Source organism: Nocardia amikacinitolerans, from assembly GCF_900215415.1.
Lineage (GTDB): Bacteria > Actinomycetota > Actinomycetes > Mycobacteriales > Mycobacteriaceae > Nocardia > Nocardia amikacinitolerans.
On sequence record NZ_OBEG01000006.1, the window covers coordinates 571,457 to 619,900 of the forward strand.

Sequence of the window (48,444 nt, forward strand, 5' to 3'; positions counted from 1 at the left end):
TGCCCTTGTGCGGCGCGCCGGCGGCGGCCATCAGCGACACGGCACCGTAGGCGGCGGTCCGCACGGTCGACTTGTCCTGGTCGGTGAGGGCGACGGTGATGGTGGACATGGTGTGTACTCCTTTGAATCCGTGGTGATTTCGACCGGGGGTCGGTTCCGGTTCCGGTCGTTTTGTTCGATGTACACACTTTGTCCGCCACGGCTGACACCGCTCTGACAAACGCCTGACACGTCCGCTGACAGCAGAGCCCAGCGGCCACCCTGCTTAAGCCGGGGGCTGGAGTGCCAGGATTCGAACCTGAACCGGCGGAACCAAAACCCGCCATGCTTCCGTTACACCACACCCCATCGGCGCGCTTGGGAGGACTCGAACCTCCAACCTCCCGCTTCGTAGGCAGGCGCTCTTTCCCGTTGAGCTACAAACGCTCGTCCGCGGTTTCCCGCGAACCCGGTTCCCTCGGCGAGATTCGAACTCGCAACTCCCGGCTCCTAATGCCGGTGCCTCTACCAGTTGGGCTACGAGGGAGTGCGGCCCGGAGGCCGGAACTCTGGTGGCAGCAGGGCTCGCGCATGCTGCCGGGTCGCTGTGCAGTTGGACGGCGCGGAGGGAGGGAGTCGAACCCCCGACCTTCGGTTTTGGAGACCGGTGCTCTACCAGTTGAGCTACCCCCGCATACGAAAAGGGGCCGTTCCCGGCGGATCGCCGCGGAATGACCCCTGGAAAAGGTTCTCGGGTGCCGAGAACTCAGGGGCCGCTCCGGACGCGCGTCCAGCGCACGCCGAGTAGGCGAAGGGCGGCGTTCGGGCGCGCGGCGCCGAGCGACCACTGTCGCTGTTGCCGGTTTCGCGCTGTCATCGCCTGTGCCTCTCGGGTTTCGGGAGCGGTGGTTCGTCGTCCTCGACGCTAACACCCGAATCCGCCACGGGAAACCGGTTTTTCGAGACCGGTCGGAACCAGGAATTTCGAGGGGCTGCGCAACGCGCTCGCAATCATCGTGATGCGGCGCTCAGGGCATCGGATGCACGTCTTATGCGCTCCAGAGGTCGTCGCGGGAGTGTGACAGGATGGTCAGCAACGAACCCGCTAGCCGACAAGAACGGACAAATCGGGCATGATGGCCGTCATGACTACCGCCTCCGATCGGGCCGCAGCATGCAGGTGACCGCACTGGAATGGGGGATCACCATCGCGGTGATCCTCGGCTTGTTCGTCTTCGACTTCTTCGCCCACGTGCGCACGCCGCACGAACCGACCTTCCGTGAGTCGGCCTTCTGGTCGACGGTCTACATCACCCTCGCCCTGGCCTTCGGCGGCTTCGTCGCCTGGCGATGGGGCTCGACCTTCGGCGGGGAGTACTACGCCGGTTTCGTCACCGAGAAGGCGCTCTCGGTGGACAACCTGTTCGTCTTCCTGATCATCATGACCACCTTCGCGGTGCCCCGGATCTACCAGCAGAAGGTGCTGCTGATCGGCATCGTGCTCGCGCTGGTCATGCGCGGTGTGTTCATCGCCGTCGGCGCGGCCGCGATCAGCGCGTTCAGCTGGGTGTTCTACCTGTTCGGCCTGTTCCTGATCTACACCGCCGTCAAGCTGCTGCGCGAGAGCGGGCACGAGGTGGAGGCCGAGGAGAAACGCGACAGCCGCATCGTCGCGCTGGCCAAGCGGGTGCTGCCGACCACCGACGAGTACGACGGCGACAAGCTCGTCACCCGGGTCAACGGCCGCATGGCGGTCACCCCGCTGCTGCTCGCGCTGCTCGCGATCGGCTTCGCGGACCTGCTGTTCGCCCTGGATTCCATTCCCGCGATCTACGGCCTGACCGAGGAGCCGTACCTGGTCTTCACCGCGAACGCGTTCGCGCTGATGGGCCTGCGCCAGCTGTATTTCCTGATCGGCGGCCTGCTTGACCGGTTGGTGTACCTGTCCTACGGTTTGGCCGCGATCCTCGCGTTCATCGGCATCAAGCTGGTGCTGCACGCGCTGCACGAGAACACGCTGCCGTTCGTCAACGGCGGTGAGCACGTCGCCGTTCCGGAGATCTCCACCCCGGTCTCGCTGGGTGTCATCATCGGCGTGCTGATTGTGGCGACCGTCGCCAGCCTTCTCAAGACCCGAGGCGCGGCGCGCCAGGACGCTCAGTAGGCGTACCGGTCTCCGCCCGATCAGGGCGTCGGAGTCCGAAAACGCTCGTCGCGAAGACAACGAGAAGCCCCGCCACCGTATCGACACGGTGCGGGGCTCTCTCGTTCGATCGGGCGGCGCTCGATCAGTCGGTGAAAGCGCCCATGACGGGCGACCACTCCACGGCGCGCACCGCGTCGATGAGCGCCTCCCGCGCGAAGGGGTCCTGCGCGAGCAGGTCCTTCAGCGCCGCCTCGTCCGCCGCGCGGAAGATCAGCAACGCACCCGATCCGTCCGGGTACGGCCCGCTCGACAGCAGCGTGCCCGCCTCGACCAGCCCCGACAACCAGGCGCGGTGTTCGGGCCGGTGGGTGTCGCGGCCGGGGACGGTGGCCTCGGAGTAGGTGTAGTGGACGGCGAAGATCGGCACGGCGTATCGCTTTCTCGGTCGGCGCTTCAGAGGGTGAGCAGCATGCGGGTGTTGCCGAGCGTGTTCGGCTTCACATAACTGAGGTCGAGGAACTCGGCGACACCGGTGTCGTAGGACCGGCACATCTCGGCGTAGACCTCGGCGGTCACCGGCGTTCCGTCGATCTCGACGAAGCCGTGCCTGCCGAAGAACTCCACCTCGAAGGTCAGTACGAACAGCCTGCGCAGCTCCAGTTCCCTGGCCACCGCGACGAGCCGCTGCACGATGAGCTTGCCGACCCCGGTGCCTTTGGCGTCGGGATGCACGGCAACGGTGCGCACCTCGCCGAGATCGGCCCACAGCACGTGCAGCGCGCCGCAGCCGACGACGCGTCCGTCGACCTCGGCCACCCAGAACTCCTGGACCGACTCGTAGAGGGTGACCAGGTTCTTCTCCAGCAGAATGCGGCCCGCGTAGACGTCGACGAGGCGTTTGATCTCGGGCACGTCCGAGGTTCGGGCGCGTCGCACAACCGGTACGGAGCCGGGCGCGGCGGAGGCCGCGCTGGTATTCGCGTCGCTGGTCGAACCACCTAGTGGTCCCCGAGAGGTCATGGGGTGCACAGTAGTCGGCACCCTTACCGATAGTCTGAACATGTGCCGCACATCCTGTCGTTCCGCTCACCGCATCGCGCCGGGGTAGCGCAACCGGATGGAGACGTGGCCGTCCTCGTATCGCGCGCCCTCGAGGCGAGGGCATGAGCGTGCAACCCGAAGAGATCGATCGTCGCTGGCCCGACGCGGGTGTCCTGCGTCAGGGAACCGAGCGATCCGGGAGCTTCGCTGCCACTCCGGCCGACACCGCCGTACCGCTGATGAACATCGCGAACGTGCTGACCATGGCACGCATCGCGATCGTTCCGCTGTTCGTCGTCGCGCTCTTCACGGGCGGCGGGCACGAGACCGGGTGGCGCATCGCGGCGGCCGCGCTGTTCGGGCTCGCCGCCATCACCGATCGCTTCGACGGACAGCTGGCGCGCAAGTACGGCTTGGTCACCGATTTCGGCAAGCTGGCGGACCCGATCGCCGACAAGGCGCTGATCGGCGCGGCCCTGATCGGACTCTCCGTGCTCGGCGATCTGGCCTGGTGGATCACCCTGGTGATCTGCGGGCGCGAGATCGGGGTCACGCTGCTGCGGCTGCTCGTGGTGCGGCGCGGGGTGATTCCCGCGGGGCGCGGCGGCAAGCTGAAGACGCTGGTGCAGTCGCTGGCGATCGGGGTGCTGCTGCTGCCGTTGTCGGGCGGCTTCGAGGCCGCGGGCATGGCGCTGATGTACCTGGCGGTGGTGCTGACGGTCGTCACTGGTCTGGATTACGTCGGGCAGGCCGCACGGGTGTGGTTCGCCGGCGGTTCCGGCCGGGCGCGCGGAGCATGACCGATCCGCTGACCGCGTCCGTCCCCGCCGCCGACCTGGTGCGCGCACTCGGCGCGGCGGGCCAGACCGTGGCCACCGCCGAATCGCTCACCGCGGGGCTGGTGGCCGCGACCATCGCCGGGGTGCCCGGCGCGAGCGCGGTACTGCGCGGCGGACTCGTGGTGTACGCGACCGATCTCAAGAGCAGCCTGGCCGGTGTCAGCGCGGAGCTGCTCGCCGCCGAGGGACCGGTGGCGGCGAGCACCGCCGAACAGCTGGCCGTCGGCGCGCGCACCCGCTGCGCCGCCGACTGGGGGATCGGCCTGACGGGCGTCGCCGGACCCGACGGCCAGGACGGTCACGCCGTCGGCACCGTCTTCCTCGGGCTGTCCAGTCCGTGGCATACCGAAGTGATGCGGTTGCAACTGTCCGGCGACCGGTGGACCATCAGACTCACCGCGACCGAGAGCGCGGTGCGGGAACTGCTTCGGTGCGTTCAGGGCGGTTGAGCGCGTCGCGCGTGGATTCGCGTGACGAGTTCACCCGCCGGGAACCAACCGGGCGCCCCCGGACGTTGTGCCAGAAAGAACGGTGCTCGCCAGGCGACTGCGCCAGCGGCGCCCGGTGTTCGGAGCGAAGGAGATCGAGATGACGCTGCTGCGAGAGGCGATCGGGGACAGTCTGCGGCGTGCTCGTCTCGCCCAGCATCGGACCCTGCGCGAGGTGTCCACTTCGGCGCGCGTGAGCCTGGGCTATCTGTCGGAGGTCGAACGGGGCCGCAAGGAGGCGTCGAGCGAACTGCTCGCCGCGATCTGCGCCGCACTCGACGTGCCGTTGTCGCGGGTGCTATGGGATGTGAGCACGATCATGGCGGGGGTCGACGGGCTACCGGTCGGCGAGTCCGCCGAGGCCGCGGCGACGCCCGCCGCGGAAGCCGAGCAGACGGCCGCCGCCGCGGAATCCGCCGAGGCCGCGCCCGCGCAGGAGCCCGCGCTCGCTCCGGCCTCCGCGTCCATGTCGGCCGTCCGGCCACAGATCGCCGAGGACACCCGGATCGTCATTCCGGCGCCGAAGGCGGACATGCTGGTTTTGGTGAAGAGCAACTGACAACAGAACGCCGGACGCCCAGCCGCGGGCAACGCTGCGGGCCGACGCCGAAAACGGATAGATTCGGTAAGTAGGCGTCGGTTGGGCCGGGTCGCCCCGGTCCAGGTGCCGCATGGTGGAGGATAGGCACAAGCGGGTGCGCGAGGGTCGTGTACCCGGGCCGCGTCAAGCGGTACATCAGATGGAGGCGGGATCAATCGATGGCTAATCCGTTCGTCAAGGCCTGGAAATACATGATGGCCCTCTTCGATGCCAAGATCGAAGAGCACGCGGATCCGAAGGTGCAGATTCAGCAGGCTATCGAGGAAGCTCAGCGCCAGCACCAGGCCCTCTCGCAGCAGGCCGCGTCGGTCATCGGCAACCAGCGTCAGCTGGAGATGAAGCTGAACCGCCAGCTCGACGAGGTCGAGAAGCTCAACGCCAACGCGCGCCAGGCCGTCATGCTCGCCGACCAGGCCACCGCGGCGGGCGACACCGAGAAGGCGATCCAGTACACCAACGCCGCCGAGGCGTTCGCCGCCCAGCTGGTCACCGCCGAGCAGTCCGTCGAGGACCTGAAGGTGCTGCACGACCAGTCGCTGCAGGCCGCCGCCCAGGCCAAGAAGGCCGTCGAGCAGAACGCGATGCTGTTGCAGCAGAAGGTCGCCGAGCGCACCAAGCTGCTCAGCCAGCTCGAGCAGGCCAAGATGCAGGAGCAGGTCTCCGCGTCGCTGCAGCAGATGGACTCGACGCTGTCGGCGCCCGGCACCACCCCGAGCCTGGACGCGGTGCGCGAGAAGATCGAGCGCCGCTACGCCAACGCGCTTGGCGCCGCCGAGCTCGCGCAGAACTCGGTGCAGGGCCGCATGCTCGAGGTGCAGCAGGCCAGCATCCAGATGGCCGGTCACAGCAAGCTGGAGCAGATCCGCGCCTCGATGCGCGGCGAGGCGTTGCCCGCGGGCGGCGGCCAGTCCGCCATCAATCCCGCCCAGACCCAGGCGAACCCCGCGCAGCCCCAGATGAACAAGGGCCAGGCCGCCCAGCAGTAACAGCTCGATACAGGCAAGGACCGGTGCGGTGCGGGACGCGGGCAGCGCGAGATCGTCGTATCACCGAGGGGCGCCCTCGTCACGCCCCGTGGCTGCGACGCGCGCATCGTCTCGTCGTCGGCCGGTCCGGTCTGCGATTCGGCTCGAACGGGGTGAGGGAAACGCATGAAACGGAGTGAGCGAATCGTGTGCCAGCGTCCTCGACGCATGCCGGAACCGAGCGTCAGCGAGGCGCGGGCATGAGTCGCAAGCGAATTCCGTCGAGGACCGGTGTTCCCGCGGTGCCGGCGCAGCCGACGTTCGGGATGCCGCAGGGCCCCCTGCCGGACACGTTGCGCGACATGGGCGAACACGCGCTCGTCGCGGTGCGCCGCTGGGCCGACCCGCGCGAGCGGGAACTCCGTAAGCGCCGCCGCGCCCGGCGGCGCAGCTATCAGCTCGGCACCGTCTCCGGGCTGACCACCGCGGGCGCAGTCGGTCTCGTCGTCGTCTCGGCGCCCGCCTGGGCCGTGGTCGTTCTCGGCGGCGGCGCGGTCGCGTTCGTCACCGGTGCGGCGCTCAGCGCCCGGCGCTACCTGCGGCTGCGCCGAACTCCGTTGCCGCAGGCCGCTTTCCTGCCGCGCAAACAGCCGCCGTTGCGCTCGGCCGCCCGCGCCCCGATCGCCCGCCTTGTTCAGGCCGAACGCGCGCTGCACGGGCTCACCGCGCAGATCGCCGCCTCGCGCAGACTGCCCAACGAAGAACTCGCCGAGATGGTCGAGACGGCCGCCTCCGGCGCCGCCGCGTTGCACGCGCTCGCCGCCGACATCGTCCAGATGGAGCGCGCCGCATCCGTTGTCGGCCGGACCAATCCGGAGGCCACCGCCGCGCTCACCGCCAACGTGCGGTTCGCGATGACAAGGCTGGAATCCGGTATCGCCGAATACGAGCACGTCGTCGCCGCGGCGAGCGGTGTGCTCGCGGTACCCGAAACCACTGTCGTCGCACACCAATTCGACGGCATCGTCGCGGAGCTACGGCATGCCGCGGATCGCCTGGACGGCTGGGCGCAGGCGCTCACCGAGATCGCCGACCGTCCGACCCTCACCGTCTCCCCGCCGCCTCCCGGTCTGCCGCACTAGGCGAACCCCTGCCATCGCTCGGGCTGAGGACGGACATCGATCGCGCCCCTGGCCGTACTCCTTCGCTCCGGCCGCGCGGGGTTTCGACAAACTCCGACCGGCCACGCCTGGCGGCCGTGGCTCTACGGCCGCTTCAGCCGTGCGCGGGGAGTAGGCTCTCCGCGCCGTGTCGGGGTGAACCCTGATTTACACCCGGATATCGCTACTGACCTGGTGATTTCGGGTCCAGCGACTGCCAGCATGGAGGTATCGGATCGCCGGACGGCGGTTCGGGAGAAACGTCCAGGAGGCTGGAAATGCTGTGGAAGATCATCGGTGTCGTCGCGGTCGTGTGGATCGCGCTCGCCATCATCGGCGCGCTGATCAAGGGGCTGTTCCCGATCCTGGTGATCAGCGCCGTGGTGTTCGGCCTGTACCTGCTGTACAAGGCGGTGTCGGGCTCGGACAACTCGACCGTCAGCAAGCTGTAACGCCAAAAGCCAACGGGCCGTGCGTCATCCGGGAGGGATGGCGCACGGCCCGTGGCGTTTTCTCTGGTCAGAGCTGACCGCTGTTGTCGATGACGATCGGACGCACCGGCGCTCCGGAGGGCGAGCCCACCTGCTCGATGGCGTGCACCACGTGCATGCCCTCGACCACGGTGCCGAACACCACGTGCTTGCCGTCCAGCCACGGGGTGTCCTTCATCGTGATGAAGAACTGCGAGCCGTTGGTGCCCGGCCCGCGGTTGGCCATGCTGACCGTGCCGGGAACGGCGTGGGTCAGCTCGAAGTTCTCGTCGGCGAAGGTCGGGCCGTAGATGCTCTTGCCTCCGGTGCCGTCGGCGTTGGTGAAATCGCCGCCCTGGGCCATGAAACCGGGGATCACGCGGTGGAACACCGAACCCTTGTAACCGAAGCCCTGCTCGCCGGTGGCCAGCGCGCGGAAGTTCTCCGCGGTCTCGGGCACCACGTCCGAGCGAAGCTCGATCACGATGCGGCCGGTGGGAATGCCCGCCACCGACACATCGAAGAACACCCTGGGCAGCGGATCGGCCTTGGCGGGCGCCGCGGTCAGCGGACCGGGGCTGAACAGTGCGATGAGCGCGAGACCGAGGACGGCGGCGGCGCGTGTGAGCTTCGTCATGGCCACACTGTCTACAGCAGGACCGATTCGGGCGGGCAACCGGACCCGCCGCATGCCTGTTTCGGGTGTTTCAATAGGGCCATGGAGCAGGTTCCCGAGGACTGGCAGCGCGGCCTGGTGATCGTCGCGCATCCCGACGACATCGAATACGGCGCTGCCGCGGCTGTCGCGCGATGGACGGGGCAGGGCAAGGACATTCGCTACGTGCTCGTCACCAGCGGCGAGGCGGGGATCGCCGGAATGCCGCCCGCGGAGGCGGGTCCACTGCGCCAAGCCGAGGAGATCGCGTCGGCGAAGGTGGTGGGGGTCGAGCAGGTGGAGTTCCTCGGGTATCCGGACGGTCGGGTGCAGGAGAGCCTGGAACTGCGCCGCGATCTGGCGGCCGCGATCCGCAGGCACCGCCCGGAGATGTTGGTGCTGTTCAACTTCGGCGACACCTGGGCGCCCGGCTACGCCAACAGCGCCGACCACCGCGCCGTCGGCCGGGCCGGACTGGACGCCGCCTCCGACGCGGGCAACGAGTGGATCTTCCCTGAGCTGTCCGATCTGCCGCCTTGGTCGCCGCGCTGGGCCGCGGTCGTCGGTCCGGTCGCGACGCACGCAGTCGATGTCACCGCCACCGTGGAGCAGGCCGCCGCCTCGCTGGCCGAACACCGTCGGTACCTGGAGGTGCTCAGCTCCGAGCCGGTCGCCGATCAGGTCGCAGCCATCGTCGACATGGCCACCGGGCCGAAGGACGGTTTCCCGGCCGAGCGCGCCGTGGGTTTCGAGCTGTACTACTTCGGCTGAGCGGTTTCTGCTCTCGCCGCGCTGCCCGGCGCTCGAAGGCCGCGCCAGGGATTCGAGATAGCGTTTCGCTACTGCGTGCAACTCCACTAGGCGCGCGACCGATCGCCGAGCAGGCGCGCACCGCGGCCACACCGTGCCTGCCGTGGCCCGCCTCGTCACCGGGGATGCGGGCGTGGCCGGAATGGTCTGGGCGAGAATGCCTTCGGCGTCGGTCCGTGGCGTGGCGCTCGGATGGCGGCACGGTGAACGCGGCATCTCGGGGCGGGTGCCGTCGGTTCGGTGCGGCGGTGTGGCAGGCTGGGCGGATGCGTGTTGCCGTCGTAGCCGGTCCCGATCCGGGGCATGCCTTTCCGGCGTTGGCGCTGTGCGAGCGCTTCCTCGCCGCGGGCGACGAGCCGGTGCTGTTCACCGGACCCCGCTGGTTCGACGCCGCCAAGGACGCGGGCATCGCGGTGCGCAGGCTCAAGGGTCTCGCGCCGCGCGCCGTCGATGACGACGGTGACGCGGGTCAGCGCATCCACCAGCGCGCCGCGCACATCTCCACCGAGATCCTGCCCGACCTGAGCGCGATGCTGCCGGAACTCGTGGTCTCCGACGTGCTCACCGCGGGCGGCGGGATGGCCGCCGAGCGGCTGGGCGTGCCGTGGGTGGAGCTCTCGCCGCACCCGCTCTACCTGCCGTCCAAGGGTTTGCCGCCGATCGGCAGCGGGCTCGCGCCCGGGGCGGACCTGCGCGGCAGACTGCGCGACAGCCTGTTGCGCGCCATGTCCGCACGCGCGATCCACAACGGCCTGAAGCAACGCGCGAGGGCACGCGAGAGCGTCGGGCTGCCCGCCGCCGACCCGGGCCCGGCCGCCCGCCTGCTGGCCACGCTGCCCGCCCTGGAAGTGCCGCGCCCCGACTGGCCCGACAACGCCCACGTCGTCGGCCCGCTGCTGTGGGAGCCCACTGACGACATCCTCACCCCGCCGCCCGGCGACGATCCGCTCGTCGTCGTCGCGCCGTCCACCGCGCACACCGGCGTCACGGGCATGGTCGAAACGGTGCTCGAGGCGCTCGACGGCGCGGGCGTCCGCGTCGCCGTCTCCATGATCGACACCCCGCCGACCGGGCTCCCGTCCTGGGCCACCGCGGGCTTGGGCCGCCAGGACGAACTGCTCAGGCACGCGGCCGTCGTCGTCGGCGGCGGCGGGCACGGACTGCTCGCCAAATCGCTGCTCGCCGGCGTGCCGATCGTCACCGTTCCTGGCGGCGGCGACCAGTGGGAACTGGCCAACCGCGCGGCCCGCCAAGGCAGTTCGATCGTCGTGCGACCGCTCACCGTCGAGTCCGTACGTGCCGCCGTCCTCGCGGTACTCGACCACCCGCGCTACACCGCCGCGGCCGAGGAAGCGGCCATGAGCATCGCGGACGTCGCCGACCCGATCGAGCTCTGCCACCGGGTCCGCGAGGGCGTGCACACGTCGTAGCCCCGCCGCCGACCCGGTGTGTTGTCGGCAAGGATCAGTTCGCGCACCGGGTGGCGAGTTCGCGAATGAAGCGTGCGATCTCGTGAGGTTGCTCCTCGGCCATGAAGTGGCCTGCGTCGATCGGTTCGTAGGTCAGGTCCAGTGCCCATGCCCGCCACAGCGCCGCCGCGTCGAAGCCCAGCCGCGTGCCCCAATCCTGGGAGATCACACCGACAGGCATGGCGAGCGTCGCGCCGGCCCGGCGGTCCTCCCGGTCCATGGTCAGGTCGATGCTCGCGCTGGCGCGGTAATCGGCGACGATGGAGTCGACGGCTCCGACAGAGCTGTCGATGTAGTGCTGCCGTACTTCTGGCGCGAAGGTGGTGCCTTCGGTGTCCCAGGCGTCGAGGAAGGAAGCGAAGAACTCCGATGCCACGGCCGCGATCATCTTTTCCGGCAGCCCGGCTGGTTGCGCCATGAGATACAGGTGCCAGGCGACTTTCGCGTCGACCCCGTGCAGGACTTCCCAGGTGTCGAGAGTGGGCAGGACGTCGAGCACCCCGAGGTACCGGATCTTGTCGGGGTGGTCGAGGCCGGCCCGCACGCCGACCAGGGCGCCGCGGTCGTGGCCGATCAGTCCGAAGCGTTCGTGCCCGAGCTGTTCGGCTACCCGAACGATGTCTTCGGCCATGGTGCGCTTGGAGTAGGTGTGGGGACCGTTCTCCGGCGGTTTGCCGCTCGCGCCGTAGCCCCGGAGGTCCGGGACGACGACCGTGTGGTCCTCGGCGAGGTCTGCTGCGACGTCGCGCCACATGTAGTGGGTTTGCGGGAAGCCGTGGAGCAGAACGACGGCCGGTCCCGCTCCGGCGACCGCGACGTTGAGTTCGACGCCTCCCGCGCCGCGCAGGGTCTGGTAGTGGAATCCGTCGATGGTCGGTGTGATCACAGGTGTCCTTCACTGGTCGATTGCGCGGTCGGGCGTCCGGAGAAGATTCCGCCCGGTAGTGGTGTCGGCCTGGACGATTCGGCCCGCAACGCGGGGAGGAGGATCGAATCGACGAGTGCTTCGAGATAGTCGTCGCCGGTATCGAGACCGTTGAGTCCCCGCAGCAGCAGCACGGCTCCGGCCACCTCTTCGAAGGCGAACGGATCCACGGCCTCGGGCAGCTCTCCACGACGGATGGCGGCGTCCACAACCGATGCGGGGAGTCGGGCCCCGGTCGGGCCGACCGCGCGTTCGATCTCCTCGCACAGCTCCGGGTCTTCCAGTCCTGCCTGAAGAAGCAGCAGCGCGGTCTGTCCGCCTGTCGACCGCATCGTCGTGACGAGTCGTCGGCACAAGGCGATCAGGTCGCCGCGCAGGCTGCCCGTGTCGATGTCGTCCGGTCCGTCTCGACCGGCAGGCCCCGCCTTCAACGCGGCGATGACCATGTCCCTCTTGGACTTCCATCGTCGGTAGAGGGTGGGTTTCGACGCACCGGCGCGGCGCGCGACCTCCTCGAAGGTGACACCGTCATAGCCGCGTTCGGTCAGCAACGAGGTCACTACGCCGAGGATCTCGCTCTCGCGTTCGTCGTTTCGTGGACGTCCTCCGCGCCGACTCTGCCGCGGTTCTCTCGCGGGAGCGCCGGAAAGGTATGGATACGACACGTGTCGTATCGTAACGCGTGAATGGATTTCCGTCCATTCGGGCGGCGTCTACGCCCCGTCGCGGCAGCGGCGGTCGACCGGCGTGCGGGTGCCGTCGAAGAGCCGTTGAATGGCGGTGGCGGGGGACCGGAGTATCTTGAACACGGTGCGGTTGACTGAGTTCCAGGAACTGTTGCATACCGAGTTCGGGGTGGCGCGCGGTGACGCGCTGCTGACCGACCACGTGATCCCCTCCCTCGGCGGCCGGACCGGCGCCGCCGCCATCGAGGCCGGGGTGGATCCGCGTGATGTGTGGCGCGCGCTGTGCGCCGACTTCGACGTGCCGAAGGTGCGGTGGTGACCGCCCCCGACCCGGTGGCCGAGCGCGGGCCGTACCGATTCGACGAGCGACTGCGGATGGTCCCCGTCGACCCGGAGGGCTTGGCCGCCCGCGTGGCGCAGGCGCGCCCGGACGATTTCCCGAGTTTCCGGCAGACCGGCCTCGAATTGATGCTGCTCGGCCGCCACGACGAGGCGCTCGATCACCTGGACCGGGCACTCGAACTGGCGCGCACGCCGCGCCAGCGCATCTCGGTCTGGATCAACCTGGCCGACGTGTACCGGTATCGCGGCGACGCGCCGACCGCCGAGATCCTCTACCGGCGGGCCGTCGACGCCGCCCGCGGCACCGACGCCGAGGCGCTGTCCTTCGCCGCCCAGCACCTCGGCAAGGCGCTGGCCGAGCAGGGCTGCGTCGCCGAGGCCCGCGAACTGCTGACCGAGGCGCTGAAACTGCGGGTCGCGGAGGGCGACGCCGAGTTGATCGAATCCAGCCGCACCGCGCTGGAAGGACTCGAGGAGCTGCGGATTCCGCTGCCGCCCGCCGTGCGGGCCGTGCTCGGCGAGGACCCGGAGTTCTCGGGCGAGCACGAGGGTCTCAGCGGCGGCGTCGCCCTGGTGAACGGCGCCTACTGGGTGAAGCGCGGACCGCGGGCGACCGCCGAGCGCGATCGGCTGGACTGGTTGCGCGCCAGGGGAATCCGGGTGCCGGAGGTGGCCGCGTTCGCCGAGGACGTGCTCGTGCTCGCCGACGCGGGCGCGCCGAGCCTGGCCGCGCGCGAAGGCGACGGCGGGACCTCGCCCTCGATCGGCACGGTCATGGGCGAGCTGCTGCGGCGGTTGCACGCGTTGCCCGTCGCGGAATGCCCGTTCGACGGCCGACTGGACACCGTGCTGGCGCAGGCCCGCAGGCACGTGCTCGAGGGCCTGGTCGATCCCGACGATTTCGACGACGACAACAGCGACCTGAACCCGGAACAGGTCCTCGAACGGTTGCTCGCCGAGCGTCCGCAGACCGAGGACCTCGTGGTGGCGCACGGCGATTTCACCCCGCCCAACGTGCTCGAGAACGGCATCCTGCTCGACGTCGGCGGGCTCGGCGTCGCCGACCGCTACCGCGATCTGGCCCTGGCCGAACGCGACCTGCGCGAGGATTTCGGCGACCACGAGGTCCGCGCCTTCTTCGCCGCCTACGGCCTCGACGCGCCGGATCGGACGCGGTTGGACTACTACCGTCTGCTCGACGAGCTCTTCTGAGCCTCAGGGCTTCTTGGCGTAGTGCCTGGCGGCCTTGGTGCGGTTGCCGCAGGTCGCCATCGAGTGCCAGCGGCGGGTGCCGTTCTTGGACGTGTCGTAGAAGAACAACACGCACTCCGGGTGCGCGCACTGGCGGATCCGGTCCGGGGCCTTGGCGATCAGGTGCAGCAGGTTCTCGGCCGCGAGCCAGCCGGGTAGCCAGGCCGGATCGGTCACTTCGGGGAGGTTCTCGGGTCCGTCGTCGGTGAGGCGACGCTTGATCCTGCCGTGTTCGAGCACGTCGTTGAGCGCCGCGTGCGCACCGTGCTGGACGACGTCGTAGATCGCGCTGCGCGCGGCGAGCACCGCGGCGAGGGTCCGTTCGTCGGCGGGCGCCTTGTCCGCCAGGCCCGCCGAGTTCAGCCAGACGCGCAGACCATCGATATCGGTGAGCAGATCCCGCGGGCCGCCCTCGATCCACCGCGTGTTCAGCAGATCGAGCGCCGGCGGTTCACCGAGGTGGGGGCGTGGATCGAGCATGACTGAGGGTAACGAGCCGTCTCGTGGAGTCAGGACAACCACCACCGTTCTAACCGATCAAACAAATATCAATGGTTGACGGACCCGGTCATGCGGGATTATGTTCTAACCGTTGAAACGATCAACAGTGGTTGGGAATTCCAGGAGGGCAAACACCATGACCGCAGTGACCACACCTCGCCTCGCGACCGGGCACATCGGACTGAACGTCTCGGAGCTGGACCGCTCGGTGGACTTCTATCGGCGCGCGCTCGGTTTCGAGCGACTCGCCGAGGGCGACGCGGACGGGCGCAGGTGGGCGTTTCTCGGCGCGGACGGGAAGCTGGTGATCACCCTGTGGGAGCAGTCCGACGGCGTCTTCTCCACGGAAACACCCGGGCTGCATCACCTTTCGTTCCAGGTCGACGACATCGAGCGGGTGCGCGCGGTGGAATCCGTGCTGCGCGAGTTGTCCGTGAACTTCGTGCACGACGGTGTGGTCGCGCACGGCGAAGGGGTGGCCTCCGGCGGCATCTTCTTCACCGATCCCGACGGCATCCGGCTCGAGGTGTACGCGCCCTCCGGTGCGGAATCCGCGCCCGCGCCGAGCGGCGCCGCACCCACGTGCGGATTCTTCTGAGACGAGCGTGTCGAGATGGCGCTCTACCACTCGGGCGAATTGGCCGTGCAGCGGCGCATGGGGCAGGCGGAGATCGCGGCGAAGGTCGGTCGCATGATCCGGCGTGACATCCCCTCGGTGGCCGCGGATTTCCTCGCCGCACAGCCGATGGTGGTGCTCGCCGCCGCCGACGCCGCGGGACGGCTGTGGGCGAGCCCGCTGGTCGGCAGGCCCGGGTTCGTGCACGCGGTAGACGCCGAGGCGATCGCCGTCGACGCGCGGCCCGACGCGGACGACCCGCTGGCCGAGGCGCTGACCCGTCCGGCGCGGGTCGGCATGATCGCGCTGGAGCCGGGACGGCGCAGGCGCATGCGGGTCAACGGGGTCGCGCGCCCGCAGGACGACGGGCTGTGGATAGCCACCGACCAGGTGTATTCGAACTGCCCCAAATACATCTCACGCCGGTGGGTGACGGCCTACGACCCCGGCACCGTGCGCATCGATGCCCAGTGTGGGACCGCGCTCGACGCTGGGCAGCAGCGCATCGTCGCGGCCGCCGACACCTTCTTCGTCGCCAGCGCCGACGCCGAAGGACACGCCGACGCCTCGCATCGCGGCGGGAATCCCGGCGTGCTGCGCGTCCTCTCGCCGACGCGGCTGCGCTGGCCCGACTACCGCGGCAACTCGATGTTCATGACGCTCGGCAATCTCGCGGTGCGCCCGCGCTGCGGACTGCTGATCCCGCACTGGCCGACCGGCGGCGCGCTCCAGCTCACCGGCACGGCCGAACTGAACTGGGACTCGAGCACCTTCGCCGCGGGCGCGCAGTGCTCGATCGACTTCACCGTCACCGAAGTGGTGTGGCGGGCCGAGGGCCCGCTGCGCTGGAGCCCGCCGGAATTGTCCCCCCTCAACCCCTGATCCCTCGAAAGGCCTACTCATGAGACCCCCATTGCCGCCGTTCGACCGTGCCGCCGCCGAAGCCAAGGTGCGCGCCGCCGAGGACGCGTGGAACACCCGCGATCCCGAACGCGTCGCCGCCGCCTACACCGAGGATTCCGTGTGGCGCAATCGCGACGAGTTCTTCACCGGGCGGGCCGCCATCGTCGAATTCCTCACCCGTAAGTGGGCGAAGGAGAACGGGTACGCCCTGCGCAAGGACCTGTGGGCGTTCGACGGTAATCGCATCGCCGTGCGCTTCCAGTACGAATGGCACGACGAAGCAGGCCGGTGGTGGCGCAGCTACGGCAACGAGCAGTGGGAGTTCGCGCCGGACGGACGAATGGCGCGGCGCGAGGCCAGCATCAACGATGTGCGCATCGAGGAGTCGGAGCGCCGCATCCTCGGTCCGCGCGGGCCGGAGGAGGCCGACGCCGCGCTGCCGCAGCGGTAGGCGGAAGGGCTGGGCGGCGGGCGGATTCGCGGGGCGTTCCCCGCCCGATTGCGCGAAAATTGCTGGTCGCGGAACGCTCGGCGCGTGTCGCCGGGCGCGTCGCTTGACTCGAACACCTGTTCGTCTAGTCTTGTCGTCAGAACTTGTCGGTGCCGCCCTCTAATGTGGGCGCCAACCACAGATCGAGAGACTTACCCGTCGAAAAGGGGACCAAGGACATGGCACCACAGGCGTACGACCGCGACAAGGCGCTCGAGCTCGCGCTCGCCCAGGTGGAGAAGAGCTTCGGCAAGGGCGCGGTGATGCGGCTCGGCGAGGAGGCTCGCCAGCCCATCTCGGTGATTCCGACCGGATCCATCGCGCTGGACGTCGCCCTCGGCATCGGCGGTCTGCCGCGCGGCCGCGTCGTCGAGATCTACGGTCCGGAGTCCTCGGGTAAGACCACCGTCGCGCTGCACGCGGTAGCCAACGCGCAGGCGGCGGGCGGTGTCGCGGCGTTCATCGACGCCGAGCACGCCCTCGACCCGGACTACGCGCGCAAGCTCGGCGTCGACACCGACGCGCTGCTCGTCTCCCAGCCCGACACCGGTGAGCAGGCGCTGGAGATCGCCGACATGCTGGTGCGTTCCGGCGCCATCGACATCATCGTCATCGACTCGGTCGCCGCTCTTGTGCCGCGCGCCGAGATCGAGGGCGAGATGGGTGACAGCCACGTCGGTCTGCAGGCCCGCCTGATGAGCCAGGCGCTGCGCAAGATGACCAGCGCGCTGAACAACTCCGGCACCACCGCCATCTTCATCAACCAGCTGCGCGAGAAGATCGGCGTCATGTTCGGCTCGCCCGAGACCACCACCGGTGGTAAGGCGCTGAAGTTCTACGCCTCGGTGCGCCTGGACGTGCGCCGCATCGAGACCCTCAAGGACGGCAGCGACGCGGTCGGCAACCGCACCCGCGTCAAGGTCGTCAAGAACAAGGTCTCGCCGCCGTTCAAGCAGGCCGAGTTCGACATCCTGTACGGGCACGGCATCTCCAAGGAGGGCTCGCTCATCGACATGGGCGTCGAGCAGGGCTTCATCCGTAAGTCGGGCTCCTGGTACACCTACGAGGGCGACCAGCTGGGCCAGGGCAAGGAGAACGCCCGCAAATTCCTGCTGGAGAACACCGACGTGCGCGACGAGATCGAGAAGAAGATCAAGGAGAAGCTCGGGATCGGCGCCGACGTGACCGCGGACGCCGCGGGCGAGGTGCCCGCCGATTTCTGAGTTCACCTCGGGTCGGCAGCCGCGCCGTACCGATCGAGCCGCCGCCGAGCGGCCGGATCCGGTGCACGACATGCGGCGCCGACTGCACGAACTCCTGTCCGCCGACGGGCGATCCGCGGAAGGCCGCGGATCCCGCCCCGGCGGACGGGAGCCGGGACCTGTCCGGTCGGCCGATGGTGGTTCGGCCGATTCGGACATCCTGGGAGCCCGGTCGAGCACGCCCGATCCGCAGCGGGCGGGCTCGACCGGGGCCCCGCACCCGTCCCGGCGCGAACGGCGGAACACACACCGCCGCAACGACTCCCGATCGGTCGATACTGGTCGAAACACCGGCCGACGGGTGGATCCGGTGGCGGCCGGATCCGAAGGGGATGCGCGGGAGACGGAGGCGGGCGCGAGCCGGTCGACGTCGGAACGCACCCCCGACGGCGGGACGGTCGAGCAGGCGAAGGAGGCGTGTCTTCGTCTGCTCGCCGTCCGCGCCCGCAGCCGTGCCGAACTGGCGCAGCGCTTGGCCGCCAAGGGATACACCGCCGAGGTCGCCGAGCGTGCGCTCGACCGCCTCGCCGAGGTCGGCCTCATCGATGACGCCGCTTTCGCCGAACAGTGGGTGCACTCCCGGCACACCTTCTCCGGCAAGGGCAAACAGGCCCTGGCCCAGGAGTTGCGCCGCAAAGGCGTCGCCCCGGCCGACGCCGCGCCCGCGCTGGAAGCGATCAGCTCCGACGACGAACAAGCCCGCGCCATCGAACTGGTCCGCCGCAAACTCCGCACCCTGCCCCGAGACCTCGACCGCGACAAGGCCATTCGCCGCCTCGTCGGCATGCTCGCCCGCCGCGGCTACAGCCAATCCACCGCCTTCACGGTGGTGAAAGCCGAACTCGCCCAAGCCGACTGGGCCTCCGAACCGCTCGACGAGCCGGACAACCCACCGGACTGACCTCACCCGCCCGTCCTTACCCACCTCGGGAGCGTTTCCCGGAAGCCGTCGTCGCGAGATCTGTCGGTCACCTGAAACCAGGTAGCCGTCGGCCCGGACGAGCACAGCGGCCGACGCCGCGATCTCGCCGACACCGGGAACGTTCCAGCGTTCGGTGAAGCGGCATGCACCGAACATGTCGACCCAATCGCGCCCGTGGCTCGCAACGACGTGTCACCACCCAGCCGGACGGAGGATCGCGAGTTCGTCTGTCGCCGATCGCGGAGGGTAGGAGGGCCGCAGCGGTTTGCCGCATTGTTACTCGCGCTTGTCTGGTATGTCCGATACCGGACGGTGGTTCGGCGGCGCGGTGGGGTGCGCGGGACCATGATGGGGGTATGGAGTCCACGGAGCGTGGGGTCGTGTCGCGCGAAGTGTGCGCCGTGGCTCCGGTGCTCGTGGGGTCTGTCTCGCTGCCGTGCGTATTCCGGGGTGGTTGGTGCCACGCGACAGAGGAGGAGAAGGAGTATGACCATCGCTATTCGTAAGGTGACGGTCCTGGGGACCGGGGTGCTCGGTTCGCAGATCGCGTTTCAGACCGCGTTCCGCGGCTTCGCCGTCTCGGCCTACGACATCAACGAACCCGCGCTGGAGGCCGCGCGGGAGCGTTTCGCCAAACTCGCGGCGATCTACGCGGCCGAGGTGCCCGGCGCCGAGGGCGGCAAGGCCGAGCAGACGGCGTCGGGCATCGCGCTCACCACCGATCTCGCGGACGCGGTGAAGGACGCCGACCTGGTGATCGAGGCGGTGCCTGAGGTGCTGACCATCAAGCAGGAGCTCTACCGCCACCTAGGCGAGGTCGCCCCCGCACGGACCATCTTCGCGACGAACTCCTCGACCCTGCTGCCCAGCGATATCAAGGACTCCACGGGCCGCCCCGACAAGTTCCTCGCGCTGCACTTCGCGAACCAGGTGTGGAAGTTCAACACCGCCGAGATCATGGGCACGCCCGAGACCGATCCCGCGGTCTTTCGCGCCCTGGTCGACTTCGCCGAGGCGATCGGCATGGTCCCGATCGAAGTGCACAAGGAGAAGGCGGGTTACGTGCTCAACTCGCTGCTCGTGCCGTTCCTGAACTCGGCCATGGCGCTCGGCGCGGGCGGCTACGCCGACCCGGAGGCCGTCGACAAGACCTGGCGGATCGCCACGGGCGCGCCGATGGGCCCGTTCCAGATCCTCGACGTCATCGGCCTCACCACGCCCTACAACATCCTCGTCCACGGCGACGAGGATGCGCAGCGCCTGGCGACCTGGCTCAAGGACAACTACATCGACAAGGGCAAGCTCGGCATCGCGACCGGCGAAGGGTTCTACCGGTACTAGCGACCGTCCCGGAAACGACGGGCGAGAATGGCGGCCCACCACGGCGAGCCACCATTCTCGCCCGAACTTCCTTGCCGCTGAAGTCTTAAGGCTTCTTCACCACATCGACACCCGGTGCGGCGTCGGTGATGATCGAATCGGCCGCCAGGACCGCCCCGCCCTTGGCGCGCTTACGGGCCCGCAGCCGCCGCTCCAGCCTGGTCGCCACCAGCGTCAGCGTGCTGTTCAGCGCGATCATGATGATCGCGACGACGATCAGCGCCGGAATCGTGTTCTGCTCCGCCGCGCCGAGCTGCTGGCCCGAGCGGACGATCTCGATGTAGGTGATCTGGTAGCCCAGCGCCGTATCCTTCAGCGCGACAACCATTTGCGAGATCAGCGCGGGCAGCATCGCGGTGATGGCCTGCGGCAGCAGGATCAACCGCATCAGCTGGTTCTTGCGCATGCCGAGCGCGACCGCGGCCTCGGTCTGGCCCTTGGGCAGCGAACGGATGCCCGCGCGCACGATTTCCGCGATGACCGAGCCGTTGTAGATCGTCAGCGCCGTCACCACCGCGGCGAGCGCGAGGTCGTCGGACTTGAACAGGTCGTATTCGCTGTAGAGAGCGAACAGGAAGATCATCAGGATCAGCACGGGGATGGCCCTGGCGAACTCGACGATCGCGCCCGCGATCAGCCGCACCGAGCGGTGCTCCGAGAGGCGAAGTATGCCGAAGACCATGCCGATCACCAGCGCGAAGACGATCGAGATCAACGCCGCGACGACGGTGCCCTTCAGACCCGGCCACAGGTAGGTCGACCAGACGTCGCCCTCCAGGAACGGCTTCCACTTCTCGGCCTCGAACTGGCCCTTCTCGTCGAAGGCGCGGAACAGGAAATACCCGGCCCCCAGCACGGTGACGACAACCACCGCCGTGTAGATGTTGTTGCGCAGCCGTGCCTTCGGGCCCGGTGCGTCGAAGAGGACGGAAGCGCTGGTCATCGGGCGACCTCGTATCGCTTGGCGAGCCAGCCGAACAGCAGACCCGTCGGCAGGGTGATGATGACGAAGCCGAGAGCGAAGATCGCGCCGATGGCCAGCAGCGCGGCCTCCACCTCGATCATCTCCGCCATGAGCTTGGCGGCCTCGGCGACACCGATCGCGGCGGCGATGGTGGAGTTCTTGGTCAACGCGATCAGCACACTGCCCAGCGGCGCGATCACGGAACGGAAAGCCTGGGGGAGCACCACAAGTCGCAGGTTCTGGCTGAAGCTGAAGCCAAGCGACCGGCCCGCCTCGGACTGGCCGAGCGGCACCGTGTTGATGCCCGAGCGCAGCGACTCGCAGACGAACGCGGCGGTGTAGACGCTGAGGCCGACGATCGCCCAGCGATAGTTGTTGTCCTCGATGGAATCTCCCGCCAGCTTCCAGCCCAGCGCCGAATACAGGCCGAGCGAGCAGAAGACGATGATCAACGTCAGCGGGGTGTTGCGGAAGATCGTGACGTAGGCGGTGCCCACCCAGCGGGCGACCGGTACGGGGGACACGCGCATGGCGGCGACGATCGTGCCGAGTATCAGCGCCCCGACCGCGGAGAACGCGGTCAATTTGATCGTGACCCAGAAGGCTTCCAGGATCTTGGTGTCGTATTCCGAGATCAGATCGAACACGGCGGGCGCGTCCCTCCCATCGGTGCGGTGTGGTTCATCGGTGGTGAGCCGAGCGGGTGGTCCGGAGGATCGCCCCGGACCACCCGTGTGCGGAATCTCAGTAGCGGTTGACCTGCGGAGCGGGCGAGGGCGTGAAGCTCGCGCCGCCGACCGTCTGCTGGATCGCCTTGGCCCACGAGCCGTCGGCGATCATCGCCTCGATCGCGTCGTTGATCTTGTCGCGGGTCTCCTGGTCGCCCTTCTTCAGGCCGATGCCGTAGTTCTCGGTGGTGAACGGCTTACCGACCACCTTCAGCTGGCCCGGCGACTGCGCGGCGAAGCCGGCCAGGATGATGTCGTCGGTCGTCACCGCGTCGACCGAGCCGTTGCGCAGCGCCTCCACGCACAGCGAGTAGGTGTCGAACTCCTGCAGCTGAACGTCCTTGGCGTACTTCTCCTTGACGTTCTGCGCGGGTGTGGAGCCCTTCACCGAGCACAGTTTCTTGTTGCCGGTGAGGGATTCGACGCCGGTGATGTCGGTGTTGTCGGCCTTCACCAGCAGCGACTGGCCCGCCACGTAGTACGGGCCCGCGAAATCGACCTTCTCCTTGCGCTTGTCGTTGATCGAGTAGGTGGCGACGATGAAATCGACCTGGCCGTTCTCGATCAGCGTCTCGCGCTGCGGCGTCGGCGCTTCCTTGAAGGTGATGGATTCCGGCTGCACGCCGAGCTTTCCTGCGACGTATTTGGCGACCTCGACGTCGAAGCCGCTGTAGGAGCCGTCCTTGTTGCGCAGACCGAGACCCGGCTGGTCGAACTTGATGCCGATGGTCAGTTTGCCTTCCTTGGCGTGGTCGAGGGCGCTGCCCTCGTCACCGCCGCCGCAGGCGGTGGCGGCCAAAGCCAGGGCGATAGCCCCGACACCGAGTCGAAGTGCACGGTTGATCCTCATCGAGTTCCTAACTCCTTGTATCAATTTCGATGCCGTCGTCTGTGCCGGGCCGGTCAGTGACTGAGAATCTTGCCCAGGAAGTCCTTGGCGCGCTCGGATTTGGGTGCGGTGAAGAAGGTTTCGGGCTCGGTGTCCTCGACCACCTGACCGTCGGCCATGAACAGCACCCGGTTGCCCGCGCGGCGCGCGAAGCCCATCTCGTGGGTGACCACCAGCATGGTCATGCCGTCCTTGGCCAGCGAGACCATCACCTCGAGCACCTCGTTGACCATCTCCGGGTCCAGCGCCGAGGTCGGCTCGTCGAACAGCATCACCTTCGGGTTCATCGCCAGCGCGCGGGCGATGGCCACGCGCTGCTGCTGCCCACCGGACAGCTGGGCCGGGTATTTCTCGGCCTGGTTGGCGATGCCCACCCGCTCGAGCAGTTCCATGGCGCGGGTTCGCGCCGCGTCCTTCTTGATCTTGCGCACCTTGGTCGGCGCGAGCATCACGTTCTCGACGATGGTCTTGTGCGCGAAGAGGTTGAACGATTGGAACACCATGCCGACATCGGCGCGCAGCGCGGCCAGCGCCTTGCCCTCCGCGGGCAGCGGCACGCCGTCGATGGCGATGTCGCCGGAGTCGATCGGCTCGAGCCGGTTGATGGTGCGGCACAGGGTCGATTTCCCGGAACCGGAGGGTCCGAGGACGATGACGACCTGTCCCTTGGGGACCTCGAGGTTGATATCGCGCAACACGTGCAGATCACCGAAATGCTTGTCCACATTGCGCATCGAGATCATCGGCGGCGCGCTGGTGGCGGGGCCCTTGTCCAAGCTCGTGGCGTCCCCGGTCGTGTCGGGCGCGGCGGCGGCGTCGGTCATGGTCCTTGACCTTAAGGGGAAAAACCGAATTTGCCCCGGTTTCCGCGACACACCGTGACGCCACGCCGCATCGTCACAGCTCTGTAACCTGGTGGCCGGTTCCGGCCTTCGACCGCGGCGAGGCCCGGAGCCTGCGGCGATGCGCTGGAAACCCGCTCGACGGGCCCCCGTACCCTTAATGGGTGGATTCGATCGATCAGGTTGTGGCGGGCGTACGCAGTTACGAGGTCCGCACCTTCGGTTGCCAGATGAACGTGCACGATTCCGAACGCTTGTCCGGCCTGCTGGAGGACGCGGGCTACGTGAAGGCCGCGCCGGGGGCGACGGCGGACCTTGTGGTCTTCAACACCTGCGCGGTGCGCGAGAACGCCGACAACAAGCTCTACGGCACCCTCGGCCACCTCGCCCCGATCAAGGCGGGCAGGCCGGGCATGCAGATCGCGGTCGGCGGCTGCCTGGCGCAGAAGGACCGCGACACCGTCGTGCGCAAGGCGCCGTGGGTGGACGTGGTGTTCGGCACGCACAACATCGGCTCGTTGCCCGTGCTGCTCGAGCGCGCGCGGCACAACGAAGAGGCCCAGGTCGAGATCCTGGAATCGCTGGAGGCGTTTCCGTCCACCCTGCCCGCCAAGCGCGAATCCGCCTACGCGGGCTGGGTGTCGATCTCGGTGGGCTGCAACAACACCTGCACCTTCTGCATCGTTCCGTCGCTGCGCGGCAAGGAGGTCGACCGCCGTCCCGGCGACGTGCTCGCCGAGGTGCAGGCGCTGGTCGACCAGGGCGTGCTCGAGGTGACTCTGCTCGGGCAGAACGTCAACTCCTACGGCGTCAACTTCGTCGACCCGACCGAGCCGCGCGACCGCAGCGCGTTCGCGAAACTGCTGCGCGCCTGCGGCGACATCGACGGACTCGAGCGAGTCCGGTTCACCTCGCCGCATCCGGCCGAGTTCACCGACGACGTGATCGAGGCGATGGCCGAGACGCCAAACATTTGCCCGCAGCTGCACATGCCGCTGCAATCCGGCTCGGACCGGGTGCTCAAGGCCATGCGGCGCTCCTACCGCAAGGCCCGCTACCTGGGCATCATCGAGAAGGTCCGCGCGGCCATGCCGCACGCCGCCATCACCACCGACATCATCGTCGGCTTCCCCGGCGAGACCGAGGAGGACTTCCAGGAGACACTGGACGTGGTGCGCCAGGCCCGGTTCACCAGCGCGTTCACCTTCCAGTACTCGAAGCGGCCCGGCACTCCCGCCGCCGACATGCCCGACCAGCTGCCCAAGCAGGTGGTCCAGGAGCGCTACGACCGGCTCATCGCGTTGCAGGAGGAGGTCTCGCTCGAGGCCAACCGCGCGCTGATCGGCACCGAGGTGGAGCTGCTCGTCGCGGAGGGCGCGGGCAAGAAGAACGCCGCGACCGCGCGGATGAGCGGGCGGGCCCGCGACGGCAGGCTGGTGCACTTCCGGCCCGGCGGCACCGCCGAGACGGTCCGCCCCGGCGACGTGATCACCGTCGACATCACCGAGGCGGCGCCGCACCACCTGATCGCGGACGCGCCGATCAAGACCCACCGCCGCACCCGCGCGGGCGACGCGCACGAGCGCGGCGTCACGCCGAAGACCGAACCGATCGGCGTCGGACTCGGGCTGCCGAGGATCGGCGCGCCGGTGCTCGAGCCGGTCGCCTCCGGCTGCGCGACAGGCTGCGACGCATGAGCACGCGCCCCGGCGCGGGAGACGACGAGACCCCTCGCAAGGGCTCCGGCGATTCCGCGCGGGGCGCGGATTCCGAGCCGGGCGGGGACCCTGAGCGGGGCAGGCAGCCCGACTCGGAGTCCGGTACTACCGCGCGTAGTGGGTCGGCTGACGCGGCGGCCGACGATGCTGGCACAGTGGACGCGGACAAGCACGATCATCCAGTCGAAGGAGACGAGAGCGCTGTGAGCTCGGTCGAGAGCAGCAAGGATTTCGAGCAGTTCCGCGACGAACTCGACGCCGTCGAGCGCCGCATCGCGGGGGAGATCGATCCCGGCGTGCGCGCGATGGTGGTGGCGGGCGCGGTGTTCCTGCTGCTGTTCTCGCTGGTGCTCTCGCACGCGGGCAGCGCGCGCGGTTTCGACGTGTTGCTCGGCACCGAGGCCACCCGCATCGAGCACATCGGGCTGCCGTCGCGCATCTTCGTCTGGTTCGTCGTGGTGTTCGGCATCGGCTTCTCGCTGCTGGCGCTGATGACCCGGCGCTGGGCGCTGGCCTGGATCGCGGTCGCGGGATCGGCCATCGCCAGCGTGTTCGGTGTCTTCTCCATCTGGCACCGCCAGACCCCGGGCCTCGGCAACTATGTCGGCGCGGGCCCCGGCATCGGCCTGGTCGTCGGCACGCTCGCCGTCATGGTGCTGACCTTCCACTGGATCCGCGTGGTCTGGAGCCGCACAGCCATGCAGCTGGCCGCCGAGGAACAGCGCCGCAACGCCGCGGCCGCCGCCGAGGAACGCGACCGCCGCCGCCTGCTCGGCGACTGAATTCCGCTCGCGACCGGTCGATCGCTCGCGGTAGCGCGGTGTGCGTCGGTTCGGTGGTGGTCAGTGCTCCACCTGAGGCGAAGCAGCATCCGCTCGCTCTGTGGTCGGCCGGTCTCACGACGCGTGACGTCCGCAAGGTCAGGAATCCGATCAGCGCTGCCCGCCGGACAGCGTGGCCACCTCGGCGTCACTCGGCAGGGCCACTTTCACGACCATCTCGGCCGACCACGGATCGCCGATGGGACGTGGGCGCTGTCAGGTGCTCCAGCCGAGGCGAAGTAGCATCCGCTCGCTGTGTGATCGGCCGGTCTCCCGGCGCGTGACGTGCGTCCGTGCGAGCAGTGCGCCCAAACCCGCACCCGCGGCGTTCATCAGCACGTCGTCCACCGAGGAGACGCGGCCGAGGTCGAAGATGTACTGGGAAATTTCGAGGGCCACGGATATCGTCGCGCCCACCAGCGTCATCCGCGGCACGCCCGCGAACCGGGGCAGGCGCAGGGGGAGGAAGAAACCGAGCGGTACGAAAAGTAGGGTGTTCGCCCCGATCTGAACGAACGCGCTCGACGGCGAGTCGGTCAGCGTCGCGACGAGATCCCGCAGCGGCACCGCGCTGATCGCGCCCACGCCGTCGACCGGAGTCAAGATCATCCAGATCCACGGTAGCGTGCCCGCGATCAGACCGACCTCGGCCACCGTGTACCGCAGCGCGATATTCCGATCCTGGCCGCGGCGCACCCGCCACCGAGTCGTCCACCAGATCGCCGCGAGAACGGCGGGCACCGCGCAGGCCCACACGGTCAGTACGTGGCCCCACGCCTCCCACACCTGTCGCACCGGGACGACGCTACCGGAGCGGCCGAAAAACCTTGGCCGCCAACACGATCAGCGGTTGCTGACGGCGCCCTCGGCGGCCTCGGCCCACTCGCGCCACTGCTTGGCCTGCTCGAGCGCCTTCTCGGCGTCGCGCTGCTTGCCCGCCGCCTGCGCCTTGGCCGCCTGCTCTTCGAACTGGGCGACCTTCTCGCGGAACTGGGCGGCGCGCGCCACGGCCTCGGGGTCGGTGCGCCGCCACTGGGCGTCCACCGCGTCGCGGACCCGCTTCTCGATGGAGCGCAGTTTGCCCTCGAGTTCCTGGATGCGTTCGCGCGGGACCTTGCCGATGGCGTCCCACTTGTCCTGCAACTCGCGCAGCTGCGCCCGCGCGGTGTCCAGACCGGCCGCCGGATCGATGTGCTCGTAGGCGTGCAGCAGCTCTTCCTTGGCGGAGGCGTTCGACTCGAACTCGGCGTCGCGCTCGGAGACCGCGGCGTTGCGCGCCGCGAAGAACACGTCCTGCGCGCTCTTGAAGCGCCGCCACAGCGACTCGTCGGCTTCGCGTGGCGCCCGGCCGGCGGCCTTCCACTCGGTCAGCAGGTCGCGGAAGACGGCCGCGGTGCCGACCCAGTCGGTGGAGCCGGACAGCTCCTCGGCGCGCACGCAGAGTTCTTCCTTACGCGCCTTGGCGGCGGCCCGCTCGCGGTCGAGTTCGGCGAAGTGCGCGCCGCGGCGGCGGTTGAAGGACTCGCGGGCCTTGGAGTAGCGCTTCCACAGCGCGTCGTCGACCTTGCGGTCCACGCCGCGGATCGACTTCCACTCGTCGAGGATCTCGCGTAGCCGGTCGCCCGCGGCCTTCCACTGGGTGGATTCGGCGGCGATCTGCTCGGCCTCGGCGCACAGCGCTTCCTTGCGCTCGGTGTGCTCGTGGCGGGCGCGCTCCTTCTCCTCTTTGGCGTGCGCCGCCGCTTCCTCGGAGTGCTCGGTGATGGCTTGCAGCCGCTTGGCCAGCCCGTCGATGTCGCCGATGACGGCGGCGGTGGGCAGCGATTCGGCCAGCGCGAGCGCGGCGGCCTTGGTCTTGCGGGCGTCGGCGCCCGCGGCGAGCCGCGCCTCCAGCAGCGCGACCTCGGTAGCGAGATCGTCGAAGCGGCGGCCGAAGTGCGCGAGGCCTTCGGCGGCGTCGCCCGCCTGCCAGGAGCCGACGATCCGCTCGCCCTCGGCCGTCTTCACCCAGGCGGTGCCGTCCTCGTCGACCCGGCCCCAGCGGCTGGGGTCGGTGACGGTCGGTACGACCACCGGATGCGGGTGCTGCTGGGCGGCCGGGCCCGGGGCGGGCTTGACCGCGTGCGGCTTGGGATGGGCTGACGGGCCACCGGGCTTCGGGGCACCGGAGGGGCGCGGTGTCGTGCCGGGATTGGCCTTCGCGGTTCCGTTGCTGTCGGTCATTGTTCTCCGTCCCTGCCGCGCGTCACGGCTGCCTGGTTACGCCCTAGCTCATCCCATTGAACCCGGTCCGAGCCCTCGAGACCATCTGATCTACGCTCTTCCCGGGCTGGGACCCGGGACCGGCAACCCGTGGTGACCTGGGTTGTCGCATGTCGACACTATCAATCTCGTGGCGAATTGACGCTACAGACACTCGAAGCCGACCGGCGGGCGTCTCGGTACCGCCGTGCACCGGCCCCGCGGGCCGAACAGATACGGTTTACCGCGTGTTCAGTATTGCGGCCCTGGTCCCGTCGCCGCCGATCCTGGTGCCCGAACTGGGCGGCGCCGCGGCGATGGGAAGCGGGGCGGATCCGGACGACCCACCCGCGGTGCTGCGTACCGCCGCGCTCGATGCGGCCGGGGCGCTCGCGGCGGTGACGAAGCGCTGGACGGTGCTCGGCGTCGGGTCCGCCGACGATGTGCTCGGGCCCGAAACCGCCGGGACCTTCCGTGGTTTCGGCGTGGATCTTCGTGTCGCGCTGGCCGATTCGGCCACCGCGCCGGGGTTTGCCGCCGATCCGCGGCTGCCGCTGCCCGCTTTGATCGCCGGATGGTTGCGGGGACGCGTCGCGCCGGCCGCCCGCGCCACCGCGCGCCTGATCGCGGCCGACACGTCGGCTGCGCGTTGCCTGGAATTGGGTGCGGCGCTGCGCGCCGAGCTCGACGCGGACGACGAGCCGCGCGGCGTCCTCGTCGTCGCCGACGGCGCCGCCACCTTGACCGTCAAGTCGCCCGGCTACCTCGACGAGCGCGCCGTCCCGCTGCAAGCCGAGCTCGACCGGGCGTTGAGCGCGGGGGACCGCGCTGCGCTGCGCGCGCTCGATCCGGCGCTGTGCGCGGAGCTGGCCGTGTCCGGGCGCGCCGCCTATCAGGTGCTCGGCGGTCTGTTCGCCGCGGATCCGTCCGATCCGTCCGTCGAAACCCATTACCGGGACGCGCCTTTCGGAGTTGGCTATCACGTGAGCGTCTGGCGACCGGAACGGGAGGTGCGATGAGAGTGCCGATCGCGGTGGTCGGCCCCACCGCCACCGGCAAGTCCGATCTGGGATTGGATCTCGCGGCCCGCCTCGACGGTGAGATCGTGAACATCGACGCCATGCAGCTCTATCGCGGCATGGACATCGGCACCGCCAAACTGCCCGTCGCCGAGCGGCGCGGCATCCCGCACCACCAGCTCGACGTGCTCGAGGTGACCGAGACCGCGAGCGTGGCCACCTACCAGCGCGCGGCCGCCGCCGACGTCGAGGACATCCTGGCTCGCGGCCGCACGCCGATCATCGTCGGCGGCTCGATGATGTACGTGCAGGCGCTGCTGGACGAATGGGAGTTCCCGGCCACCGATCCGGTGGTGCGCGCCCGCTGGGAGCAGGTGCTCGCGGAGCAAGGTGTCGCCGCCGTGCACGCGGCGCTGCGGGCGGCGGATCCGGTCGCGGCCTCCACCATCCTGCCCACCGACGGTCGCCGCATGGTGCGGGCACTGGAGGTTGTGGAGCTCACGGGCCAGCCGTTCGCGGCCTCGGCGCCCACCATCGGCGCGCCGCGCTGGGACACTGTCATTCTCGGTGTCGACCGCGACACCGCCGAACTGGACGAGCGCATCGAGCGACGCACCGCGCTCATGTTCGACACCGGACTGGTCGACGAGGTGCGCGGACTCATCGAGCACGGCCTGCGCGAGGGCGTCACCGCGCGCCGGGCCATCGGCTACGCGCAAGTCCTCGCCTACCTCGACGACGAATACGACCTGAACCACGCCAGGGAACGCACCCTGATCGGCACCCGCCGTTATGTGCGCAGACAGCGCTCCTGGTTCCGCCGCGATCCCCGGGTGCGTTGGGTGGACGGCGCCGATCCCGACCTGCTCGGCGCGGCGATGCGTCAGATCGACAACACAGAACGGAACTCCCTTTGACCCGACGTGTCAGCACCCGCAACGCCTCGGTGCAGGTGTGGCAGGCCTACTTGAACAATCGCACCAAGCGCCACCGCGACAGCCGGTTCCTTGTGCAGGGCGTGCGCCCGATCACCCAGGCGATCGCCAACGGGTGGCCGCTGGAGACCCTGCTCTACCGGCTCGGCGCGCCCGACCTGTCCGGCTGGGCAAGGGAGGTGCTCGACACCACCGACGTCCCGCAGGTCGGGCTGGTGCCGGAACTGATGGCCGAGCTGGGCGAGAAGGCAGGCGGCATACCGGAATTGGTCGCCGTCGCGATCTCGCGCCAGCCCGAGCTGGACACCTTCGAGCCCGGCGAACCCGGCGAGGACGCGCCAGTGATCGTGGTGTTCGACCGCCCGAACTCGCCGGGCAACCTCGGCACCCTGATCCGGTCCGCGGACGCCTTCGGCGCCTGCGCGGTGATCGTCACCGGCCACGGCGCCGACCAGTACGACCCGCAATCCGTGCGCGCGTCCACCGGCTCGCTGTTCGCGGTCCCGGTCTATCGCGCCGCCGGACCGGCGCAGGTGCTCGAGCTGCGCGACCGCCAGAGCGCCCGCGGGATCCCGACCAGGATCGTCGGCACCGACGAACACGGTTCGCACGCGGTTTTCGACCAGGACTTCACCGAGTCGACCATTCTGGTCATCGGCAACGAGACGAGCGGGATGAGCGCGGCCTGGCAGGATGCGTGCGACGACCTGGTCTCTATTCCCATGGGCGGCACCGCCAGCTCGCTCGGTGCGCCCTCGGCGGCCGCGGTCGCGCTGTACGAAATTTCCCGGCAGCGCCGGACGTTTGCCAGATGACGACGACGAGGAGAACGCACACGTGACGGACATCGAGTTCACGAAGGGGCACGGCACCCAGAACGACTTCGTGGTGCTGCCCGACGAGGATGTCCGGCTCGAACTGACCGAGGACCGCGTCGCCGCGCTCTGCGACCGGCAGCGCGGCCTCGGGGCCGACGGTGTGCTGCGGGTCGCGCGCGCGGGCGCGCTGCGGGACGCGGGCGTGCTGACGGACCTGCCCGAGGGCGTCGGCGCGGACGACTGGTTCATGGACTACCGCAACGCCGACGGCTCGATCGCGGAGATGTGCGGCAACGGCGTGCGCGTCTTCGCCCATTACCTGACCGCGACCGGGCGCGAATCCCGCGCGGAGTACGTGGTGGGCAGTAGAGCGGGCGCCCGACCGGTCGTGGTGCACGCGAGCGGGCCGGTCGAGGGTGAGGTTACCGTCACGATGGGCAGGGTGAAGGAGCTCGGGGAATCCACGGCGACCATCGCGGGTTGGGCTTATCAGGGGATCGGCATCGATGTCGGCAACCCGCATCTGGCCTGCGTGGACCCCGAGCTCACCGTCGACACGCTCGGCAAGCTGGATCTGAGCGTCCCGCCCGGCTACGACCCGGATCTCTTCCCGCACGGCGTGAACGTGGAGATCCTGACCGCGCTGGACGCGGACCGTTCGGTGGACATGCGCGTCTACGAGCGCGGCGTCGGCGAAACCCGTTCCTGCGGAACGGGAACCGTCGCGGCGGCCGCGGCGGCGCTGGCCGCCGACGGCTTCCGCATCGCCGAGGACACCGGTCAGGTGACGGTGCGCGTGCCCGGCGGCGTGGTCACCGTCGGCCTCGACGGCGGCTCGGCCTGGCTGCGCGGGCCTTCGGTGCTGCTCGCCACCGGCACGCTGGCCGAACAGTGGTGGAAGGGGCGCTGAGCGCGCCGACGAATAACGGAATGCGCCGGGTCGTCGCACCTGGCAGCATGGATGGTGTATGAGGAATTCAGAGACGTATGACATCAATCCGGCCGACGACGACTTCGATTTCGTCGACTCGGCCGACGACACCGCGCGCTCCGGTGACGTGGTGGCCGAACGTGCCGCCCGAATGAAGCGCAATGGCTGGACGATGGAGCCGACGGTCGGTGAGCTGCAGCTCGACGAACGCAGCTCGCTGCGCCGCGTCGCAGGTCTGTCCACCGAACTCACCGACATCACCGAGGTCGAGTACCGGCAGCTGCGCCTGGAACGGGTCGTGCTGGTCGGCGTGTGGACCTCGGGCTCGGCGGCCCAGGCCGAGGCGAGCATGGCCGAACTCGCCGCGCTCGCCGAGACCGCGGGCTCGGAGGTGCTCGAGGCGCTCATCCAGCGTCGCGACCGGCCGGACCCGGCCACCTACATCGGTTCCGGCAAGGCCGACGAACTCCGCTCGGTGGTGTTGGAGACCGGCGCCGACACCGTCATCTGCGACGGTGAGCTGACCCCTGCCCAGCTGACCGCGCTGGAGAAGGTGGTCAAGGTCAAGGTGATCGATCGGACCGCCCTGATCCTGGACATCTTCGCCCAGCACGCCACCTCAAGCGAGGGCAAGGCGCAGGTCTCCCTGGCCCAGATGGAGTACATGCTGCCCAGGCTGCGCGGCTGGGGTGAGTCGATGTCCCGGCAGGCCGGTGGTCGCGCGGGCAGCAACGGCGGTGTGGGTCTGCGCGGACCCGGTGAGACCAAGATCGAGACCGACCGCCGCCGCATCCGCGAGCGGATGGCCAAGCTGCGGCGCGAGATCCGGGAGATGAAGACCGCGCGCGAGACCAAGCGGGCGCGGCGCGCGTCCTCGGGCATTCCGCAGGTCGCCATCGTCGGCTACACGAACGCGGGCAAGTCCAGCCTGATGAACGCGCTCACCGGCGCGGGCCTGCTGGTCCAGGACGCGCTGTTCGCGACCCTGGATCCGACCACCCGGCGCGCCGATCTGGACGACGGCCGCGAGGTCGTGTTCACCGACACCGTCGGCTTCGTGCGGCACCTGCCGACCCAGCTGGTCGAGGCGTTCCGCTCGACGCTGGAGGAGGTCACCGGCGCCGATCTGCTGCTGCACGTGGTGGACGGCTCCGACTCGATGCCCGCGGAGCAGATCAAGGCCGTGCGCGAGGTGATCACCGACGTGATCAAGGAGCAGGGCGCGGCCGCGCCGCCGGAACTGCTGGTGCTCAACAAGATCGACGCCGTCGATCCGATGGAGCTGACCAGGCTGCGGGCGCTGTTGCCGGACGCCGAGTTCGTCTCGGCGCAGACCGGCGAGGGCATCGAGAGCCTGCTCGACCGGCTGGCCGAGGTGCTCGGCGGACTGGACGTCGAGGTCGGCGTGCTGCTGCCGTACACCCGAGGCGATCTGCTGGCGCGCATCCACGCCGACGGCCGGATCCTGTCCTCCACCCACGAGGAGGCGGGCACCCGGGTCCGGGCGCGAGTACCGCACGCGCTGGCCGCGGCGCTGTCGGAGTACGCGCACGCGGGCGGCGACGGCGCGGGCCCCGAGGAAGGGCCGTCGGCGTAGGCCGCGGTACCGGACGGAAATAGAACCGACCGTCACGTTCGCTATCGTGCCGATAACGGACGTGGCGGTTCGTCGTTCCGCTGGGATTCGATGCGTTCCGGTGCCGTATACCGTTCGGCACCAGCATTTTTCGATGTCCGATCGGCTGCCCGGTCGTAGCTCGGGCGTGGCAAGGGTTGTGGCGGATCACACTTGACGACCACCCGTGTTGCAACCTGTTCCAACGTCATCCGGTAGCATCGGCCCCGATGCCGTATTCGACTGCGGCGCAGGGGACCTTAATTCCGTACGACGATGTGCTGGGATCCGACATGCGATGGGGTAGCCACCAATGCCTGAATCCTCGCCTAACGCGGCGGTGCTGACCGACGGGGCGCCGCTGGAGGTACGTCTCGACGAGACCGACATCCGACTGATCGAAGCCTTGCTCGCGCCGCTGCGGGCATGGACGAGTCCACGCTTCTACGGCCTGGACAACATTCCCGCCGACGGCCCGGTGCTGCTGGTCGGCAACCACAACCTGATGGGCGGCATCGACGCCCCGCTGCTGATGCCCGAGGTGCTGCGCCGCCGCGGCAGGCTGATCCGCGGTCTCGCCGAGAACGTGCTGATCACGGTGCCCGGCCTGCGCCACTTCCTGCACTACTACGGCGCGGTGCGCGGCAACCGGAACAACTGCATGGCGCTGCTCGCCCGCGGTGAGGCCGTCATCGTCTTTCCCGGCGGTGGCCGCGAGGCGGTGCGCCGCAAGAACGAGAAATACCTGCTCAAGTGGGAGGGGCGCACCGGATTCGCCCGGATGGCGATCGAGGCGGGCGCGCCCATCGTGCCGGTCGCGATGATCGGCGTCGACGACGCCTTCGACATCGTCTTCGACGGTGATCACCCGGTGATGCGTCCGCTGCGCTGGACGGTCGAGGCGCTCGGCCTGAAGCGTGACCTCACCCCGCCGCTGCTGCGTGGCGTCGGCCCGACCCTGATCCCGCGCCCGGAACGGTTCTACTTCTCCGCGGGCGCCCCGATCGACCCGGCGCCGTGGCGCGACGCCGACGACCTCGACACCGCGGCGACCGATTTGCGCGACGTCGTCCGCAAGGCGCTGGAGGAGGAACTGAAGTTCCTGTTCGCCGAGCGCGACCGTGATTCCGGTCGCACTCTGGTCGGTCGGGTGCGCGGCTTGCTGCCGTTCTGACCCTTCCTGAGACGATCTCGAGAATTTACTTGGCAATCTCTCAGCTACGCATACGTAGCGTGGGGAGATGCGTGGGACACGAAGTAGATCGGTGGCCGCGGCCGCCGCGGTCGCCCTTCTCTGCGGTGCAGGCGCGGCGGTCGGCGGGAACGCGAGCGCGGCAGCCACCGATTCGCTCGCCGCGCAGAGCTTCAGGACGCAGGCCGACGACTCCCGCATCGTCGACACCACCGTGCTGGACGAGCGCAACCTGCGTCTCCAGGTGTATTCGGCGGCCATGGGCCGGACCATCGACATCGACGTGCAGCGTCCGGCCGACGCCTCGGCGCCGCGCCCGACGCTGTACCTGCTCGCAGGCGCGGGCGGCGGCGAGGACACCGCGACCTGGCAGCAGCGCACCACCGCGCTGCAATTCCTCGCCACGAAGGACGTCAACGTCGTGCAGCCGGTCGGCGGCGCGTTCACCTACTACACGGACTGGCGCTCGGCCGATCCCGCGCTCGGGGTCAACAAGTGGCAAACCTTCCTGACCGAGGAACTGCCGCCGTTGATCGACCGCGCTCTCGGTACGAACGGCACGAACGCCATCGCGGGATTGTCCATGTCGGGCACGTCGGTGCTGCAGCTGCCGATCGCCGCGCCCGGGCTGTACCGCGCGGCGGCGGCCTACAGCGGCTGTGCCCAGATCAGCGACCCGGTCGGCTACAACTTCGTCAAGACGGTGGTCTCCGCGGGCGGCGGCGATACGGCGAATATGTACGGCCCGCAGAATGATCCGCTGTGGGCGGCCAACGATCCCTACCTGAACGCCGAGGGTTTGCGCGGCCTGGAGCTGTTTCTCTCGACGGGCACCGGCATCCCCGGCCAGTGGGACACTCTCGACGGCCCGTACGCCCTGCCCGGCGTCGGCGGGCTGGCCAATCAGCTCACCGTCGGCGGCGCGCTCGAGGCGGCCTCGAACTACTGCACGCACAACATGCAGACCCGCCTGAACGAGCTCGGCATTCCCGCGACCTTCGATTTCCAGCCGGTCGGCACGCACTCGTGGGGGTACTGGGAAGACGCGCTCGTCGCGTCATGGCCGGTCCTGGCCAGGGGGCTCGGCCTGCCCGCCTGAACCGGGTTTTCATAGCGGAAAGCTATGTATTCATCTCTCCTCAGGTTTGTCGCGAATCGTCGCGTCGACGGCCGTTTCGAGGCCGCCGGACCAGGTGAACCCGCGAATTTCGGACGTGAAGTGAACTGCCATTCCCGTTCCGGGTACCGTATGCGGTAACGACGGGTTGGTGTGGACCGCCCGGTGTGGTCACTAGGAGGTTGGTGTGGAGCGCACACTGTTCGAGCCCGAGCACGATCTGTTCCGGGAGTCGTTCCGCAAGTTTCTCGATCAGCACGTCGCGCCGAACCACGCGAAGTGGGAAGAGCAGGGCATCGTCGACCGCGAGGTCTGGCTCGAGGCGGGCAAGCAGGGCTTCCTCGGCATGGCCGTCCCGGAGGAGTACGGCGGCGGCGGGGTCAAGGACTTCCGCTACAACGCGATCGTCACCGAGGAGTGCGTGCAGGGCCAGTACTCCGGTCTCGGCTTCGCGCTGCACAACGACGTCGTCGCGCCGTACCTGCTGGAGCTGGCCAACGAGGAGCAGAAGCAGCGCTGGCTGCCCGGCTTCTGTTCCGGCGAGATCATCACCGCCATCGCGATGACCGAACCCGGCACCGGCTCGGATCTGCAGGGCATCAAGACCCGTGCGGTCCGCGACGGCGACGACTGGATCCTCAACGGTGCCAAGACCTTCATCACCAACGGCGTCAACGCCGACATCGTCATCGTTGTCGCCCAGACCGACCCCGAGAAGGGCGCGATGGGCTTCAGCCTGCTGGTGGTCGAGCGCGGCATGCCGGGCTTCGAGCGCGGCCGCAACCTGGACAAGATCGGTCTCAAGGCCCAGGACACCGCCGAGCTCAGCTTCACCGACGTGCGGGTGCCCGGCAAGAACCTGCTCGGCACCGAGGGCATGGGCTTCATCCACCTCATGCACAACCTGCCGCAGGAGCGCCTGTCCATCGCCGTGATGGCCGCCGCCGCCATGGAGGCCTGCCTGGAGATGACCTGCCAGTACGTGCGCGACCGCAAGGCGTTCGGCAAGCCGATCGGCGCCCTGCAGAACACCCGTTTCGTACTCGCCGAGCTGGCCACCAAGACCACCGCCGTGCGCATCATGGTCGACCGCTTCATCGAGGACCTCAACGCGGGCAAGCTCTCCGCCGAAGACGCCGCCATGGCCAAGTGGTGGAGCACCGAGGAACAGCTCGACCTCATCAACCGCTGCCTCCAGCTGCACGGCGGCTACGGCTACATGAAGGAATACCCGATCGCCAAGGCCTACATGGACGCGCGCATCCAGACCATCTACGGCGGCACCACCGAGATCATGAAGGAGATCATCGGCCGCTCGCTGAACCTGAGCTGATCCCTTCTTCTTTCGCCTCCGGCCGCACGGGAACCCGTGCGGCCGGACGCTTTTCCGGGCAGTCGAACGACCACGATCGCCCTCGACGTCGCCTGCGGATACCTCGAGAGCGCTCGGGACGCGGCCGAATCGTGCACGACGCCGTCCATTTCGACGCTTCGCAGGGCCTACACAAGCTCTGCGAACCGCTGCACTGGTTGTTCCGGGGGAATCAGTCCGCGGGCAGGGGCGGGGGGTCGGTAGTGCGCAGGAGATTGGCGACGGCGGTGGGGGTCCAGTGCAGGTCCGCGCCGGGGCGGGTGGCCAGGTAGGCGGCGGTGCGGGGGAGCGGCCAGCCATGGGACTCGGTGATGCCCGCGGCCAGATGGCGCAGGTAGGCGGGGGAGGGCGGATTGCCGGGGAGGTCGGTGTGGCGCCAAGGGGCGGTGCAGGTGAGGATCGGGTGGCCGTCGAGAGTGCCTGCGCGGACCAGGGTTTCGTAGCGACCGGGGCCGAGCGCGGTGCGTCCGTTCGTGAGCACCTCGGTCAGGTCCAAGTCCTCGCCCGGCGGGCGGTACATCTCCTGGGCGACGATGTCGGAGAACTGCGCCGCCGTCAGCAAGTAGGCGCGGGCGGCGGTCTCGCCCGCGGCGTCCGGCGCGTAGAAGCCGCGGCCGCCGGTCCACGTGAGCGATTCGGTGGCGAAGTAGAGCAGTCCGGGCAGCATGAGCGGTCGGGATCGCCGCGGCGCGGAATGGTCGCGGCACCCGGGAAGTTCGATCGCGCCGCCTTCGGGCCGACCGCCCTCGAGGTAGCAGTGCAGGCGGCGGTGATGCATGTTGGAGCCGTAGGCGGCGTACCACACGAGGCACGTCACCCTGTCATTGTCCCTCGCCACGGTGAGCGTCGCCTCGACGGCAGCAGTCGGCGAACATGCGTGGCGTAGGCGCGGCAGATCGTCACACCGAATACCGGAAGCCGAGCCGATAGGTCGCGGGGACGCCGAGCGCGGTACGAGTCCGCGGCCTCCGCCCAACAGTGGTCAGAGCCACCCGGTGGCCTGCTGCAAACCCAAACACGACACCGCGAGGACCAGCCCGAGTATCCCGCCGAACACCAGCGGCCGAACGCCGGCCGCGCGCACCCGTTGCCACGACAGCGATGTCCCGATCGCCACCAGCACCGCCGCGATCAACCACGCGCTCACCGCGGCGAGCGGCCCGGACCACGATTCGGGAACCAACCCGAATCCGGCGATAGCCGAAGCTGCTACGAAGAGCACCACGAACAACGGGATCACCCGCCATGCCGCGAGGCGGTCGTCGGTCTCGGCGTCGGCGTGCTCGGCGCTGGGTCGCCCACTGTCGGACGAGCTGGTGTCCGAGCGCCCGGCGCTGCGTTGCCAAATGCCAGTCCGGCTGTCGCCGCGTTGCCCCAGATGCAACCCCACGCACATCGGCACGATCAGCAGGCTGCGCACCAATTTCACGATCACCGCGAACTGCGCCGCGGCGGGGCCGAAGATCGCGCCCGCCGCCAAGACCGAGGACGTGTCGTTGATCGCCGTGCCCGCCCACAGCCCGAACGCTTCCTGAGACATGCCGAATAGCCGGCCCAGCGGCGGAAAGATGAGCACCGCAAGGACATTGAAGACGAAGATGGTGCCGAGCGCGTAGGCGACTCGCTCCCGGTCCGGCTTGATGACGGCGGTCGCCGCCGCGATCGCCGACGCGCCGCAGATCGTCGACCCCACCGCGACGAGCGTCGCCGATTCCCGATCGAGCGCGAGCAACCGACCGACGACGAGCGCGGCGACCGCGCCCGCCACCACCGTGCCGACCAACACCACCGCCGTCTGCCGCCCGACGCTCAGCACCGCGCCGAACGGCAGCCCCAAACCGAGCAGCACGATGGCGAGTCCGAGCACACGCTGTCTGGTCACCTCGAGTCCGGGGCCGAACACACCGTCCTCGTCGACCGACCGCCTGCGCGCGAGCCCGACCAGCGCGCCCGCGCAGAGAGCGAACACCGGAGCCCCGACGACCGGCACCGCCCGGCCGATCAGGGTCGCGGCGGTGGCGAGCCCGGCGACCAGCGCGAGCCCGGGGAGAAGACGAGGTAGACAGCGCACGCTTGTCACCCTCGCGCCACGTACGCCGCCCTGGTAGAGAGCGCTTCTCGAGGACCTCATAAGATTCGCTTATGTCCTTGGGTCACGCACCGGGTCGCCGCCGCGCCCATAATCGGTGCTCATGACGCTGCCACCGGGAACGCCCGATCTGGATGTTCTCGATCTGCTCGTCTCCGTCGCGGAACTAGGCAGTCTCGGCGCGGCAGCCCGGCGCCACGGCATCAGCCAGCCCGCCGCGAGCATGCGCATCAGCGCGCTGGAACGCAGGCTGCACCTGCGACTGCTGGATCGTGGGCCGACCGGCTCGGCGCTGACCGATGCGGGTCGCGCGGTGGTGGACCACGCGCGCCCGGTGCTCGAGTCGGCTCGCGCCTTCGGCACAGCGGTCGCCGCCCTGCGCGCGGACAACGTCCCGCGCTTGCGCGTCGCCGCCTCCAAAACCATCGCCGACCATCGCATTCCGCAGTGGTTGCAGGCGCTGCGCGGTGTCCACCCGGAAGTGGCGGTCGCCTTGGAGGTGGCCAACAGCAGCCAGGTGCTGGAACTGGTCCGCCGCGAGGCCGCCGACCTCGGTTTCGTCGAGGGTCCGCATCCGCCGACCGACCTCGGTAGCCGGGTACTCGGTACGGACGAACTCGTCGTCGTCGTTTCTCCCGCGCATCCGTGGGCACGCCGCCGCAGCCGGGTGTCGCCGCGGGAGTTGGCCGCCACTCCCTTGCTGTGGCGAGAGCCGGGATCCGGAACCCGCGACGCGGTCCGGGAGGTTCTGGAGGGATTCGGCGAGCCGGCCCGACCGGCTGCGGAACTGGGCTCGGCGGCCACGATCATCGCCGCCGCCCGCACCGCGGTGGCGCCGGCGGTGGTCAGCAGGCTGATCGCCGCGCCCGAACTCGAGCGCGGGACGCTCGTCGAGGTATCGCTGACCGAACCCGCCGCGCTGACTCGACTGTTCCGCGTGGTGTGGCGGCCGCGCTTCCCGCTCTCGGGTCCCGCGCGGCTGCTGGCCGAGATCGCCGAGCGAACCGAATCGGACGGCTGAGTCAACTGGTGATACTCGTGGGAGCCCCGGCGTTTTCGCAGGTGAGAGCCCCGCGCTCGGTAGCGGAACTGGCGTAACCACCTGGTAATCGCCGGAAACGTCGCGCGTAACGATCCGTTCCCAGCATTTGCCGCATGACAGGCAGAACGTATCCCGGCACCGGACGCCGCTCGGCGCCCGCCCGGCGGGTCAGGGACATTCTGCGGGCACGGATCCGCAGCGGCGTTTACGGCAATCTGCCGTTGCCCTCGGAGAGCCAACTCGCGGCCGACTTCGACACCAGCCGCAATATCGTGCGCGACGCGCTCACCCTGCTGCGCGACGAGGGGCTCGTCGACCGGGTCCCTGGCGCGGGCACTTTCGTGGTGGCGGACAAGGCGGTGCAAGGTCTGGACCGACTGCGCGGCCTGGCCGAGACCTTCGAGACGGGCAGCGACCGCGTGGTCAACACGGTCCTGCTTGCCGAGGTCGTGCCCGCCACTCCTATCGTCGCCGAGCGGCTCGAGCTGGAACCCGGCACACCGGTGGTGGCACTGGAACGCGTCCGCCATTTGGACGGCGCGCCGCTGTCGCTGGACGCCAGCTACCTCACCGCCGACGTCGGCGCGCCGCTGTTGCAGTGCGATCTCACCGGCTGCGACGTCTTCGGCCTGCTGGAGGCGGAACTCGGGCTGCCGCTCGGCTCGGCCGCGGTCTCCATCGAGGCCGTCGCCGCCGATGCGACAGTGGCCGGGCTGCTCGCGGTGCGTCCCGGCTCGCCGCTGCTGTTCCTGGAACGACTCACCTACACCGATTCCGGCCGGCCCATCGACCTCGAGTACGTGCGCTATCGCGGCGACCGGTTCTCGCTGTCCGGCCGGCTGCACCGCATCCCGGTCACACCGAATCGCGGTGCGGCCGAACTGAAGGAAAGGGGCTGATCCGGATGTCGATGGACATTCCACCCGTCGCTGAACGCCGGGAGCTGAGCTGCGACGTGCTCGTCGTTGGCGGCGGAACCGCGGGCACCATGGCCGCGCTCACCGCCGCCGGACACGGCGCCGACGTGCTGCTGCTGGAGAAGGCGCACGTGCGCCATTCGGGGGCGCTGGCGATGGGCATGGACGGAGTCAACAACGCGGTGGTGCCCGGCAAGGCGACCCCGGAGGACTACGTCGCCGACATCACCGTGGCCAACGACGGGATCGTCAACCAGCGCACCGTCTATCAGACCGCCACCCGCGGCTTCGAGATGGTGCAGCGGCTGGAGAGCTACGGCGTCAAATTCGAGAAGGACGAGCACGGCGAGTACGCGGTGCGCAAGGTGCACCGCTCCGGCAGCTATGTGCTGCCGATGCCGGAAGGGCGTGATGTGAAGAAGGTGCTGTATCGCACCCTGCGCGCCCGCGACGTCCGCGCCAAGGTGACCATCAGCAACCGAGTGATGCCCGTGCGGGTGCTCACGGTGGACGGCCGAGCCGTCGGTGCCGTCGGATTCGATACGCGCAGCGGCGAATTCGTCACCATCTCGGCGGGGGCGGTGATCCTGGCGACCGGCGCGTGCGGTCGTCTCGGGCTGCCCGCCAGCGGCTACCTGTACGGCACCTACGAGAACCCGACCAACGCCGGCGACGGCTACGCGATGGCCTACCACGCGGGCGCGGAGCTCTCCGGAATCGAATGCTTCCAGATCAACCCGCTCATCAAGGATTACAACGGCCCCGCCTGCGCCTACGTCGCCAACCCGTTCGGCGGCTACCAGGTCAACGCCGAGGGCAACCGGTTCGTCGACTGCGACTACTGGTCCGGGCAGATGATGGCCGAGGTCAAGCGAGAACTCGACAGCGCGCGCGGCCCGATCTATCTCAAGCTGAGCCACCTGCCCGACGCCACGATCCAAGAGATCGAGGGCATCCTGCACACCACCGAGCGCCCGACTCGCGGCACCTTCCACGCGGGCCGCGGCACCGATTACCGCACCAGCGACATCGAGATGCACATCTCCGAAATCGGTTTGTGCAGCGGTCATTCCGCGTCCGGCGTGTGGGTCGACGAGCACGCGGCGACCACCGTGCCAGGGCTCTACGCGGCGGGGGACATGGCCCTGGTGCCGCACAACTACATGATCGGCGCCTTCGTCTACGGCGACATCGCGGGGGAGAGCGCGACCGAATACGCCAGGGGCGTGGCGCGGCCCGCGCTGCCGGAGGATCAAATCGAGGCGGCCCACGCGCTGATCTACCGTCCGCTGAGCAATCCGGACGGGCCGCCGCAGCCGCAGGTCGAATACAAACTGCGCCGCTTCGTCAACGACTACCTGCAACCCCCGAAGACCCAGCGCTACCTCTCGCTCGGTCTGGCCGCGTTCGAGCGGATGCACGCCGACATCGCCCAGATGAGCGGGCACACCCCGCACGAGCTGATGCGCTGCGCCGAGGTGACATTCATCCGCGACTGCGCGGAGATGGCGGCGCGGGCCTCCTTGCGGCGCACCGAAAGTCGCTGGGGCCTCTACCATCAGCGCTCCGACTGGCCCGCGCGCGACGACGCGGAGTGGTTCTGCCACCTCAACCTCTACCGCGGTGAGTCCGGCGACATGCGGTTCCTGACTCGTCCGGTGGCGCCCTACATCGTTCCGGTGCCCGGCTTCACGCGGCCCGACGGCGTTCCCGACGTCGCGGCGCCGGAGCTGGTCGGCGCTTGGAGCGCCCGATGAGCGCCCGGCTGCTCGAGCTGATGGACCTCGCCGAGGAATGCCCGCAGCTGTCCGAGCTGCGGCCGTTCCTGACCGACGCCGACCCGGAGGTGCGCCGCACCGCGCTCTCGGTGCTCAGCGAGACCACCGAGGAGTGGGCGCAATCCTCGCCCCTGGTCGCGGCGGCCCTGTCCGATCCGGACGTGTCCGTGCGCCACGCCGCCATCGGTCTGCTCACCGAGCTGCTCGAAGTCCTCGTCGCCGGAACGGAATTCGACGCCGCGCTGCGTGCCGCCGCGACGGCGCAGGAGCCCGCGGTGCGCGCCGCCGCGATCGAGGCGCTGTGGCGGCACCGCCGCACCGACGCGACGGAACTGTCCGGCTGGTTCGCCGATGCCAACGCCGCGGTGCGCCGCACCGTGGTGGCGGGACTCACCTCGGTGGACGCGCTCGTCGAACTCGACGCCGCCGCCGCCGATCCGGCGCCGAACGTCCGCATCGCGGTCGCGAAAGGCATTGCCGCGGTGGGTGACCCGCGCGGTGCGGCGACCCTGATCCGGCTGGCGGGCGACACGGACCCCCTGGTGCGGGCAGCGGGATTGACCGCGCTCGCGCAGACCGGCTGCGGTGACGACGCCGCGGCCGTCGCGGCGGCCGCCATGGACGACCCCGCCTGGCAGGTACGCCAGGGCGCGGCGATCGCCTTGGCCGTCGCCGACCCCGAATTCGCCGCCCCGCGGCTGATCTCGGCCGTCACCGACGGCAACCTCGACGTCCGCAAGGCCGCCGTCCGCGGCCTGGCCGAGCGAATCGCCGAACGACCGGAGGTCACCGCCGCCCTCCGCACCGCACTGGAAGACCCGGACGCCGATGTCCGCGCCTTCGCACGCATCGGCATAGCCAACTCCGGAAAGGAACTCTGATGGCCCAGGTCACCACCCGCATCGACGTCCCGGTCACCGTCGACGAAGCCAAGTGCATCGACGGCTGCACGCTCTGCGTCGACATGTGCCCGCTCGACTCGCTCGCGATCCACCCCGACACCGGCAAGGCGTACATGCACGTCGACGAGTGCTGGTACTGCGGACCGTGCGCCGCGCGCTGCCCGGTCGGGGCGGTCACCGTGAACATCCCGTACCTGCTGCGCTGAACCGGGCGGAGGAACACACGATGAGGACACCACCAACCCGGCTCGCGGCCCTGCTGCTCGGCGCGGCCACCGCGACAACGCTGCTCACGGGCTGCGGCTCCGGCGGCGACGACAACACGATCACCATCGACATCGGCTACCAGTCCAAGACCATCAACACCGTCACAGCGGGCACGCTGCTGCGCGACCGCGGCACCTTCGAGGCCAAGCTGGACGAACTCGGCAAAGCCAAAGGCGTGCGCTACCGCGTGGAATGGAAGGACTTCGCCTCCGGCCCGCCACTTACCGCGGCGATGCTGGCCGGCCAGGTCGACATCGGCTCGATGGGCGACGCCCCGATCCTGGTGAACGGCTCCAAGACCCGCGACCATCCCGACGTCGCCTCGGAGCTGATCGCGGTCACCGGCTACAACCTGCGCGGCTCGCTGAATCAAATCGTGGTACCGGTGGATTCGCCCGCCGCGACGCTCGCCGACCTGCGCGGCGAGGTCGTCTCGACCAGCGTGGGTTCGGCCGCGCACGGCATGCTCGCCACCGGCTTGTCCGCCGCGGGCATGACCCTCGACGACGTGAAGCTGCTCGGCCAGGATCCGCCTGTCGGCGCCTCTGCGCTCCAGGGAGACCAGGTCGCCGCGCTGGCTCAGTTCGTGCCGTGGCCGCAGAAGCTGGTGTTCGACGGCAAGGCCCGGCTGCTCTACGACGGCGGCAACGCGAACATCCCGACGTTCCACGCCGTGGTGTCCACCAAGCGGATCGGCGCCGATCACCCCGACATCGTCGCGGCGTTCTTGGCCGCGCAACGCGAAACGACCGACTATCTCAACCGCAATCCGCTGGCCGCGGCACAGCGCGTCGCCGAGATCACCGGCTTACCGGCCGAGGTCGTCTACCTGTACAACGGCCCGCACGGTCTGGTCAGCTTCGACCCCACCCTCAAGCAGCCGCTCGTCGACGGACTCGGCACGCTCTTGCCGTTCCTCAAAAGCCTTGGCGCGCTCGCCGATCTGGATCTGAACGAATTCGTCGAGGACAAGTATCTGCGCGCGCTCTACGGCACCGAGTACGACGCCGAGCGCGCCGACACCGCGCCGCCGAGCCCGTTGACCGGCGTCGACCCGGTCTGCGGCGGGCAGCTGGACGATCCGGCCACCGCATCGGAGGTGTGGTTCGCCGGACAGGAAGGAACCTCCGTCGCCAGGACGCCGAGTTGTCTGCTGCGCCAGATCGCCGAGCGCGGCGGCGAGGTACGGGCCGCCTATGTGCCCGACGCCGCCACCGGCATCCGAATCTTCGCCGCCACCGCCACTTGGGTGAGCGATCCGGCCGCCGCACCCGAGCAGCGGCTCCGGCCGTTCGCCGTCGAGGCCGACGCCAAGGCGTACGCAGCGGCCCATCCGGGCAGCACGGTCCTGGACTACCGCGCCGCACTCCAGGCGCGCTGACCCGCACCATCTTTCGAGATCGAGGAGCCGACCATGACGGTATCCGCGGAACCGATTTCCGCCGTCCCCGCCGCGTCCACCGACGCCGCGACAACGACCCACCCGAGCGGTGGGCGATCCCTCCGAAACCCTGTCCCGCCAAGGCTGAGTGCCGCGCTGCTCACCGCGGTCCCGCTGGCGGCGCTGGTGCTGCTCTGGTATCTGCTGACCATCAACCAGGTGGTGTTCTGGCTACGCTTCGACAAGATCCCGACACCAGGTGCGGTGTTCGAGTCATTCCGTGCGCAACTGGGCACCGGCTCGTACTACAGCAACATCCTCGCCAGCACCCGGCGCATCCTGGTCGGCTTCGGCCTCGCCACCGTCGCCGGTGTGCTGATCGGCATGGCCATCGGCCGGTCGGCGCTGGTCAGCGCGCTGGTGCGCCCCGTAGTCGAGGTGTTCCGCCCGATACCCGCGATCGCGCTGGTGCCTCTCGCCATCCTGCTGTTTCCCACCGGCGAACAGGGCATCGTGTTCATCACGTTCTTCGCCGCGTTCTTCCCGGTGGCGGTCAGCACCATTCACGCCATGCACGCCTTGCCAAAGGTGTGGGAGGAAGCGGCCCGCACGCTCGGTGCGCGCCGCGGGACCATCCTGTTCCAGATCGCGCTGCCCGGCGCGCTCCCGGGCATCTTCTCCGGACTCTCGGTCGCCATGGGTGTCGCGTGGATCTGCGTCATCAGTGCCGAGATGATCTCCGGCCAGTTCGGGATCGGCTACTTCACCTGGCAGTCCTACGGTTTGCTCGACTATCCGAGTGTGGTGGTCGGCATGCTCTCCATCGGTGTGCTCGGCTGGGCCACCGCGTTTCTCGTCGAATTGGTCGGCCGCCGGGTCAACCGCTGGCTGCCGAGGGCCGTTCGATGAGCGCGGGAGCGGCTGTCCGGCTGACCGGTCTGCGCATCGCCTACGGCGAAAGCCTCGCCGCGGAAGTCGATCTCACGGTCGATCCGGGAGAGATCGTAGTGCTGCTCGGGCCATCGGGATGCGGCAAGTCCACCATCCTGCGGGCCATGGCTGGACTTCTCCCGCCGATCGGCGGCACCGTGTCGGTGGACGGCGCCACCGTCGGCGCGGCGGCCGATCAGTGCGCCATGGTCTTCCAGGAGGACGCGCTGCTGCCTTGGCGCACGGCCCGCAAGAACGTCGAGTTCGCGTTGAAGTTGCGGGGCGTGCCGCGCGGGCGGCGCCCCGCCGAAGCGCTCGACCTGCTGGATCAGGTCGGTCTCGCGGGCTTCGGCGATCACCTGCCCGGCGCGTTGTCCGGCGGCATGCGCCAGCGGGTGCAGCTGGCCCGAACCCTGGCCGCGCATCCCCGGGTGCTGCTGATGGACGAGCCGTTCGGCGCATTGGACGCCCAGACGCGCGCGGACATGCAGCGGCTGCTGATCTCGGTGTGGCAGCGGCACGAGACCACCGTCCTGTTCGTCACCCACGACGTGGACGAAGCCCTACTGCTCGCTGACCGCATCGTGTTGTTGACGCCGCGGCCGGCCCGTATCCAGCGCGTCGTCGAGATCGAGCACCCGAGGGCGCCCGGCGCCCGCTTCGAACCCGAATTCGCCCGCAGGCGTTACGAAATCCTGGCCGCGCTCGGCGAGTCCGCCGAGACCACCGATGCGGCGATCGAAGTGCGGAGCGCGTCATGACCTTCGTGATCGGCGCCGCCTGTGTCGACGTCATGGACCGGGCGTGCGTGGAGGAATGCCCCGTGGACTGCATCTACACCGGAGGGCGGATGGCCTACATCCATCCCACCGAGTGCGTGGACTGCGGTGCGTGCGAGCCGGTCTGCCCGGTCGAGGCGATCTATATCGACGACGACATCCCGGAGGCGCAAAGGGTTTTCGTGGCCGAGAACGCCCGGTTCTTCGATGAGCCACTGCCCGGCCGCGACGCCGCGCTCGGCTCGCCCGGCAGCGCAGCGAAGGTGGGCGAACTCGGGGTGGACACGCCTTACGTCGCGGAGTACGAGCCGTGAGCGCGCCGACTCGCCCGCTCCGCATCGCGATCGTGGGCGCAGGACCGGCCGGGATCTACGCCGCCGACGCGTTGATGAAGTCCGATGCCGAGGTGAGCATCGACCTGTACGAGCGCATGCCCGCGCCGTTCGGGTTGATCCGCTACGGCGTCGCGCCGGACCATCCGCGGATCAAGGGCATCATCACCGCCCTGCACAAGGTGCTCGACAAGGAGCAGGTGCGCCTGCTCGGCAACATCGACTACGGCACCGACATCACCCTCGACGACCTGCGTCGCTTCTACGACGCGGTGATCTTCTCCACCGGCGCCAACGCCGACCGCGCGCTGCCGATCCCTGGCATCGACCTGGACGGTTCCTACGGCGCGGCGGACTTCGTGTCCTGGTACGACGGGCACCCGGACGTGTCGCGTTCGTGGCCGTTGGACGCGGAGAAGGTCGCGGTGCTCGGTGTCGGCAACGTGGCGCTGGACGTGGCGCGCGTGCTGGCCAAGACCGGTGACGAGCTGCTGCCGACCGAGATCCCGCCGAACGTCTATGAGGGTCTCAAGCAGAACAAGGCCGTCGAGGTGCACGTGTTCGGGCGTCGCGGTCCCGCGCAGGCGAAGTTCACCCCGCTGGAGCTGCGCGAGCTGGATCATTCGCCGACCATCGAGGTCATCGTCGATCCGGAGGACATCGACTACGACGAGGGTTCGGAGGCCGCGCGCCGCCACTCCAAGCAGGTCGACATGGTCGCCAACACCCTCGAGCAGTGGGCCATCCGCGACCAGGGCAACCGCCCGCACAAGCTGTTCCTGCACTTCTTCGAGTCCCCGGCCGAGGTGCTCGGCGACGAGAACGGCAAGGTCGTCGGTCTGCGCACCGAGCGCACCCAGCTCGACGGCACCGGCAACGTCAAGGGCACCGGTGTGTTCAAGGACTGGGACGTGCAGGCGGTCT

50 protein-coding genes, 4 tRNA genes and 1 pseudogene (1 of these 55 running past the window's edge) are annotated in these 48,444 nt (G+C 69.2%); 36 read left to right on the plus strand and 19 right to left on the minus strand.

Going from position 1 to position 48,444, the window contains the following annotated elements; genetic code table 11:
• From CRP45_RS27225 to CRP45_RS27245, 5 genes are all read right to left on the minus strand, one after another.
• Window positions 1-109 carry the start of a hypothetical protein gene (locus CRP45_RS27225; RefSeq protein ID WP_097247559.1) on the minus strand. 296 nt of this gene lie to the left of the window's left edge, so only the first 109 of its 405 coding nucleotides appear in the window; it begins with the start codon at window positions 107-109; its stop codon lies off the left edge, out of view.
• A gap of 168 nt (window positions 110-277) precedes the next feature.
• Window positions 278-348: transfer RNA gene (locus tag CRP45_RS27230), tRNA-Gln, on the minus strand.
• Window positions 349-352: 4 nt separating this feature from the next.
• Window positions 353-426 (minus strand) — tRNA-Arg (locus CRP45_RS27235).
• Window positions 427-452: 26 nt separating this feature from the next.
• Window positions 453-526 (minus strand) — tRNA-Leu (locus CRP45_RS27240).
• Window positions 527-600: 74 nt separating this feature from the next.
• Window positions 601-673, minus strand: a tRNA-Trp gene (locus tag CRP45_RS27245).
• A 480-nt stretch (window positions 674-1,153) separates the two neighbouring features.
• Between CRP45_RS27245 and CRP45_RS27250 the strand changes: the two genes are divergently transcribed.
• Entirely contained in the window at window positions 1,154-2,143 is a 990-nt protein-coding gene (locus CRP45_RS27250; RefSeq protein WP_097247560.1) for a TerC family protein, read from the plus strand.
• Window positions 2,144-2,267: 124 nt separating this feature from the next.
• Here CRP45_RS27250 and CRP45_RS27255 read toward each other — a convergent pair whose 3' ends face one another.
• Both CRP45_RS27255 and CRP45_RS27260 read right to left on the minus strand, forming a co-directional pair.
• Window positions 2,268-2,552 (minus strand): YciI family protein, encoded by a 285-nt coding sequence (locus tag CRP45_RS27255; protein ID WP_067782538.1) that lies wholly within the window; start codon window positions 2,550-2,552, stop codon window positions 2,268-2,270.
• Window positions 2,553-2,578: 26 nt separating this feature from the next.
• The gene (locus tag CRP45_RS27260; RefSeq protein WP_084482706.1) at window positions 2,579-3,145 is read right to left on the minus strand and encodes an amino-acid N-acetyltransferase; all 567 of its coding nucleotides are present in this window, start codon (window positions 3,143-3,145) and stop codon (window positions 2,579-2,581) included.
• A gap of 143 nt (window positions 3,146-3,288) precedes the next feature.
• Here CRP45_RS27260 and pgsA point away from each other — a divergent pair, with 143 nt between their 5' ends.
• From pgsA to CRP45_RS34060, 6 genes are all read left to right on the plus strand, one after another.
• The gene (pgsA, locus tag CRP45_RS27265; RefSeq protein WP_097247561.1) at window positions 3,289-3,966 is read left to right on the plus strand and encodes a CDP-diacylglycerol--glycerol-3-phosphate 3-phosphatidyltransferase; all 678 of its coding nucleotides are present in this window, start codon (window positions 3,289-3,291) and stop codon (window positions 3,964-3,966) included.
• Window positions 3,963-4,454 (plus strand): CinA family protein, encoded by a 492-nt coding sequence (locus tag CRP45_RS27270; protein WP_097247562.1) that lies wholly within the window; start codon window positions 3,963-3,965, stop codon window positions 4,452-4,454. Before pgsA ends, CRP45_RS27270 begins: the two co-directional genes overlap by 4 nt.
• A gap of 139 nt (window positions 4,455-4,593) precedes the next feature.
• Window positions 4,594-5,052, plus strand: coding sequence for a helix-turn-helix domain-containing protein (locus CRP45_RS27275; RefSeq protein WP_067782841.1), 459 nt, complete (start codon window positions 4,594-4,596; stop codon window positions 5,050-5,052).
• 200 nt (window positions 5,053-5,252) lie between these two features.
• Window positions 5,253-6,080 (plus strand): PspA/IM30 family protein, encoded by an 828-nt coding sequence (locus tag CRP45_RS27280; protein WP_067782544.1) that lies wholly within the window; start codon window positions 5,253-5,255, stop codon window positions 6,078-6,080.
• 239 nt (window positions 6,081-6,319) lie between these two features.
• Window positions 6,320-7,201, plus strand: coding sequence for a phage shock envelope stress response protein PspM (pspM, locus tag CRP45_RS27285; RefSeq protein WP_245910474.1), 882 nt, complete (start codon window positions 6,320-6,322; stop codon window positions 7,199-7,201).
• 296 nt (window positions 7,202-7,497) lie between these two features.
• Window positions 7,498-7,671, plus strand: coding sequence for a hypothetical protein (locus CRP45_RS34060; RefSeq protein ID WP_169810825.1), 174 nt, complete (start codon window positions 7,498-7,500; stop codon window positions 7,669-7,671).
• Window positions 7,672-7,738: 67 nt separating this feature from the next.
• Here CRP45_RS34060 and CRP45_RS27290 read toward each other — a convergent pair whose 3' ends face one another.
• The gene (locus tag CRP45_RS27290; RefSeq protein WP_084482712.1) at window positions 7,739-8,326 is read right to left on the minus strand and encodes a peptidylprolyl isomerase; all 588 of its coding nucleotides are present in this window, start codon (window positions 8,324-8,326) and stop codon (window positions 7,739-7,741) included.
• Window positions 8,327-8,407: 81 nt separating this feature from the next.
• On the opposite strand from CRP45_RS27290, the gene CRP45_RS27295 reads away from it, so the two are divergent.
• Window positions 8,408-9,115 (plus strand): PIG-L deacetylase family protein, encoded by a 708-nt coding sequence (locus CRP45_RS27295; protein ID WP_097247563.1) that lies wholly within the window; start codon window positions 8,408-8,410, stop codon window positions 9,113-9,115.
• A 305-nt stretch (window positions 9,116-9,420) separates the two neighbouring features.
• Entirely contained in the window at window positions 9,421-10,584 is a 1,164-nt protein-coding gene (locus CRP45_RS27300) for a glycosyltransferase (RefSeq protein ID WP_097247564.1), read from the plus strand.
• A gap of 34 nt (window positions 10,585-10,618) precedes the next feature.
• Here the strand turns inward: CRP45_RS27300 and CRP45_RS27305 are convergent, their stop codons facing one another.
• Window positions 10,619-11,506, minus strand: coding sequence for an alpha/beta fold hydrolase (locus tag CRP45_RS27305; RefSeq protein WP_425436977.1), 888 nt, complete (start codon window positions 11,504-11,506; stop codon window positions 10,619-10,621).
• Window positions 11,506-12,108 carry a TetR/AcrR family transcriptional regulator gene (locus tag CRP45_RS27310; protein WP_245910475.1) on the minus strand — a complete coding sequence of 201 codons (603 nt, stop codon included), beginning with the start codon at window positions 12,106-12,108 and terminating at the stop codon, window positions 11,506-11,508. The genes CRP45_RS27305 and CRP45_RS27310 overlap by 1 nt, the downstream gene beginning before the upstream one ends.
• 250 nt (window positions 12,109-12,358) lie before the next feature.
• On the opposite strand from CRP45_RS27310, the gene CRP45_RS27315 reads away from it, so the two are divergent.
• The gene (locus CRP45_RS27315; RefSeq protein WP_067782853.1) at window positions 12,359-12,553 is read left to right on the plus strand and encodes a DUF3046 domain-containing protein; all 195 of its coding nucleotides are present in this window, start codon (window positions 12,359-12,361) and stop codon (window positions 12,551-12,553) included.
• A complete protein-coding gene (locus CRP45_RS27320) occupies window positions 12,550-13,788 on the plus strand; it encodes a phosphotransferase (RefSeq protein ID WP_245910477.1) in 1,239 nt (412 codons plus the stop codon). Before CRP45_RS27315 ends, CRP45_RS27320 begins: the two co-directional genes overlap by 4 nt.
• Window positions 13,789-13,791: 3 nt before the next feature.
• Here the strand turns inward: CRP45_RS27320 and CRP45_RS27325 are convergent, their stop codons facing one another.
• Window positions 13,792-14,307, minus strand: a complete 516-nt coding sequence (locus CRP45_RS27325; protein WP_097247567.1) for a CGNR zinc finger domain-containing protein — start codon at window positions 14,305-14,307, stop codon at window positions 13,792-13,794.
• 157 nt (window positions 14,308-14,464) lie between these two features.
• Here CRP45_RS27325 and CRP45_RS27330 point away from each other — a divergent pair, with 157 nt between their 5' ends.
• The 6 genes from CRP45_RS27330 (at window position 14,465) to CRP45_RS27355 (ending at window position 19,862) form a co-directional block, all read left to right on the plus strand.
• Entirely contained in the window at window positions 14,465-14,926 is a 462-nt protein-coding gene (locus tag CRP45_RS27330) for a VOC family protein (protein WP_067782559.1), read from the plus strand.
• Window positions 14,927-14,941: 15 nt separating this feature from the next.
• The gene (locus tag CRP45_RS27335) at window positions 14,942-15,826 is read left to right on the plus strand and encodes a pyridoxamine 5'-phosphate oxidase family protein (RefSeq protein ID WP_097247568.1); all 885 of its coding nucleotides are present in this window, start codon (window positions 14,942-14,944) and stop codon (window positions 15,824-15,826) included.
• A 19-nt stretch (window positions 15,827-15,845) separates the two neighbouring features.
• Window positions 15,846-16,298 carry a nuclear transport factor 2 family protein gene (locus tag CRP45_RS27340; RefSeq protein WP_097247569.1) on the plus strand — a complete coding sequence of 151 codons (453 nt, stop codon included), beginning with the start codon at window positions 15,846-15,848 and terminating at the stop codon, window positions 16,296-16,298.
• 218 nt (window positions 16,299-16,516) lie between these two features.
• Window positions 16,517-17,560 (plus strand): recombinase RecA, encoded by a 1,044-nt coding sequence (recA, locus tag CRP45_RS27345; protein WP_067782568.1) that lies wholly within the window; start codon window positions 16,517-16,519, stop codon window positions 17,558-17,560.
• 349 nt (window positions 17,561-17,909) lie between these two features.
• The gene (recX, locus tag CRP45_RS27350) at window positions 17,910-18,500 is read left to right on the plus strand and encodes a recombination regulator RecX (protein WP_084482755.1); all 591 of its coding nucleotides are present in this window, start codon (window positions 17,910-17,912) and stop codon (window positions 18,498-18,500) included.
• Window positions 18,501-19,007: 507 nt separating this feature from the next.
• Window positions 19,008-19,862: a 3-hydroxyacyl-CoA dehydrogenase gene (locus CRP45_RS27355; protein WP_097247570.1), complete on the plus strand. Its 855-nt coding sequence runs from the start codon at window positions 19,008-19,010 to the stop codon at window positions 19,860-19,862.
• Between the two features lie 85 nt (window positions 19,863-19,947).
• Here CRP45_RS27355 and CRP45_RS27360 read toward each other — a convergent pair whose 3' ends face one another.
• The 4 genes from CRP45_RS27360 to CRP45_RS27375 all read right to left on the minus strand — a co-directional run bounded on the left by CRP45_RS27360 (window position 19,948) and on the right by CRP45_RS27375 (window position 23,225).
• Complete coding sequence (locus CRP45_RS27360; protein WP_097247571.1) at window positions 19,948-20,844, minus strand: amino acid ABC transporter permease; 897 nt, start codon at window positions 20,842-20,844, stop codon at window positions 19,948-19,950.
• Complete coding sequence (locus tag CRP45_RS27365) at window positions 20,841-21,512, minus strand: amino acid ABC transporter permease (protein ID WP_097247572.1); 672 nt, start codon at window positions 21,510-21,512, stop codon at window positions 20,841-20,843. The genes CRP45_RS27360 and CRP45_RS27365 overlap by 4 nt, the downstream gene beginning before the upstream one ends.
• A gap of 97 nt (window positions 21,513-21,609) precedes the next feature.
• Window positions 21,610-22,443, minus strand: coding sequence for a glutamate ABC transporter substrate-binding protein (locus CRP45_RS27370; protein WP_097247573.1), 834 nt, complete (start codon window positions 22,441-22,443; stop codon window positions 21,610-21,612).
• A 53-nt stretch (window positions 22,444-22,496) separates the two neighbouring features.
• Window positions 22,497-23,225 (minus strand): amino acid ABC transporter ATP-binding protein, encoded by a 729-nt coding sequence (locus CRP45_RS27375; RefSeq protein WP_097247659.1) that lies wholly within the window; start codon window positions 23,223-23,225, stop codon window positions 22,497-22,499.
• Window positions 23,226-23,488: 263 nt separating this feature from the next.
• Between CRP45_RS27375 and miaB the strand changes: the two genes are divergently transcribed.
• Together miaB and CRP45_RS27385 are read left to right on the plus strand one after the other, a co-directional pair.
• Window positions 23,489-25,021 carry a tRNA (N6-isopentenyl adenosine(37)-C2)-methylthiotransferase MiaB gene (gene miaB / locus CRP45_RS27380; protein WP_097247574.1) on the plus strand — a complete coding sequence of 511 codons (1,533 nt, stop codon included), beginning with the start codon at window positions 23,489-23,491 and terminating at the stop codon, window positions 25,019-25,021.
• Window positions 25,022-25,245: 224 nt separating this feature from the next.
• Window positions 25,246-25,824 (plus strand): Rv2732c family membrane protein, encoded by a 579-nt coding sequence (locus tag CRP45_RS27385; RefSeq protein ID WP_097247575.1) that lies wholly within the window; start codon window positions 25,246-25,248, stop codon window positions 25,822-25,824.
• 255 nt (window positions 25,825-26,079) lie between these two features.
• Here CRP45_RS27385 and CRP45_RS27390 read toward each other — a convergent pair whose 3' ends face one another.
• Window positions 26,080-26,658, minus strand: coding sequence for a VanZ family protein (locus tag CRP45_RS27390; protein ID WP_097247576.1), 579 nt, complete (start codon window positions 26,656-26,658; stop codon window positions 26,080-26,082).
• 48 nt (window positions 26,659-26,706) lie between these two features.
• Window positions 26,707-28,086: a DUF349 domain-containing protein gene (locus tag CRP45_RS27395; RefSeq protein ID WP_067782606.1), complete on the minus strand. Its 1,380-nt coding sequence runs from the start codon at window positions 28,084-28,086 to the stop codon at window positions 26,707-26,709.
• A gap of 266 nt (window positions 28,087-28,352) precedes the next feature.
• Between CRP45_RS27395 and CRP45_RS27400 the strand changes: the two genes are divergently transcribed.
• The 8 genes from CRP45_RS27400 to CRP45_RS27435 all read left to right on the plus strand — a co-directional run bounded on the left by CRP45_RS27400 (window position 28,353) and on the right by CRP45_RS27435 (window position 37,064).
• Window positions 28,353-29,123 (plus strand): class III extradiol ring-cleavage dioxygenase family protein, encoded by a 771-nt coding sequence (locus CRP45_RS27400; protein ID WP_097247577.1) that lies wholly within the window; start codon window positions 28,353-28,355, stop codon window positions 29,121-29,123.
• Window positions 29,120-30,040, plus strand: coding sequence for a tRNA (adenosine(37)-N6)-dimethylallyltransferase MiaA (gene miaA / locus CRP45_RS27405; RefSeq protein WP_097247578.1), 921 nt, complete (start codon window positions 29,120-29,122; stop codon window positions 30,038-30,040). Before CRP45_RS27400 ends, miaA begins: the two co-directional genes overlap by 4 nt.
• Window positions 30,037-30,873, plus strand: coding sequence for a TrmH family RNA methyltransferase (locus CRP45_RS27410; protein ID WP_097247579.1), 837 nt, complete (start codon window positions 30,037-30,039; stop codon window positions 30,871-30,873). The genes miaA and CRP45_RS27410 overlap by 4 nt, the downstream gene beginning before the upstream one ends.
• Window positions 30,874-30,904: 31 nt before the next feature.
• A complete protein-coding gene (gene dapF / locus CRP45_RS27415; RefSeq protein ID WP_097247660.1) occupies window positions 30,905-31,786 on the plus strand; it encodes a diaminopimelate epimerase in 882 nt (293 codons plus the stop codon).
• Window positions 31,787-31,958: 172 nt separating this feature from the next.
• The gene (gene hflX, locus CRP45_RS27420) at window positions 31,959-33,404 is read left to right on the plus strand and encodes a GTPase HflX (protein WP_245910490.1); all 1,446 of its coding nucleotides are present in this window, start codon (window positions 31,959-31,961) and stop codon (window positions 33,402-33,404) included.
• A gap of 331 nt (window positions 33,405-33,735) precedes the next feature.
• On the plus strand, window positions 33,736-34,596 hold the full coding sequence (locus CRP45_RS27425; RefSeq protein WP_097247581.1) for a lysophospholipid acyltransferase family protein: 861 nt from the start codon (window positions 33,736-33,738) through the stop codon (window positions 34,594-34,596).
• 67 nt (window positions 34,597-34,663) lie between these two features.
• Window positions 34,664-35,713, plus strand: a complete 1,050-nt coding sequence (locus tag CRP45_RS27430; protein ID WP_097247582.1) for an alpha/beta hydrolase — start codon at window positions 34,664-34,666, stop codon at window positions 35,711-35,713.
• Window positions 35,714-35,918: 205 nt separating this feature from the next.
• A complete protein-coding gene (locus CRP45_RS27435; protein ID WP_097247583.1) occupies window positions 35,919-37,064 on the plus strand; it encodes an acyl-CoA dehydrogenase family protein in 1,146 nt (381 codons plus the stop codon).
• A 211-nt stretch (window positions 37,065-37,275) separates the two neighbouring features.
• On the opposite strand, the gene CRP45_RS27440 is transcribed toward CRP45_RS27435, so the two are convergent.
• Window positions 37,276-37,920, minus strand: coding sequence for a histone deacetylase (locus CRP45_RS27440; RefSeq protein WP_179831035.1), 645 nt, complete (start codon window positions 37,918-37,920; stop codon window positions 37,276-37,278).
• 165 nt (window positions 37,921-38,085) lie between these two features.
• Complete coding sequence (locus CRP45_RS27445) at window positions 38,086-39,174, minus strand: YeiH family protein (RefSeq protein WP_245910479.1); 1,089 nt, start codon at window positions 39,172-39,174, stop codon at window positions 38,086-38,088.
• Between the two features lie 121 nt (window positions 39,175-39,295).
• Here CRP45_RS27445 and CRP45_RS27450 point away from each other — a divergent pair, with 121 nt between their 5' ends.
• The 9 genes and pseudogenes from CRP45_RS27450 to CRP45_RS27490 all read left to right on the plus strand — a co-directional run.
• On the plus strand, window positions 39,296-40,213 hold the full coding sequence (locus CRP45_RS27450) for a LysR substrate-binding domain-containing protein (RefSeq protein ID WP_097247585.1): 918 nt from the start codon (window positions 39,296-39,298) through the stop codon (window positions 40,211-40,213).
• A gap of 134 nt (window positions 40,214-40,347) precedes the next feature.
• On the plus strand, window positions 40,348-41,133 hold the full coding sequence (locus CRP45_RS27455) for a GntR family transcriptional regulator (protein ID WP_067782627.1): 786 nt from the start codon (window positions 40,348-40,350) through the stop codon (window positions 41,131-41,133).
• Window positions 41,134-41,144: 11 nt separating this feature from the next.
• Window positions 41,145-43,810: pseudogene (locus CRP45_RS27460) on the plus strand (fumarate reductase/succinate dehydrogenase flavoprotein subunit).
• Window positions 43,810-44,037 carry a 4Fe-4S dicluster domain-containing protein gene (locus CRP45_RS27465; protein WP_067782630.1) on the plus strand — a complete coding sequence of 76 codons (228 nt, stop codon included), beginning with the start codon at window positions 43,810-43,812 and terminating at the stop codon, window positions 44,035-44,037. Before CRP45_RS27460 ends, CRP45_RS27465 begins: the two are co-directional and overlap by 1 nt.
• 20 nt (window positions 44,038-44,057) lie before the next feature.
• On the plus strand, window positions 44,058-45,479 hold the full coding sequence (locus tag CRP45_RS27470) for an ABC transporter substrate-binding protein (RefSeq protein WP_097247586.1): 1,422 nt from the start codon (window positions 44,058-44,060) through the stop codon (window positions 45,477-45,479).
• Between the two features lie 33 nt (window positions 45,480-45,512).
• Complete coding sequence (locus CRP45_RS27475) at window positions 45,513-46,388, plus strand: ABC transporter permease (protein WP_067782636.1); 876 nt, start codon at window positions 45,513-45,515, stop codon at window positions 46,386-46,388.
• Window positions 46,385-47,170 carry an ABC transporter ATP-binding protein gene (locus tag CRP45_RS27480; protein WP_097247587.1) on the plus strand — a complete coding sequence of 262 codons (786 nt, stop codon included), beginning with the start codon at window positions 46,385-46,387 and terminating at the stop codon, window positions 47,168-47,170. The genes CRP45_RS27475 and CRP45_RS27480 overlap by 4 nt, the downstream gene beginning before the upstream one ends.
• The gene (fdxA, locus tag CRP45_RS27485) at window positions 47,167-47,502 is read left to right on the plus strand and encodes a ferredoxin (RefSeq protein ID WP_097247588.1); all 336 of its coding nucleotides are present in this window, start codon (window positions 47,167-47,169) and stop codon (window positions 47,500-47,502) included. Before CRP45_RS27480 ends, fdxA begins: the two co-directional genes overlap by 4 nt.
• A partial coding sequence (locus CRP45_RS27490) for an FAD-dependent oxidoreductase (RefSeq protein ID WP_097247589.1) occupies window positions 47,499-48,444 on the plus strand: 946 nt, incomplete at its 3' end. The genes fdxA and CRP45_RS27490, both read left to right, overlap by 4 nt.

Coding starts and splice junctions, on each gene's coding strand:
- CRP45_RS27250 (WP_097247560.1), top strand. CDS start 1,154: ATGCAGGTGACCGCACTGGAATGGGGGATCACCATCGCGGTGATCCTC.
- CRP45_RS27260 (WP_084482706.1), bottom strand. CDS start 3,145: ATGACCTCTCGGGGACCACTAGGTGGTTCGACCAGCGACGCGAATACC.
- pgsA (WP_097247561.1), top strand. CDS start 3,289: ATGAGCGTGCAACCCGAAGAGATCGATCGTCGCTGGCCCGACGCGGGT.
- CRP45_RS27270 (WP_097247562.1), top strand. CDS start 3,963: ATGACCGATCCGCTGACCGCGTCCGTCCCCGCCGCCGACCTGGTGCGC.
- CRP45_RS27275 (WP_067782841.1), top strand. CDS start 4,594: ATGACGCTGCTGCGAGAGGCGATCGGGGACAGTCTGCGGCGTGCTCGT.
- CRP45_RS27280 (WP_067782544.1), top strand. CDS start 5,253: ATGGCTAATCCGTTCGTCAAGGCCTGGAAATACATGATGGCCCTCTTC.
- pspM (WP_245910474.1), top strand. CDS start 6,320: ATGAGTCGCAAGCGAATTCCGTCGAGGACCGGTGTTCCCGCGGTGCCG.
- CRP45_RS34060 (WP_169810825.1), top strand. CDS start 7,498: ATGCTGTGGAAGATCATCGGTGTCGTCGCGGTCGTGTGGATCGCGCTC.
- CRP45_RS27290 (WP_084482712.1), bottom strand. CDS start 8,326: ATGACGAAGCTCACACGCGCCGCCGCCGTCCTCGGTCTCGCGCTCATC.
- CRP45_RS27295 (WP_097247563.1), top strand. CDS start 8,408: ATGGAGCAGGTTCCCGAGGACTGGCAGCGCGGCCTGGTGATCGTCGCG.
- CRP45_RS27300 (WP_097247564.1), top strand. CDS start 9,421: ATGCGTGTTGCCGTCGTAGCCGGTCCCGATCCGGGGCATGCCTTTCCG.
- CRP45_RS27325 (WP_097247567.1), bottom strand. CDS start 14,307: ATGCTCGATCCACGCCCCCACCTCGGTGAACCGCCGGCGCTCGATCTG.
- CRP45_RS27330 (WP_067782559.1), top strand. CDS start 14,465: ATGACCGCAGTGACCACACCTCGCCTCGCGACCGGGCACATCGGACTG.
- CRP45_RS27335 (WP_097247568.1), top strand. CDS start 14,942: ATGGCGCTCTACCACTCGGGCGAATTGGCCGTGCAGCGGCGCATGGGG.
- CRP45_RS27340 (WP_097247569.1), top strand. CDS start 15,846: ATGAGACCCCCATTGCCGCCGTTCGACCGTGCCGCCGCCGAAGCCAAG.
- recA (WP_067782568.1), top strand. CDS start 16,517: ATGGCACCACAGGCGTACGACCGCGACAAGGCGCTCGAGCTCGCGCTC.
- CRP45_RS27355 (WP_097247570.1), top strand. CDS start 19,008: ATGACCATCGCTATTCGTAAGGTGACGGTCCTGGGGACCGGGGTGCTC.
- CRP45_RS27360 (WP_097247571.1), bottom strand. CDS start 20,844: ATGACCAGCGCTTCCGTCCTCTTCGACGCACCGGGCCCGAAGGCACGG.
- CRP45_RS27370 (WP_097247573.1), bottom strand. CDS start 22,443: ATGAGGATCAACCGTGCACTTCGACTCGGTGTCGGGGCTATCGCCCTG.
- CRP45_RS27375 (WP_097247659.1), bottom strand. CDS start 23,225: ATGATCTCGATGCGCAATGTGGACAAGCATTTCGGTGATCTGCACGTG.
- CRP45_RS27395 (WP_067782606.1), bottom strand. CDS start 28,086: ATGACCGACAGCAACGGAACCGCGAAGGCCAATCCCGGCACGACACCG.
- miaA (WP_097247578.1), top strand. CDS start 29,120: ATGAGAGTGCCGATCGCGGTGGTCGGCCCCACCGCCACCGGCAAGTCC.
- hflX (WP_245910490.1), top strand. CDS start 31,959: ATGAAGCGCAATGGCTGGACGATGGAGCCGACGGTCGGTGAGCTGCAG.
- CRP45_RS27425 (WP_097247581.1), top strand. CDS start 33,736: ATGCCTGAATCCTCGCCTAACGCGGCGGTGCTGACCGACGGGGCGCCG.
- CRP45_RS27430 (WP_097247582.1), top strand. CDS start 34,664: ATGCGTGGGACACGAAGTAGATCGGTGGCCGCGGCCGCCGCGGTCGCC.
- CRP45_RS27450 (WP_097247585.1), top strand. CDS start 39,296: ATGACGCTGCCACCGGGAACGCCCGATCTGGATGTTCTCGATCTGCTC.
- CRP45_RS27455 (WP_067782627.1), top strand. CDS start 40,348: ATGACAGGCAGAACGTATCCCGGCACCGGACGCCGCTCGGCGCCCGCC.
- CRP45_RS27465 (WP_067782630.1), top strand. CDS start 43,810: ATGGCCCAGGTCACCACCCGCATCGACGTCCCGGTCACCGTCGACGAA.
- CRP45_RS27470 (WP_097247586.1), top strand. CDS start 44,058: ATGAGGACACCACCAACCCGGCTCGCGGCCCTGCTGCTCGGCGCGGCC.
- CRP45_RS27475 (WP_067782636.1), top strand. CDS start 45,513: ATGACGGTATCCGCGGAACCGATTTCCGCCGTCCCCGCCGCGTCCACC.
- CRP45_RS27480 (WP_097247587.1), top strand. CDS start 46,385: ATGAGCGCGGGAGCGGCTGTCCGGCTGACCGGTCTGCGCATCGCCTAC.
- fdxA (WP_097247588.1), top strand. CDS start 47,167: ATGACCTTCGTGATCGGCGCCGCCTGTGTCGACGTCATGGACCGGGCG.